The organism is Parapusillimonas granuli (assembly GCF_013416525.1).
Taxonomy (GTDB): domain Bacteria; phylum Pseudomonadota; class Gammaproteobacteria; order Burkholderiales; family Burkholderiaceae_B; genus Parapusillimonas; species Parapusillimonas granuli.
Genome location: NZ_JACCEM010000001.1, coordinates 169,772 through 226,554, shown reverse-complemented (window position 1 = coordinate 226,554; position 56,783 = coordinate 169,772). Strand labels below are relative to the sequence as shown.

At 64.8% G+C, this 56,783-nt stretch carries 53 protein-coding genes and 2 pseudogenes (2 of these 55 running past the window's edge); 32 read left to right on the top strand and 23 right to left on the bottom strand.

Annotation, left to right across the window (positions count from 1 at the left end; genetic code table 11):
- From H0A72_RS01125 to H0A72_RS01105, 5 genes are all read left to right on the top strand, one after another.
- Positions 1-1,330: the 3' portion of an ABC transporter substrate-binding protein gene (locus H0A72_RS01125; protein WP_180153036.1), read on the top strand. The gene continues 260 nt to the left of window position 1, outside the view; the window shows 1,330 of its 1,590 coding nt (coding positions 261-1,590); its start codon lies off the left edge, out of view; it ends in the stop codon at positions 1,328-1,330.
- Between the two features lie 13 nt (positions 1,331-1,343).
- A complete protein-coding gene (locus tag H0A72_RS01120; RefSeq protein ID WP_180153034.1) occupies positions 1,344-2,285 on the top strand; it encodes an ABC transporter permease in 942 nt (313 codons plus the stop codon).
- Between the two features lie 7 nt (positions 2,286-2,292).
- A complete protein-coding gene (locus H0A72_RS01115) occupies positions 2,293-3,186 on the top strand; it encodes an ABC transporter permease (RefSeq protein WP_180153032.1) in 894 nt (297 codons plus the stop codon).
- Positions 3,187-3,214: 28 nt separating this feature from the next.
- The gene (locus H0A72_RS01110) at positions 3,215-4,894 is read left to right on the top strand and encodes an ABC transporter ATP-binding protein (RefSeq protein ID WP_180153030.1); all 1,680 of its coding nucleotides are present in this window, start codon (positions 3,215-3,217) and stop codon (positions 4,892-4,894) included.
- Positions 4,895-4,984: 90 nt separating this feature from the next.
- Positions 4,985-6,484 (top strand): M81 family metallopeptidase, encoded by a 1,500-nt coding sequence (locus H0A72_RS01105; protein ID WP_180153028.1) that lies wholly within the window; start codon positions 4,985-4,987, stop codon positions 6,482-6,484.
- 48 nt (positions 6,485-6,532) lie between these two features.
- Here H0A72_RS01105 and H0A72_RS01100 read toward each other — a convergent pair whose 3' ends face one another.
- From H0A72_RS01100 to H0A72_RS01050, 11 genes are all read right to left on the bottom strand, one after another.
- Positions 6,533-7,672, bottom strand: a complete 1,140-nt coding sequence (locus H0A72_RS01100; protein ID WP_180153026.1) for an ABC transporter substrate-binding protein — start codon at positions 7,670-7,672, stop codon at positions 6,533-6,535.
- 107 nt (positions 7,673-7,779) lie between these two features.
- Positions 7,780-8,511 carry an SDR family oxidoreductase gene (locus H0A72_RS01095; RefSeq protein ID WP_180153024.1) on the bottom strand — a complete coding sequence of 244 codons (732 nt, stop codon included), beginning with the start codon at positions 8,509-8,511 and terminating at the stop codon, positions 7,780-7,782.
- A gap of 11 nt (positions 8,512-8,522) precedes the next feature.
- Positions 8,523-9,314 (bottom strand): cyclase family protein, encoded by a 792-nt coding sequence (locus tag H0A72_RS01090; RefSeq protein ID WP_180153022.1) that lies wholly within the window; start codon positions 9,312-9,314, stop codon positions 8,523-8,525.
- A gap of 49 nt (positions 9,315-9,363) precedes the next feature.
- Entirely contained in the window at positions 9,364-10,608 is a 1,245-nt protein-coding gene (locus tag H0A72_RS01085) for an SDR family NAD(P)-dependent oxidoreductase (RefSeq protein WP_180153020.1), read from the bottom strand.
- A complete protein-coding gene (locus H0A72_RS01080; protein ID WP_180153018.1) occupies positions 10,605-11,771 on the bottom strand; it encodes a thiolase C-terminal domain-containing protein in 1,167 nt (388 codons plus the stop codon). Before H0A72_RS01080 ends, H0A72_RS01085 begins: the two co-directional genes overlap by 4 nt.
- Positions 11,768-13,414 (bottom strand): AMP-binding protein, encoded by a 1,647-nt coding sequence (locus H0A72_RS01075; protein WP_218953123.1) that lies wholly within the window; start codon positions 13,412-13,414, stop codon positions 11,768-11,770. Before H0A72_RS01075 ends, H0A72_RS01080 begins: the two co-directional genes overlap by 4 nt.
- Complete coding sequence (locus H0A72_RS01070; protein WP_180153016.1) at positions 13,411-13,905, bottom strand: aromatic-ring-hydroxylating dioxygenase subunit beta; 495 nt, start codon at positions 13,903-13,905, stop codon at positions 13,411-13,413. The genes H0A72_RS01075 and H0A72_RS01070 overlap by 4 nt, the downstream gene beginning before the upstream one ends.
- On the bottom strand, positions 13,902-15,224 hold the full coding sequence (locus H0A72_RS01065) for an aromatic ring-hydroxylating dioxygenase subunit alpha (RefSeq protein ID WP_180153014.1): 1,323 nt from the start codon (positions 15,222-15,224) through the stop codon (positions 13,902-13,904). The genes H0A72_RS01070 and H0A72_RS01065 overlap by 4 nt, the downstream gene beginning before the upstream one ends.
- Before the next feature lie 17 nt (positions 15,225-15,241).
- Positions 15,242-16,219 (bottom strand): 2Fe-2S iron-sulfur cluster-binding protein, encoded by a 978-nt coding sequence (locus H0A72_RS01060; RefSeq protein WP_180153013.1) that lies wholly within the window; start codon positions 16,217-16,219, stop codon positions 15,242-15,244.
- Positions 16,216-17,793, bottom strand: coding sequence for an indolepyruvate oxidoreductase subunit beta family protein (locus tag H0A72_RS01055; protein ID WP_180153011.1), 1,578 nt, complete (start codon positions 17,791-17,793; stop codon positions 16,216-16,218). Before H0A72_RS01055 ends, H0A72_RS01060 begins: the two co-directional genes overlap by 4 nt.
- A 17-nt stretch (positions 17,794-17,810) precedes the next feature.
- Positions 17,811-20,039 carry a ferredoxin family protein gene (locus H0A72_RS01050; RefSeq protein ID WP_180153009.1) on the bottom strand — a complete coding sequence of 743 codons (2,229 nt, stop codon included), beginning with the start codon at positions 20,037-20,039 and terminating at the stop codon, positions 17,811-17,813.
- A 204-nt stretch (positions 20,040-20,243) separates the two neighbouring features.
- On the opposite strand from H0A72_RS01050, the gene H0A72_RS01045 reads away from it, so the two are divergent.
- From H0A72_RS01045 to H0A72_RS01030, 4 genes are all read left to right on the top strand, one after another.
- Positions 20,244-20,711 carry a MarR family winged helix-turn-helix transcriptional regulator gene (locus tag H0A72_RS01045; RefSeq protein ID WP_180153007.1) on the top strand — a complete coding sequence of 156 codons (468 nt, stop codon included), beginning with the start codon at positions 20,244-20,246 and terminating at the stop codon, positions 20,709-20,711.
- Positions 20,712-20,831: 120 nt separating this feature from the next.
- The gene (locus H0A72_RS01040; RefSeq protein WP_180153005.1) at positions 20,832-21,155 is read left to right on the top strand and encodes a thioredoxin family protein; all 324 of its coding nucleotides are present in this window, start codon (positions 20,832-20,834) and stop codon (positions 21,153-21,155) included.
- A 135-nt stretch (positions 21,156-21,290) separates the two neighbouring features.
- Entirely contained in the window at positions 21,291-22,178 is an 888-nt protein-coding gene (gene rpoH / locus H0A72_RS01035) for an RNA polymerase sigma factor RpoH (RefSeq protein WP_180153004.1), read from the top strand.
- Positions 22,179-22,428: 250 nt separating this feature from the next.
- Positions 22,429-24,993: a cation:proton antiporter gene (locus H0A72_RS01030; RefSeq protein WP_180153002.1), complete on the top strand. Its 2,565-nt coding sequence runs from the start codon at positions 22,429-22,431 to the stop codon at positions 24,991-24,993.
- An 18-nt stretch (positions 24,994-25,011) separates the two neighbouring features.
- On the opposite strand, the gene H0A72_RS01025 is transcribed toward H0A72_RS01030, so the two are convergent.
- From H0A72_RS01025 to H0A72_RS01005, 5 genes are read right to left on the bottom strand one after another with little or no spacing between them, the layout of a single operon-like run.
- Entirely contained in the window at positions 25,012-25,614 is a 603-nt protein-coding gene (locus H0A72_RS01025; RefSeq protein ID WP_180153000.1) for an SCO family protein, read from the bottom strand.
- Positions 25,615-25,634: 20 nt separating this feature from the next.
- Positions 25,635-26,525: a heme o synthase gene (gene cyoE, locus H0A72_RS01020; RefSeq protein ID WP_180152998.1), complete on the bottom strand. Its 891-nt coding sequence runs from the start codon at positions 26,523-26,525 to the stop codon at positions 25,635-25,637.
- The gene (locus H0A72_RS01015; protein ID WP_180153517.1) at positions 26,522-27,532 is read right to left on the bottom strand and encodes a COX15/CtaA family protein; all 1,011 of its coding nucleotides are present in this window, start codon (positions 27,530-27,532) and stop codon (positions 26,522-26,524) included. The genes cyoE and H0A72_RS01015 overlap by 4 nt, the downstream gene beginning before the upstream one ends.
- Before the next feature lie 8 nt (positions 27,533-27,540).
- Positions 27,541-28,185 carry an SCO family protein gene (locus tag H0A72_RS01010; protein ID WP_180152996.1) on the bottom strand — a complete coding sequence of 215 codons (645 nt, stop codon included), beginning with the start codon at positions 28,183-28,185 and terminating at the stop codon, positions 27,541-27,543.
- A 15-nt stretch (positions 28,186-28,200) separates the two neighbouring features.
- Positions 28,201-29,001, bottom strand: a complete 801-nt coding sequence (locus H0A72_RS01005; protein ID WP_180152994.1) for an SURF1 family protein — start codon at positions 28,999-29,001, stop codon at positions 28,201-28,203.
- 34 nt (positions 29,002-29,035) lie between these two features.
- On the opposite strand from H0A72_RS01005, the gene H0A72_RS01000 reads away from it, so the two are divergent.
- A complete protein-coding gene (locus tag H0A72_RS01000) occupies positions 29,036-29,242 on the top strand; it encodes a twin transmembrane helix small protein (RefSeq protein ID WP_180152992.1) in 207 nt (68 codons plus the stop codon).
- Between the two features lie 75 nt (positions 29,243-29,317).
- On the opposite strand, the gene H0A72_RS00995 is transcribed toward H0A72_RS01000, so the two are convergent.
- The 4 genes from H0A72_RS00995 to coxB form a co-directional block, all read right to left on the bottom strand.
- On the bottom strand, positions 29,318-30,193 hold the full coding sequence (locus H0A72_RS00995; protein ID WP_180152990.1) for a cytochrome c oxidase subunit 3: 876 nt from the start codon (positions 30,191-30,193) through the stop codon (positions 29,318-29,320).
- A gap of 42 nt (positions 30,194-30,235) precedes the next feature.
- A complete protein-coding gene (locus H0A72_RS00990; protein WP_180152988.1) occupies positions 30,236-30,460 on the bottom strand; it encodes a DUF2970 domain-containing protein in 225 nt (74 codons plus the stop codon).
- Between the two features lie 133 nt (positions 30,461-30,593).
- On the bottom strand, positions 30,594-32,192 hold the full coding sequence (ctaD, locus tag H0A72_RS00985) for a cytochrome c oxidase subunit I (RefSeq protein WP_180152986.1): 1,599 nt from the start codon (positions 32,190-32,192) through the stop codon (positions 30,594-30,596).
- Positions 32,193-32,277: 85 nt separating this feature from the next.
- A complete protein-coding gene (coxB, locus tag H0A72_RS00980) occupies positions 32,278-33,438 on the bottom strand; it encodes a cytochrome c oxidase subunit II (RefSeq protein ID WP_180152984.1) in 1,161 nt (386 codons plus the stop codon).
- Between the two features lie 272 nt (positions 33,439-33,710).
- Between coxB and H0A72_RS00975 the strand changes: the two genes are divergently transcribed.
- Genes H0A72_RS00975 through H0A72_RS00955 form a run of 5 tightly spaced genes read left to right on the top strand, consistent with a single transcriptional unit; the run spans position 33,711 to position 39,140 of the window.
- The gene (locus H0A72_RS00975; RefSeq protein WP_180152982.1) at positions 33,711-34,544 is read left to right on the top strand and encodes an NUDIX hydrolase; all 834 of its coding nucleotides are present in this window, start codon (positions 33,711-33,713) and stop codon (positions 34,542-34,544) included.
- 12 nt (positions 34,545-34,556) lie between these two features.
- Entirely contained in the window at positions 34,557-35,216 is a 660-nt protein-coding gene (locus tag H0A72_RS00970; protein ID WP_180152980.1) for a PhaM family polyhydroxyalkanoate granule multifunctional regulatory protein, read from the top strand.
- A gap of 22 nt (positions 35,217-35,238) precedes the next feature.
- Positions 35,239-36,618, top strand: coding sequence for a bifunctional UDP-N-acetylglucosamine diphosphorylase/glucosamine-1-phosphate N-acetyltransferase GlmU (gene glmU, locus H0A72_RS00965; protein ID WP_180152978.1), 1,380 nt, complete (start codon positions 35,239-35,241; stop codon positions 36,616-36,618).
- On the top strand, positions 36,615-38,009 hold the full coding sequence (locus H0A72_RS00960; protein WP_180152977.1) for an MFS transporter: 1,395 nt from the start codon (positions 36,615-36,617) through the stop codon (positions 38,007-38,009). Before glmU ends, H0A72_RS00960 begins: the two co-directional genes overlap by 4 nt.
- Positions 38,010-38,060: 51 nt before the next feature.
- Positions 38,061-39,140, top strand: coding sequence for a glycosyltransferase family 4 protein (locus H0A72_RS00955; protein ID WP_180152975.1), 1,080 nt, complete (start codon positions 38,061-38,063; stop codon positions 39,138-39,140).
- Here the strand turns inward: H0A72_RS00955 and H0A72_RS00950 are convergent.
- The gene (locus H0A72_RS00950; protein WP_180152973.1) at positions 39,137-39,655 is read right to left on the bottom strand and encodes an Lrp/AsnC family transcriptional regulator; all 519 of its coding nucleotides are present in this window, start codon (positions 39,653-39,655) and stop codon (positions 39,137-39,139) included. The two genes, H0A72_RS00955 and H0A72_RS00950, sit on opposite strands and share 4 nt — an antisense overlap.
- A 135-nt stretch (positions 39,656-39,790) precedes the next feature.
- On the opposite strand from H0A72_RS00950, the gene glmS reads away from it, so the two are divergent.
- A complete protein-coding gene (gene glmS, locus H0A72_RS00945; protein WP_180152972.1) occupies positions 39,791-41,623 on the top strand; it encodes a glutamine--fructose-6-phosphate transaminase (isomerizing) in 1,833 nt (610 codons plus the stop codon).
- Between the two features lie 40 nt (positions 41,624-41,663).
- On the opposite strand, the pseudogene H0A72_RS22490 reads toward glmS, so the two are convergent.
- Positions 41,664-41,840 (bottom strand): annotated as a pseudogene (locus tag H0A72_RS22490) (IS3 family transposase); the annotation flags it as partial.
- A 34-nt stretch (positions 41,841-41,874) separates the two neighbouring features.
- Between H0A72_RS22490 and H0A72_RS00940 the strand changes: the two are divergent.
- From H0A72_RS00940 to H0A72_RS00925, 4 genes and pseudogenes are all read left to right on the top strand, one after another.
- Positions 41,875-42,644, top strand: a pseudogene (locus H0A72_RS00940) (IS5 family transposase).
- A 354-nt stretch (positions 42,645-42,998) separates the two neighbouring features.
- Positions 42,999-43,982, top strand: a complete 984-nt coding sequence (locus H0A72_RS00935; RefSeq protein ID WP_180152968.1) for a Bug family tripartite tricarboxylate transporter substrate binding protein — start codon at positions 42,999-43,001, stop codon at positions 43,980-43,982.
- An 85-nt stretch (positions 43,983-44,067) separates the two neighbouring features.
- Positions 44,068-45,126: an amidohydrolase family protein gene (locus tag H0A72_RS00930; RefSeq protein WP_180152966.1), complete on the top strand. Its 1,059-nt coding sequence runs from the start codon at positions 44,068-44,070 to the stop codon at positions 45,124-45,126.
- A 430-nt stretch (positions 45,127-45,556) separates the two neighbouring features.
- Positions 45,557-45,985: a PaaI family thioesterase gene (locus H0A72_RS00925; RefSeq protein WP_180152964.1), complete on the top strand. Its 429-nt coding sequence runs from the start codon at positions 45,557-45,559 to the stop codon at positions 45,983-45,985.
- 104 nt (positions 45,986-46,089) lie between these two features.
- Here H0A72_RS00925 and gcvA read toward each other — a convergent pair whose 3' ends face one another.
- Positions 46,090-46,986 carry a transcriptional regulator GcvA gene (gene gcvA / locus H0A72_RS00920; RefSeq protein WP_180152961.1) on the bottom strand — a complete coding sequence of 299 codons (897 nt, stop codon included), beginning with the start codon at positions 46,984-46,986 and terminating at the stop codon, positions 46,090-46,092.
- A gap of 107 nt (positions 46,987-47,093) precedes the next feature.
- Here gcvA and H0A72_RS00915 point away from each other — a divergent pair, with 107 nt between their 5' ends.
- From H0A72_RS00915 to H0A72_RS00860, 12 genes are all read left to right on the top strand, one after another.
- Complete coding sequence (locus H0A72_RS00915) at positions 47,094-47,843, top strand: 3-oxoacyl-ACP reductase FabG (protein ID WP_180152959.1); 750 nt, start codon at positions 47,094-47,096, stop codon at positions 47,841-47,843.
- 32 nt (positions 47,844-47,875) lie between these two features.
- Positions 47,876-49,045, top strand: a complete 1,170-nt coding sequence (locus tag H0A72_RS00910; protein WP_180152957.1) for a thiolase family protein — start codon at positions 47,876-47,878, stop codon at positions 49,043-49,045.
- 189 nt (positions 49,046-49,234) lie between these two features.
- A complete protein-coding gene (locus H0A72_RS00905; RefSeq protein ID WP_180152955.1) occupies positions 49,235-49,513 on the top strand; it encodes a muconolactone Delta-isomerase in 279 nt (92 codons plus the stop codon).
- A 37-nt stretch (positions 49,514-49,550) separates the two neighbouring features.
- Positions 49,551-50,441 carry an MBL fold metallo-hydrolase gene (locus H0A72_RS00900; RefSeq protein ID WP_180152953.1) on the top strand — a complete coding sequence of 297 codons (891 nt, stop codon included), beginning with the start codon at positions 49,551-49,553 and terminating at the stop codon, positions 50,439-50,441.
- 18 nt (positions 50,442-50,459) lie between these two features.
- Entirely contained in the window at positions 50,460-51,044 is a 585-nt protein-coding gene (locus H0A72_RS00895; RefSeq protein ID WP_180152951.1) for a DUF2889 domain-containing protein, read from the top strand.
- 37 nt (positions 51,045-51,081) lie between these two features.
- Positions 51,082-51,843 (top strand): IclR family transcriptional regulator domain-containing protein, encoded by a 762-nt coding sequence (locus H0A72_RS00890; RefSeq protein WP_180152949.1) that lies wholly within the window; start codon positions 51,082-51,084, stop codon positions 51,841-51,843.
- 25 nt (positions 51,844-51,868) lie between these two features.
- Positions 51,869-52,993, top strand: a complete 1,125-nt coding sequence (locus tag H0A72_RS00885; RefSeq protein WP_180152947.1) for an ABC transporter substrate-binding protein — start codon at positions 51,869-51,871, stop codon at positions 52,991-52,993.
- Positions 52,994-53,027: 34 nt separating this feature from the next.
- Positions 53,028-53,492 carry a nuclear transport factor 2 family protein gene (locus tag H0A72_RS00880; protein ID WP_180152944.1) on the top strand — a complete coding sequence of 155 codons (465 nt, stop codon included), beginning with the start codon at positions 53,028-53,030 and terminating at the stop codon, positions 53,490-53,492.
- A gap of 98 nt (positions 53,493-53,590) precedes the next feature.
- Positions 53,591-54,271 carry a 3-oxoacid CoA-transferase subunit A gene (locus H0A72_RS00875; protein ID WP_180152942.1) on the top strand — a complete coding sequence of 227 codons (681 nt, stop codon included), beginning with the start codon at positions 53,591-53,593 and terminating at the stop codon, positions 54,269-54,271.
- 20 nt (positions 54,272-54,291) lie between these two features.
- Positions 54,292-54,954: a 3-oxoacid CoA-transferase subunit B gene (locus H0A72_RS00870; RefSeq protein WP_425502530.1), complete on the top strand. Its 663-nt coding sequence runs from the start codon at positions 54,292-54,294 to the stop codon at positions 54,952-54,954.
- Between the two features lie 39 nt (positions 54,955-54,993).
- Entirely contained in the window at positions 54,994-56,151 is a 1,158-nt protein-coding gene (locus H0A72_RS00865; RefSeq protein WP_218953120.1) for an ABC transporter substrate-binding protein, read from the top strand.
- A gap of 74 nt (positions 56,152-56,225) precedes the next feature.
- Positions 56,226-56,783: the 5' portion of a branched-chain amino acid ABC transporter permease gene (locus tag H0A72_RS00860; RefSeq protein WP_180152938.1), read on the top strand. Its footprint extends 312 nt past the window's final position; 558 of the gene's 870 nt are visible here — the first part of the coding sequence; it begins with the start codon at positions 56,226-56,228; its stop codon lies beyond the right edge, outside the window.

Here is a 56,783-nt window from a genome sequence, read left to right as displayed (position 1 = left end):
GAAAACCTACACCTTCACGCTGCGCGACGGCCTGAAATGGCACGACGGCCAGCCCGTGACGGCCGACGACTGCGTGGCCTCCATCAAGCGTTGGGCGCAACAGGACAAAATGGGCCAGATGATGGCCGAGATGCTGACCGAGATGAAGGCGGTGGACGCCAAGAGCTTCACGATGTCCTTCTCCGAGCCCGGCGACCTCGTGCTGCGCGCCCTGGCCAAGCCCAGCGGCATCGCGCCTTTCATGATGCCCAAGCGGATCGCCGAAACGCCCGCCACACAGGCCATCAAGGAATACGTCGGTTCCGGTCCCTTCAAGATGGTCGAGTCCGAGTTTCGCCCCGGGCTGCAAGTGGTGTACGAAAAGAACCAGGACTATGTTCCGCGCAAAGAGGCGCCCAGCGCCACCGCCGGCGGCAAGCATGTTTACGTCGACCGGGTGAAATGGATCGCCACCCCGGACGCCATGACGTCGGTCAACGCCCTGGTCAATGGCGAAATCGACTACCTGGAGCAACTGCCCTACGACCTGGCGCCCATCGTCGAAAGCAACGACGGCATCAAGGTGGAAGTGCTCGACCCCATGGGCTACCAGACCGTGATGCGCATGAACCACCTGCACAAGCCCTTCGACAACAAGCTCATCCGCCAGGCGGCCATGTACGCCGTCAACCAGGAAAGCATCCTGCAGGCGCAGATCGGCAACCCGAAGTACTACCAGACCTGCCCCGCGCTGTTCGGCTGCGGCCTGCCCTATGAAAGCAAGGCGGCCGAAGAGATCTCCGTGAAAGGCAATATCGACAAGGCGAAAGAGCTGCTCAAGCAGGGCGGCTACGACGGCACGCCGGTCGTCATCCTGCAGCCCACCGACACGCCTTCCGTGAACTCCCAGCCCGTCGTCATCGCGCAGGCCTTGCGCGCGGCCGGCTTCAAAGTCGACATGCAGGCCATGGACTGGCAGACCGTCGTGACCCGCCGCGCGGTCCAGGCCCCGCCCTCGCAAGGCGGCTGGAACATCTTCGCCACCAACAACACCATGATCGAGGCGCTCGACCCCCTGCGCGCCTTCGGCGTGGTGGCCAACGGGCCCAAGGCCTGGTTCGGCTGGCCCGACGTGCCGGCGATCGAGAAGCTGCGCCTCGAATTCGCCCGGGCGACCGACGAGGCCCAGCGCAAGGACCTGGCGCACAAGATCCAGGCCCTGGTCGTTGAAGAAGGCGTGCTGCTGCCGATGGGCCAGTACTTCGTCCCCGCCGCGTTCAGCAAGAAGCTGAGCGGCGTCATGCCGTCCCCCGTGCCGGTTTTCTGGAACATCAAGAAATCCGCTGGCTGAGAGCAGGTGAGCGATGTTTAACTTTATCCTTCGGCGCGCGGCGGCTTCGATACCCGTAATGGCCGTCGTGGCGGCAGTGGTCTTCGCCATACTGCGGCTTACTCCGGGCGATCCGGCCGCGATCATCGCCGGCGATTCGGCGACTCCCGAGCAGCTGGGCGAAATACGCCGGATGATGGGGTTGGACCAGCCGCTCTACACGCAGTTCTTCATGTGGATCTGGCGCCTGCTGCAGGGCGACCTGGGCACCTCGCTGCTGTCGGGGGTGCCGGTCACGGAAATGATCGCGCAGCGCATGGGGCCGTCCCTGGCCCTGTGCCTGAGCACCATCACGCTTTCCGTGCTGATCGCGGTGCCGCTGGGCATCCTGGCGGCCTGGCGCCAGGGCCGGCTGCTGGACCGCATGGTCATGGCGGGCTCGGTGCTGGGCTTTTCCGTACCGGTGTTCGTGACCGCCTATGTGCTGATCCTGTTCTTCTCGCTCGAACTGCGCTGGTTCCCGGTCCAGGGCTACAAGCCCCTGGACGCCGGGCTCCTGCCCTTCGTGAAGTCGCTCGCGCTGCCCACGCTGGCCTTGAGCACGATATACGTCGCGCTGATTGCGCGCATCACGCGCACCAGCATCATCGAGGTCATGGGAGAGGACTTCATCCGCACCGCGCGCGCCAAGGGGCTGCGCGAGGGCGGCGTCCTCTTCGGGCATGCCTTGCGCAACGCGGCGGTGCCCATCGTGACCATCATCGGGGTGGGCATCGCCATGCTCATCAGCGGCGTGGTCGTGACGGAATCCGTCTTCAACCTGCCGGGCCTGGGCCGGCTGGTGGTCGAGGCCGTGCTGGCGCGCGACTATCCGGTCATACAAGCCTTGATCCTGCTGTTCGCCTTCATCTATGTATTCATCAACCTGATCGTGGACGCCTTGTACACCGTCTTCGATCCCCGCATCCGCTACTGAGGCCGCCATGAGCAACACGACTACCGCCACGCCTGACGGCGCGATCGGATCCGCTCCGCCCGCGCAGCCCAGGTCCGTCTTCTGGACCACCATCCGGAGCTGGCCGGTGATGACGGCCATCGCCATTCTCGTCCTCCTGGTGCTGGTGGCCGTTTTCGCGCCCTGGCTGCATACGGTCGACCCGACCGCCCTGAACCCGGCCGCGCGCCTCAAGCCCGTTTCGCCCGACTATTGGCTGGGCACCGACGCCTATGGCCGCGACGTCTTTTCCCGGGTGCTGTACGGCGCCCGCGTGTCGCTGGTCGTGGGCCTGGGCGCGGCCCTGCTGAGCGTCGCGCTCGGCCTGGCCATCGGCTTGGCGGCCGGGTACTTCCGCTGGATGGACGCCATCGTGATGCGCGTGATGGACGGCCTGATGGCCATTCCGGGCATCCTGCTGGCCATCGCGCTGGTGTCGCTGTCCGGCGCCAGCCTGGTGACCGTGCTGGTGGCCATCACGGTGCCGGAAATCCCCAGGGTGGTGCGGCTGGTGCGCAGCGTGATCCTCAGCGTGCGCAACGAGCCCTATGTCGAGGCCGCCGTGTCCCTGGGCACGCCGACCTTCACCCTGATGCGGCGCCATCTCATGCCCAACACGCTGGCGCCCTTGCTGGTGCAGGGCACTTATGTATTCGCCTCCGCGATCCTGACCGAGGCCATCCTGAGCTTTCTGGGCGCCGGCGTGCCGCCCGAGGTCTCGTCGTGGGGCAACATCATGGCGGAAGGCCGCGCCTACTTCCAGCTGCTGCCCGGGCTGGTGCTGTATCCCGGCATCCTCTTGTCCCTGACCGTGCTCAGCGTGAACGTGCTTGGCGACGCGCTGCGCGACGCCCTGGACCCGCGCATGTCGCAGCGCGTTTGACGGCATCCATGATTGCAGGAGGCAAGCCATGAATCACTACCACAATGATGGAAACCGGGCGTCGGCGGAAGCACCGGTGTTGACGATAGAAGGCCTGGAGGTCCGGACGCCCGCGCGCGACGGCGTTCCGGGGCGCGTGGTCGTGCGCGGCATGAACCTGGCCGTGCATGCCGGCGAAACCCTGTGCATCGTCGGCGAGTCGGGTTCGGGCAAGTCGGTCACCTCGCTGGCGGTGATGGGCCTGCTGCCCAGGAACGCGCTGGCGCCGGTGGCGGGCCGCATCATCGTCGACGGCGAGGACATCCTCCAGGCAGGGCCCAAGCGCATACGCGAACTGCGGGCCTCCCGGATGGCCATGGTGTTCCAGGAGCCCATGACGGCGCTCAATCCGGTCCAGCCGGTGGGCAGGCAGGTCGAGGAGGTGTTGAAGCTGCACACCAGGCTGGCGGCGGCCGAGCGGCGCAAGCGGGTGCTGGACATGCTCGATTCCGTGCACCTGCCGGACATCGAGCGCGTATACGAATCCTATCCGCACCAGCTGTCCGGCGGGCAGCGCCAGCGCATCGTGATCGCCATGGCGCTGATCCTGAAGCCCAGGCTGCTCATCGCGGACGAGCCCACCACCGCGCTGGACGTGACCACCCAGAAACAGATTCTCGGCCTGATCCGCGAACTGCAGACCCGGCATGGCACGGCGGTGGTCTTCATCACCCACGATTTCGGCGTGGTGGCCGAGATCGCCGACCGCATCCTCGTGATGAACCGCGGCGAGGTCGTGGAAACCGGCACGCGCGACCAGATCCTGGCCGCGCCGGCGCAAGACTACACGCGCATGCTGGTCTCGTCCGTGCCCAGCCTGATACCGCAGCCTCGCCCGGCCCTGCAGGGCGAGGTCGTCCTGCAGGTACGGTCGCTGAACAAGCTCTACTACAAAGCCAAGAAGCCGTTCCGCAAGCAGGAGTCGGTGGCGGCGGCCAGCGACGTCTCCCTGACGCTGCGGCGGGGCGAGATCCTGGGCATCGTGGGCGAATCGGGTTCGGGAAAGTCGACCGTGGCCCGCTGCGTGGTCCGGCTGATCGACCCGTCATCCGGCGAAGTCCGTCTGCTGGACCGCGACATCACCGGACTGGGGCGCGGCGGCATGCTGGCCATGCGAAAGAAGATCCAGATCATTTTCCAGGATCCCTATCGCAGCCTGAATCCGCGCCGGCGCGTGGGGGATTCCATCATCGAGGGCTTGCTGAACTTCGGCGTCTCGCACGCGGACGCCTTGAAGCAGGCGGTGCGCGCCATGGAGCTCGTGGGGCTGAGCGCCGACGTCCTCGACCGCTATCCGCACCAGTTTTCCGGAGGGCAGCGCCAGCGCATCTGCATTGCGCGCGCCCTGGTCATGGAGCCCGACGTGCTGGTCGCCGACGAAGCGGTTTCGGCGCTCGACGTGTCCGTCCAGGCGCAGGTGCTCAAGCTGCTGGAAGAGGTCAGGCAGCGGGTGGGCGTGGGCGTCCTGTTCATCACCCACGACTTGCGCGTCGCCGCCCAGATCTGCGACACCATCGTCGTCATGCAGCACGGCCGGGTGGTCGAGTCGGGCGCGGCGCTGGAAGTGCTCAGCCGGCCCCGGCAGGACTACACCAAGGCATTGATCGACGCCGCGCCCGGCCGCGACTGGGATTTCCAGAATTTCAGGCCGGCGCCGAGCGCGGCCTGAGCGTTCGGGCCCGCCGATGTCGGCGGGCCCTGGTCCACTTCCCTCGACGGCGGCCGCCGTGGCTGCCGGCACTCATCTAGGTTAGCAACTATGTCACGTATCGTATATGGCGGTTTTCAGCATGAGACCAATACTTTTGCCCCGGACCTCGCGGACTGGGACGCCTTCCTGGCGGGCGGAGGCTGGCCGGGCGTATGCTCCGGCGACGCCGTGTGGCCGGCGATACGGGGCGCCAACATACCGGCCGCCGGCTTCGTGCAAAGCGCGCTCGACGCGGGCGATACGGTCGTGGCCACCGCCTGGGCCGCCGCCAGCCCGTCCGCCCATGTCGAGGCCGGCACCTATGAAAGAATCGCCGGCATGATCGTGGACGGGATACGGGCGGCCATGCCGGTGGACGCCGTATACCTGGATCTGCATGGCGCCATGGTGGCCCAAGGCTACGACGACGGCGAAGGCGAGCTGCTGCGCCGCGTCCGGGCGCTGGTGGGGCCGGACGTTCCGGTGGTCGCCAGCCTGGACCTCCATGCCAACGTGACGGCGCAGATGCTGGCGCAGGCGGACATCCTGGCGGCCTACCGTACCTATCCGCATGTGGACATGGCGGAAACCGGAGCGCGCGCGCATCGCCTGCTGAAGGCGCGCCTGGCCGCCGGCAAGCGGCCGGCGATGGCCTCGCGGCGCCTGCCCTTCCTGATCCCGATCTGCTGGCAGTGCACGGACATCGAGCCGGCCCGCAGCCTGTACCGGCTGCTCGAAGAGGTCGAGGAAAGCGCCCTGCACGTGTCCTTCGCCACGGGGTTTCCGGCGGCGGACTTCCCGGAGTGCTCTCCGGTGATCTGGGCCTACGGCGACGACGCGGCCCAGGCGGAGGCGGCGGTCGACCGGCTGGCCTCGGCCGCGATCGCCGCCGAGGCCGGCTTCGCGGGCAAACTGTATGACCCCGACGAGGCCGTGCGCTACGCCATGCAGGCGGCCCGCCACGGCGGCAAGCCCATCGTCATTGCCGATGCGCAGGACAACCCCGGCGCCGGCAGCAATTCCGACACCACCGGCATGCTGCGCGCCCTGCTGCGCAACAAGGCCGAGCGCGCGGCCATCGGCCTGATCGTGGACCCGGCGGCGGCCGCCCGCATACACGCCGCGGGCCAGGGCGCCACCATACGCCTGGCGCTGGGCGGCAAGTCCGGCATTGCCGGCGACGAGCCCTTCGAGGCCGATTTCTACATAGAAGCCGTGTCCGACGGCAGGGTCGACGCGACCGGGCCCTTCTATCACGGCTTCAGCCTGCAGCTGGGGCCTTCCGCGTGCTTGCGCATCGGCGGCGTCAGGGTGGTGGTGGCGTCCGTCAAGGTGCAGATGGCGGACCAGTCGATGTTCCGCTACGTGGGCGTAGAGCCCACCGAGCAGGACATCCTCGTGGTGAAGAGCGCCGTGCATTTCCGGGCGGACTTCACGCCGATCGCGCGCGAGATCATCGTTGCCGCGGCGCCCGGCTCCATGCCGATGGTGCTGAGGCAGCTGCCCTGGAAGAACCTGCCGGCCGGCTTGCGGCTGGATCCTTGCGGCGTGGCCTTCGAGGCGGCCTGAGCCAGGGGCTCCGGCCTCGAGGCAAGGCCGGGACGCCCCCGCGTTCGCTTATTTGACCAGCTTCCAGGCCCCGTTCTGCACGGTGATGAGCTCGCGGCCGCGGTCGTCGAAGCCGCTGTGGTCTTCGGGCGTCATGTTGTAGACGCCTTGCGTGGCCACCAGTTCGCGGGTTTGCTCCAGAGCGTCGCGCAGGGCGCTGCGGAATTCCTTCGTGCCCGGCTTGGCCGTCTTGGCGGCGGTGGGGAGGGCTTTTTCCAGCAGCAGGCCCGCATCGTACACATTGGCGCCGAAGGTGGCGGGCTTTTCGCCGAAGCGCTTCTGGTATTGCTCGATGTAGTCGACCGCCATCTTCTTGGACGGATTGCCGTCGTCGATTTCGGGCAGCACCAGCATCAGGCTGGCCGCCAATATGGTGCCTTCGACTTCCTTGCCGCCCAGGCTGAGGAAAGCGGGCAGCGCGGCGCCGTGGGTCTGGTAGAACTTGCCCTTGTAGCCCTGCTTGGCCAGGGTGGCCTGCGGCAGCACGGCGGCCGAGCCGGTGCCGGCCACCAGCACGGCCTCCGGCTTGGCCGACAGCACCTTGAGCGCCTGGCCGGTGACGGAGCTGTCCGAGCGCTGATAGCGTTCCACCGCCACGATCTTGATGCCGTTCTGCTTGGCGAGATCGGAAAACACCTTCAGCCAGTTTTCGCCGAAGGCGTCGTTCAGGCCGAAGAAAGCGACGGTCTTGATATTGGACTTGACCATGTGGCCGACCAGCGCCTTGGCGATGATGTCGTCGTTCTGGGTGGTCTTGAACACCCATTTCTTTTCCGGCGTCATGGGCAGCACCACCGCGGCGGAACCCGTGGGCGCCAGCATGGGCGTGCCCGATTCGGCGGCGAACTGGATGACGCCCATGGCGTTGGGCGAGCCCGACGGCCCGATCAGCGCATCGACCTTCTGTTCGGTGATGAGCTTCTTGAAGGCGGTGACCGATTGGGTGGGGTCGCTCGCGTCGTCCAGCGAGATGTATTCGATGGTGAGGTCGCCGGCTTTCTTGGGCAGCAGGGCGACGGTGTTCTTTTGCGGAATGCCGATGAGGGCGGTGGGGCCGGTGGACGAGGTCACGACGCCGACCTTGACCTGGGCATGGACGGCGCCGGCGGCCAGCAGGGCCGCGGAAACTGCGAGCATTTTTAACAGCATGGGTGTGTCTCCTTCATGATATTTGATGTTTAAACTAAATATACGGGTAGCCGGAGTGCTTGTAAACAGACGTATGATAAATCCTCGCGCCCGAGTGGAACGATCGCTCAGATGCTGATCGAGCTCACGCTGGCGCCCCCGCATACGTACAGGGTCTGGCCGGTAATGAAGCCGTTCGCCGGATCCGCGAAAAACATGACGGCGCGGGCCACGTCGTCGGGCCGGCCGAGGCGCTGCACCGGTATGCCCCGGGCGATGTTGCGCTCCCGTTCGCTGCCGGGCGGAATCACCTCGTGGAACATGTCGGTCTGGATCGGCCCGGGCGCGACGACGTTGACGGTGATGCCTTTGGCGGCGAGCTCCAGCGACCAGGTGCGCGCCATGCCCACCATGCCCGCCTTGGTGGCCGAATACGCGGTGCGGGTGGGCAGGCCCAGCGCGCCGCGCGAAGACATCAGCACGATGCGCCCGAAGCCGCGCGCCTCCATGCCCGGCAGCGCGGCCTGGACGAGCGAGATGGCGGCCCCCAGGTGTATCTGGGTGAGCCCATGCAGGTCTTCCAGGCGCACGTCGGGCAGGAGGTCGGGCCGGATCACGCCGGCGTTGTGGACGACGTGGCTGACCGGATGTTCGGCCGCGATCTCGCGGGCGGCCTGGGCGGTGGCGCCGGCGTCGAGCAGATCGACCAGCACGTGGCTCAGCCGCGGATGGCTGAAGTCCGGCGCGCGCCTTGCCATGGAAACGACCTGATAGCCGGCATCCAGCATCTGGCGGCAGATCTCCGCACCGATTCCGGCGCTGCCGCCGGTCACGACCGCGGTGTGGGGGTGAGCGCTCATGGCCGTGTTCCTCATGCGGCCTGGGCCGGCGCCAGGGCGATCACGCGCAGCGGGCTGCCCGAGCCGCGGCGTATCTTCAGGGGGGCCGCGAAGATCACGGCGCCCTTGGGCGGCAGCTGGTCCAGGTTGGTCATGCACTGCAGGCCGTAGCGGTTGTTGCCATGCATGAAATAGTGGCAGGGGAAGGGGGGATCCAGGTGCTGGGCCTGGCCGGTATCGGTGCCCACGGACTCGGTTCCGAAGCCATGCACGTCGCGCTCCTTGATCAGCCAGGGCACGACGGCGGCGTCCGGCCCGGGGGAGTGCGCGCCGTCTTTCCGCATGTTCAGGTATTCGGCCGGCTTTTCGCGCTTGGACCAGTCGGTGCGCATGAAGACCCAGGACCTGGGCGGTATCCGCCCATGGACGGCCTCCCACCGCTGGACGAAATCGATGCTGAGCAGGAAGTCCGGGTCCGCCGCGGACTCGGCCGAACAGTCGATGACGCAAGCCTCGGCGATGAAGGCGGACAAGGGAATGGTGTCGACGGTGTTGTCGGGCAGGTCTTTGCCGCTGACCCAATGCACGGGGGCGTCGAAATGGGTGCCGGTATGCTCCGACATGGAAAAATTGTTCCAGTACCATGCGGGGCCGCGCTCGTCGTAGCGCGAGATTTCTTCGATGCGGAACGGCCAGGCCTGGCCGAATTCCGGAGGCAGGACGATGGTCGGAAATTCCGGCGTCAGGGTTTCGGTCAGGTCGACCATGCGGATCTTGCCCGACGCAAGCTCCGCCATGAAAAGGGATAGTGCCGATGTGCTCATGTTGTCTCCAGTGGTGGGTTCGCCCGCCCGCGCCATGGGGGCGCTGAGGCTAGGATGCACCCAATTCTCTTTCCAGTCCCTTGGGGTTGTCGCGCAGGCGCGCCAGGAATTCCTGGGCGACGTCGCCCACGTACACGTCCTCGATGCCTTCGCGCAGCGCCCGCACGGCGGCTTGCGCCAAGGCCTTGGGGCTGACGCGCGGCGGCGGCGTGAGCTGTTCCCATTCGTGGTCGATGGGGCCCGAGAACACGTTCACGACCCGCACCCCCGATTGCAGGAATTCGTTGCGCAGGCACTGCGCCACCGACAGCGCCGCCGCCTGGGAGGCGGACCATATCCCGCGCGAGGGCAGGTTCATGTGGGCGTAGATGGACAGCAGGTTCACCCACGCCACGGCGCTGTTGACGCCGTCGGCGGCGCGGGCGGCCATGCCGGGGCCGAAGTGCTGCGCCAGGCGCATCAGGCCCAGGCAATGGATGTCCAGCGCATCGCGCGCCTTGTTCATGTCGCGGTTGCGCAGCACGCCCCCGTCGCGCTCGTAGCCGGCGGTGTTGACCAGGATGTCGACCTTGCCGCCTATGGACCGCGAGACGCGCTCCACCGAGTCCGTGTCGGTGAGGTTCAGGGCTTGCGGCTGCACGCGGCCGTCCTGGCACAGGGCGTCGAAGGCCGATGAGGCGCGCCAGGGCTCCGGGTCGCCGGCGAAGACCGCGGCGGCGCCGGCCTCCAGCAGGGCCTGGATGGCGGCCTGGCCGACGGCGGACTTGCCGTCGGTGACCAGCACGCGCCGGAACTTGGGATCGCAGGAAGTTTCCCGCAAGGTCTTGTCGTCTTCCATATTGGGGCATGCCTCGGTGGGTAGGGCGATCATGACGGCTTGTCCGCTGCGATCGAGCTTCAGCGCCAGGCGGACGGCGTCGCCTTCCCGGCAGTCGCCGTGCACGTGCGCCACGACGGACGGGCCCGCGGCCATGTGGACGGTGCCGATGCGCCACGGCAGGCGTTCGCGGAAATACAGGTCGTTGCTGTGGTGCAGGGTCGTGACGGCCAGCAGGCGGCCTCGCGGGTCCACTGGCCGCCAGGGCAGGTGTTCGGACAGGCAGTGGACGCAGACCTCGCGCGGGGGGTATTGCACGGTGGCGCATTCGCGGCAGACCTGGAGCTCGAAGCGCCCGGCGGCGGCGGCGGCCGTCAGCCCCAGCGCGCGCCGGCTTCTTGCGGCCGGGGGCAGCGTCGGCTGCCGGGTCCGGGCGACGGGGTTCTTCTTGGGGGGGCGGGCCAGCGGCCGGGTCATGCGTCGCTCCTTGCCAGCAGCGCGGCGGCGGTGCACAGGCCGCGGTCGTAGTTGATCATGCCGAAGCCGCTGACCAGGCCGACGCGCGCGTTCCGCACCTGCGCATGGGCCTGGCCCGTCAGCTGGCGCAGCGCTTCGACCATGCCCAGGTAGCCGCCGGCGGCGCCGGCCTGCCCGGCGGAAAGCTGGCCGCCGTTGGTGTTGAACGGGAAGCTGCCGTCGAACGTGAAGCTGTGCCGGCGGACGAATTCGGGCGCCTGGCCCTTGCCGCAAAAGCCGAGGTCTTCCAGCTGCATCATGTTGATCACCGGGTAGTCGTCGTAGGCCTGCACGAAATCGACGTCCCGCGGCGCCAGCCCGGCATGTTCGTAGAATTCCTGCAGGTCCATGGCCCAGCCGCCGCGGATCTGCATGGGGTCGTCCGGCCAGGCGTTGTGGCGTTCGATGGTGGACAGGATGCGCGCGTACGGCAGGCCCAGCGCCCGCGCCCGCTGTTCGCGCATGACCAGGAAGGCGTCGGCGCCCGCGCAGGGCATGACGCAATCGAACAGGTGGATCGGCTCGGTGATTTCGCGGGCGTCGAGGTATTGCTCCAGGCTGAGCGGCTTCTTCATCAGCGCATGGGGGTTGTGCAGAGCGTTGGCGCGTTGCGCCACGCACAGCTTGCCGAAGTCCTCGCGCGTTGCGCCGCTGGCGCGCATGTAGTTGCGGGTAAGCAGGGCGAAGCTGGCGTTGGGGCCGCCCGCGCCATACGGATACACGCCGTCCTGGGCGAAGCGGGAAAACTGGCTCACGGTGTGGCGGAAGGAATCCACGTGATTGGTGTCCCCGGCCAGGCAGGCGACGATCTCCGCATCCCCGGCCTGCACCGCGCGCGCGGCCCGGCGCAGGCCGATCACGCCGCTCGCGCCGCCCATGGGAATGTGGTCCAGCCAGCGCGGAGACATGCCCAGGTGCTGCGTCAGCCCGACGGCCGTGTCCGGCGCGAGCGTGAAGCTGGACACGCACATGCCGTCGATCTCGTGCTTGGCCACGCCCGCGCCGCGCACCAGGCCGCCCAGCGCGCGGCCCAGCCACCAGTGCGCGCTCTCGATCGAATAGCGCACATAAGGCACGGTGACGGGCGCGGCGGCGACCACGCCCTCATAGGACAGCCGCTTCACGTCACCGGCTCCTGGCGTTTCTTCATCGCCCGGGTGTCGGTGCAGCGGCCGCTGCCGGGCAGGCCGGCGGCCAGCGCCTTCAGCTCGCCGCGCTGTATCTTGTTGGTGGCCGTGAGCGGCAGGGCGTCCAGGAAGGCCACGTAGCCGGGCGCCTTGTAGTAGGCGAGCCGCGTCAACGCCCAGGCGACGATGTCGCGGGCCAGGGCCTCGGCGGCGCCGGGCGCCGGCGGCTCATGGCACACCAGGCAGGCCAGCACCTCGTCGCCGCGCACCGCGTCCGGCACGGCGGCGACCGCAACGGCCTTGACCGCAGGGTGCTGCAGCAGCACGCTTTCCACTTCCACGGCGGCGATGTTCTCGCCGCTGCGGCGTATCACGTTCTTCTTGCGGTCCACGAAGCGCAGATAGCCGTCGGCCTCGCGCCTGACGATGTCGCCCGTATGGAACCAGCCGTCCTTCCAGGCCTCTTGCGTGGCGGCGTCGTCCTTCAGATAGCCGGCGAAGAAGCCGAAACGCGGCCGGTCGCCCGCATGCCGGACCAGCAGTTCCCCGTTCTCGCCCGGCCCCGCTTCCCGGCCGGCGTCGTCGACCAGCCGCACCTGCACGTCGGCTTCTTCTTTGCCGAAGCAACTGCTGCCGATGTGCCGGGGTTCGCGGTTGGCGATGATCACCGCGCCGGCGCCGGTCTCGGTCATGGCCCAGGCCTCGAGCAGCGGAAAGCCGAAGCGCGCCTCGAACGGCGCATGCAGCGAGCGGTCTATGCCGGCGCCGAAGCCGAAGCGGACCTGGTGCGCCTTGTCGTCGGGCGCGGGCGGCGCCTTCATGAGAATGGCGGGCATGACGCCCAGGTAATGAATCACGGTGGCCCGCGACGACCTGACGGTCTCCCACCAGGTCCGGGGGTGGAAGCGGTCGATCGCGATGAGGCAGCCGCCGGTGCAGACCATGGCCATCACGGAATAGGCCATGGCGTTCATGTGCACCAGGGGCAGGGGCGTGAGCATGCGCTCCCGCCCGGCATGCAGCCGGGCCAGCCCGCCGATGTCGCGGTACCATGCGCCCGCATGCAGGAAATATTCATTGGGCAGGATGCAGCCCTTGGGCCGCCCCGTGGTGCCGGACGTATAGAGCAGGGCGCATTCCGTCGCCTCGCCGACGCCGTCCGGCGCGCCCGGCGGCTCGGCCAGGGCGCCGGGCGGCGTGTCGCCGGGACGCATCAGCGCCAGCGGCCGGCCGGCGGCGCGCGCCGCCTGCGCCAGGCTCGCATGCCGTTCCGGCAGGGCGACGGCCAGCAGGATCTCGGAATGGCCGATCAGGTATTCGAGCTCGGCCGCCCGCAGCTCGGCATTGATCGGAACGACCGACACGCCCAGTGCGTTCAGGGCGAACCAGTGCAGGATGAAGTCCGGGCGGTTCTCGAGCAGCAGGCCGGCGCGGTGGCCATGCCCGTAGCCCGCCGCGCGATAGCCGTCTTTCAGGCGCTCTATCCTGGCGCTTGCCTCGGCATAGCTCAGTTCCCCCGCCTCGATGCCGTAGTGTTCGGCGGTTTCGGGAACCACGCACAGAAAAGGATGATCCGGCCAGAGGCGGGCCGCTTCGGAGAAGGCAAGATGGACCGTGGTGGACACCTTCGCGCCCCTCATACGAAGAGCTGCAGGCTGCGCAGCGCCGAGTCGCAATTGACGAGGTCCACGCGCTTCTGGTGGATGCGCAAGGCGCCGTCCAGCACTTGCAGCTGGAAGGTCGACCATCCCGCATAGTGCGTCTGCTGGTCGCGGCGGCTTTCGGTGTAAAGAAAGGCCGCGCGCAGCACGTGCCTGCCCGCGCCGGGATCGTGCCAGGGGTGGCCGGCCTCGATGGTGGGCTGCTGCAGCAGGTGGTGGGAACGGCTGCGGGGCTGCTGCGAATACGTGCGCTGCCCGCTCAGCCGTTCGATGCGCACGCGCAGCAGCAGCTTGTCTTCGTACATCAGGGAACCCTGCAGCAGGGGGTCGGTCTGGCCGTGGCTCAGCGGCATCCAGTAATGGCCGTCTTCCGTGAAGAGATCCAGCCAGGCGTCGAAGCGCTGTTCGTCCAGCATGCGCGCTTCCGCGTAAACGAAGTCGATCAGCGCCTGTGGCGTCATGTCGGTCATGCCGGCTCCTTCATGGTGGCAGTCATATAGTCGGCCCAGGCCCGGTATTGATTGCGCATCTGCGCTTCGCTGGTGCCGTTGACGATGGTGTTCTTCCGGTCTTCCTCGCCGGGTTCGTACAGGCGCCCGACATTGACCCAGTCGCGCCCGCGGCTGTGCAGCCCATGCTGGGAGCGTTCATAGACTTCATGGTCGTCGTGGCCCACGACCGAGGTCGGGGCGTTGATCAGGCGGTTGTACATCAGGGTGCGCTCCAGCAGCTTGTCGGGGGCGCCCACCAGCCGGAAGGTCCAGGACTCGACCAGGGTCTTGTCGGCCGCCAGCGGCTTGAAGACCCGCAGCGTCTGGATCGGCCCCTTGATCATGATGTTGGGAAAATAACAGGTGTTGTGCCGGGTGTCGGCCAAAATGGCGTGGGCCCGTTCCTTGCCGTAGGCTTCCTCCATGGCTTCCAGGTAGCCCGGCACCGAGGAATACGCGGCATGGATGGAATTGCTCACGCCCGTATGCCCGTGGCCGTTTTCCCACACCCTGATGCCCATGTCCTCGAAGAACTCATAGGGAGAGATGAAGGGGGCGAACTGCTCGACCGCCATGGGCTTGGGCGTGCCCGCGGGCGCTTCTTCCCAGACCCGCACGGCGGTGCCGGCCGACGACTCGTGCGCGACCATGGGGTGGCAGGTGTCCGTCTGGTTGTCCACCAGCATTTTCCAGTTGCAGTCGTGCAGGTAGCGCAGGACGCCGCCCGCCACTTCCAGCCGGCCCTGGGGCGAGCGGTCCACCATGTTGTCTATGGTGGAAAGGGATTCGCCGAAGAATGCCTCGAACGACTGGCCTTCCGGGTTCAGGCGGCAGAACACGAAGCCGCGATAGTCCTTGACGTTCTCGACCGCCGCCATGCCGCCGCTGGCCTCGCAGCTCTTGAGCTGTTCGGCGTCATAGCCTTTCTTGAGCGGGATCGACAGCAGCTGCCCGTCGGTCTTGAAAGTCCAGGCGTGGTAGGGGCAGCGAAAGAATTTGCCGGTATTGCCGCATGCGTCGCTGGCCACCATCACGCCCTTGTGCGGGCAGCGGTTGTGCAGCACGCGGACGGTCTTGTCGGTATGGCGCACCATGATCACGGGCTGGTTCCCCACCGTGGTGGTGTAGAAGTCGCCCGGGTTGGGCACCTGGCTGGCATGGCCCACGTAGACCCAGGTGTTGGCGAACAGATGCTCCATCTCCAGGTCGAAGATTTCTTCGTTGATGAATAGGTCCTTGTGCACTTCCGTGGGCCGCACGAGCGCGGATACCGCGGCGGGATTGTTGCGATAGCTCATGGCAGGGTTCCTGTCGGTCAGAGGTCGAGTACGAGCCGGTCGGAAAGGCTGCGCGAAATGCATATCTGCATGACCTTTCCTTCCTTTCGTTCAGCGTCGGATAAGTAGTAGTCGCGGTGATCGGGCGTGCCTTCCAGGACGTCCGCCTGGCAGACGCCGCACTCGCCCCGCTTGCAGTCGTACAGCGGATCGCAGCCGGCTTCCTCCAGCACTTCGAGTATGGTCTTGTCGGCCGGCACCTGTAGGACCAGGCCGGACTGCCTGAGCTCCACCTCGAAGGCGCGGTCGCCGGCCTGGGGGGCGGCGTTCACGAACAATTCGAAATGCACATGGGATTCCGGCCAGCCCAGCGCCAGCGTCTGGGCGCGCACGGCGTCTATCATGCCCTTGGGGCCGCATACATAGACGTGCCGGTCGCGTTCCGTGCGCTCCAGCAGCTGGTTCAAGGGCTGCGCCGTGCCGGGCTCGTCGTCGGCGTGCACCTGCAAGGCCGGCCCGTGCAGGCCGGCGAGCGGCGCAAGAAAAGCCATTTGCGCGCGGCTGCGGCCGTAATAGTGCAGGGCGTAGGGCCGGCCCGCGCGTTTCAGCGCGGTCGCCATGGCGGCGATGGGCGTGATGCCTATGCCGCCCGCGATCAGCACGGTTTCGGCCTCGTCGGACGGCGGGGCGTGCAGCGGAAAGTCGTTGCAAGGCCCTTCGGCCCGCAGGCTGTCGCCCACCTGCAGGCCGTGCATGTGCCGCGAGCCGCCCGTGCCGGGCTCTTCCAGCCGGACGCCCAGCCGGTAGTGCCGGGGCTCCCCGAATTCGTCGGCGCCGGCGTCCAGGCTGACCAGGGAATAGCACCTGGGGTCTTGCTGGCCGGGAATGCTCACCTTCAGGTGGGCTCCCGGGGTGAAGGGCGGCAGCGCCCCGCCGTCGGCCGCGGTCAGCAGGAAGGTCTTGATCAGCGGGGTCTCGACCCGTATGTCGGTAATGGAAAGGGCCAGCGTCGTCACGATGCGTCTCTTGGTTCGGTATTGATGGGTCCCGGCCGGCCCAGCAGGCCGTCCAGCATCCGGTCCAGCCGGCTGCCGTGGTCGTCGGCCAGCGCGGCGTCGCGCAGCGCCCGCAACTGCTCGGCGGCGTCGGCGCGGCCCAGCAGCTGGCTGGCGGCCAGGCTCAGCCTTTGGTATTTGCTCGTGCCGCGCTGATGGGTGTCGCTGTAGCCTTTCACCAGGCGGCGGATGTTGACGACCTCGACGGCGAGATCGTAATCATGATGGACGGTGTCGGAAATGAGCTTGAGCCATTGCGCGAGGCTCGCCCGTTCGTGCTGGTGGCGCAGCGTGCGGCGGCGGAAGCGCCGCATGCCCGCCAGGCCGTACAGCAGCAGGAAGCCGGTCAGGCCGCTGCTGCGCACGAAGCGCCCCTTCCGGAACAGCGGCTGCAGCGCGCGGACGAGGCGCGGCGAGCCTTCGATGGCGCGCCCCCATGATGCCGGCAGCGTGCCGCAGATTTCTTCCAGCCTGGGATGCATGTATTCGGTGGTGTGCAGGATCTGGCCGTTCGCCACGCCGGTTTCGGTACGCACCCGTTCCTCGCGGGACTGGCGGGTCTTCAGGTCGGCGACGCGGATCACGTCGTCGTAGGCCATGGCGACCGCCACGTAGCGCGCCGCGGCCGTGGTCAGGGCCCAATGCCGGGCCGGGCCGCCGAACTGGCCGTCCAGATTGCGGATGTCGCGCATGTGCGCAAGATATTCTTCGGCATAGGCCGCGTCCTGGAATTCCAGGACCCGTTGCAGGCCCGCCATGAGCATGGGCTGCGCTTCGGCCGGAAAGCCTCGCAGCTCGTCGAGCAGGGCCCGTGTGCGCGGGTTGCCCGATGCCGCCGGGATTTCGGCCTGGGGGCGCGCAAGGTCCAGCAAGGCCGGTTCCCGCGGCGCGCGCTCGGCCGCTTCCAGCCCCAGCCGGAATGCGCGCAAGCTGGCCTCCACGCCCACTCCGCCCCGGCTGATGGTGGCCTCGTAGGCGTCCCGCGGGAAGGGCAGCGCCCCGCTGCCCGCCAGGGCGCCGAACAGGCTGGCGCTGATGACGCTGCCGGCCTGGTCGGCCAGCGCCTGGAGGTCGAAGCAATAGAACTTGCGGGCGGCCTGCCGCCCGGCGGAAATGACGGTGTTCGGGTCGGCGATGCCGTTCCCGTGCGCGGCCTTCTCGGCGATGGCGTAGCTGCGGTGCGAGGACGCGATCAGCAGCGTGCGGTCGGGGGTGACCAGCCCGCGCTGGATGGCGCGGCCGCCTTCCATCAGTTCCGCGGCGACGACCACGTCCACGTCGCCGGGGGTGGGCATCATGGCCAGCACCGGCGCGCGTCCGGCCTCGGCCACCGCGGCTTCCGGAATCATTTCCAGGTAGTAGATGGTGGCGCCGGTGCGCTGCGCGACGCCGGGCACCGACGTCGTCTGCGCCCACCAGCCGGCGTGCTCGGCCATGTCGACGATCCAGTCGGCCAGCACGCCGCCGCCCTGGCCACCCATGGCCAGGATGGCGATCTTGATCGGCGTGCCTGCGGAAAACGCGGTGGAAGTCATGCGCATGCCCCTCGCGTTCAAAGACTGTGCCGCTGCAGCCGCGCCGTGCGCCGCGCCTGCAGGAAACCGATGACCCGGCGGCGCAGGCCGTCGGCCCATCTGTCCCAGCGGCCCGGATTGTGCACGATGTCGGCCCGGTAGAACGACGGGCACAGCACGGCGGCGTGCGATACTTCGCCGCAATTGCCACAGCCCACGCAACTGTTGTCCACGTAGGCGACCGGGTCTTCTTTCAAGGGATCGCCGCTGTCCTTCACGCTCAGCGACGGGCAGCCCGACAGCCGGATACAGGCGTGATCGCCCGTGCAGACGTCGGGGTCCACCCCGAAACGCTGCTGCACCGCCCGCTGCCCGCTCTTGACCGCCTGCCTGAACAGGGGCTTGATGCGGCGCTGTTTGTTCAGCATGCATTCCGACTGGGCGATGATGACCTTGGGGCCCGGCTCGGGCGTGGTCAGGGCTTCTTCTATGGTGGCGCGCATGCGCGCGACGTCATACGTGCGGTCCAGCGTCCTGACCCATTTGACGCCCACGCCGCGGACCGCTTTTTCGATGGGATTGTTGGTCGAGCGATGCTTGTTGGCCGCCCGGGAGGAAAGAATGTCCTGCCCGCCGGTGGCGGCGGAATAGAAGTTGTCCACGATGATGATGACGCCGTCGTGCTTGTTGAACACGGCGTTGCCCAGCCCGGATGCCAGGCCGTTGTGCCAGAATCCCCCGTCGCCCATGATGGCGATGGGGCGCTTGGCCGCCGGCACGTTGAAGGCGGCGGCGCTGGACGCGCCCAGGCCATAGCCCATGGTGGTGGCGCCCAGATTGAACGGCGGCAGTATGGAGAACAGATGGCAGCCGATGTCGCAGGCGATGTGATGCTGGCCGAGCTTTTCCTGGGCCAGGGTCAGCGCCGAGAAGACCGGGCGCTCCGGGCAGCCCGTACAGAAGCCGGCGGGGCGCGGCGGCACCACCTTGCCGAGTTCATCGATGACCGCAGGCGGGACTTTGCGCCGGAAGGACACCACCTGCTCTTTCAATGCAGGCGCAGCCGCGGCGGGCACGGTCGCCGCGGGCTGCGGCGAGACGCCCCCGGGCGCATGGGGTTCCAGGTCGGGCAGGCATTGCGGCGCGTGCCGGGCAAGAAAAGCCTGCAGGCCGTCACGCATCACGGCCGTGGTGTATTCGCCGGCCATGGGCAGCGGGTTCTTGCCGACCAGGCGGGTGGCGCTGCCGGCCTTGCGCAGGATGGCGTGCAGGTTTTGCTCGATATAGTCCGGCTGGCCCTCTTCGAACAGCAGCACCGCCTGCTTGCCCGCGCAAAAGTCCAGGACTTCTTCGCCGATGACCGGGTAGGTCACGTTCATCACGTACAAAGGCAGCCGGCTGTTGCCGAAGCTGTCGGCCAGGCCCAGCAGCTGCAGGGCCCGGATCACGCCGTTGTACAGTCCGCCTTGCAGGATCAGGCCGATGTCCTCGACCTCGCCGTCGAAGCGCTCGTTCAGGCCGTTTTCCCGGATGAAGGCCACGGCGGCCGGCCAGCGGTCGCGCACTTTCTCGTGCTCGTGCAGGAAGGATGCCGGAGGCAGCACGATGCGGTTGACGTCGCGCGCCGGCTGCTCCAGCGCCTGCGCCAGGCTGAACGCCGGGCGCTGGTTGTCCTTCGCGATGAAGCGGCCGTGCACGTGGCAGCTGCGTATGCGCAATTGAAGGATGACGGGGGTGCTGCTGGCCTCGGACAGCTGGAAGCCGTCTTCCACGGCCTTGACCATGCTTTCCAGGTTGGGGCGCGGGTCCAGCAGCCAGATCTGCGATTTCATGGCGAAGGCGTGGGTGCGTTCCTGCATGATGGACGACCCTTCGCCGTAGTCCTCGCCGACGATGACCAGGGCGCCGCCGGTGACGCCGCCCGAGGCCAGGTTGGCCAGCGCGTCCGACGCCACATTGGTGCCCACCGTGGATTTCCAGGTGACGGCCCCTCGGATCGGATACATGACCGACGCCGACAGGGTGGCGGCCGCGGTGGCTTCGGACGCGGAGGCCTCGAAGTGCACGCCCAGCTCTTGCATGATGTCTTGCGCATCGGCCAGCACGTCCATCAAATGGGAAATGGGCGAGCCCTGATAGCCCGCGACATACCCGACGCCGGATTGCAGCAGTCCCTTGGTGACGGCCAATATGCCTTCGCCGCGGAACTCCTGCCCGGCGCCGATGCGAAGCTGCCGCACCTCTTTCTTGAATGAGCGTTCTGCCATGTTCTTGTCTCCCGCGAAATACTTTAAGCTTCAAGTTGCGGTCGGTCAATATAAATATGAAAATTCATATAAAAGAGAAATTTAAGTGCGATAACAGTCGCTTGGATATGAGTACTTTCCATTATCCGGCGTGCCTCGGTCTTCTTTTTCCGAATTTTGCGCTACTATTTCCGCTTACCTTTACGATAGGCAGGCCTAGTCTCCATGTCGGCGGACACCCCTCGTTTCGTGCATCGCTATCTGGCTTCCGTGCTGGCGCAGGCCAGCCACCGGATTTCCGCCGAATTCCACGTCGAAGTCCGGAAGGCGGGGCTCACGGTCACCGAATGGCGGGTGCTGGCCAGCCTCATCGGCGGCGAAGGGGAGACCGTGGGCGTGCTGGCCCAGCTCGCGGTCACCAAGCAGCCCACGCTCAGCAAGGTGCTGCCCGGCCTCGAGGCGCAGGGCTACATCCGCCTGAAGACCGCGCGCTCCGACCGGCGCCAGACGGTGGTCAGCATCACCCCGAAAGGCGAAAGACTCATCGGCGGCCTGTGCGACGAGGCCATGGCGCATCAGCGACGGGTCCTGGCGGCGCTGGATGCCGACCATGCCGACCGGCTGGTGGAAATGCTGCGCGCCATCATCGCGCAGGCCGGGGCGCCCGCGGGGGCCGACGGCCCGCAACCGTGACCGGCCGCCCCTTGGGGCCTATCGGCGCTGACAGGCAGGCGGCACTGGTCCTGGGCGGCCGCTGAACCAGGCATATGGTTTGCCGGTCGAAATCAAGACTTTTCCAAGAGAGGTGCTTCCATGGCAATGTCTCGGCAGTATGAAAGCAAAGAACCCGCGCGGGACGCGGTCGACGTCGCCCCGGGGCCGCTGGTGCTGGAATTCGGGACGCCCTGGTGCGGCTACTGCCAGTCGGCCCAGCCCTTGATCGAGCGCGCGTTCGAACGGCATCCCGGGGTCCGCCACCTGAAGATCGAAGACGGCAGCGGCCGCCCGCTGGGCCGGTCGTTCGGCGTGAAGCTCTGGCCCACCCTGGTTTTCCTGAAGGACGGGCGCGAAACGGCGCGCCTGGTGCGCCCCCGCAAAACGGCGGACATCGAGGCCGCGCTGGCCTCCATCGTTTGATCTAAACCCTTGTGGAATCAAGAACTTTCCTTGCTTCCGGGAGTCGAATGAGCAGACGGAAATTTTATTAGCACTCGCTGCCATAGAGTGCTAACATTTGAACAACGCAGTTATACCGATAGGATCGCCAATCCGATGACACAAAGCTCGAATTCCCTGACTTTGTCCAACAATCAGTTGGCCCTCGCCATTTCCAACCCCGGCGCGCTGGGCACCATCGAAGCCTACATCAGCGCCGTCAATCGCCTGCCCTTGCTGACGCAAGAGCAGGAAACCGCATTGGGCAGGCGCCTGCGCGACGAATCCGACCTCGACGCCGCCCGGCAGCTCATCACCTCGCACCTGCGGCTGGTGGTGTCCATTTCCCGCCAGTATCTGGGCTACGGGCTGGCCCATGCCGACCTCATCCAGGAAGGCAACGTCGGCCTCATGAAGGCCGTCAAGCGCTTCGACCCGGACCGCGGCGTGCGTCTGGTCTCTTTCGCCGTGCACTGGATCAAGGCCGAAATCCATGAATACATCGTGCGGAACTGGCGCCTGGTCAAAGTGGCGACCACCAAGGCGCAGCGCAAGCTGTTCTTCAACCTGCGCCGCATGCGCCCCGACGGCCAGACCCTGGATACCGAGCAGGTCAACACCATTGCGCGCGAACTGAACGTGCGCCCCGAAGACGTCAGCGAAATGGAAGTGCGCATGTCCGGCCGCGAAATGGCCCTGGAAAGCCCGTCCGACGACGACGACAACAGCTACGCCCCCATCTCGTATCTTTCCGACGAAGGGCGGCAGGAGCCCTCGCAGGTGCTGGAACGCCGCGCCTACGACGCCCTGCAGGGCGAAGGCCTGGCCGAGGCCCTGGAGGGGCTGGACGACCGCTCGCGCCGCATCGTCCAGGCGCGCTGGCTGCGCGACGACGGCGGCGCCACGCTGCACGAGCTGGCGGGCGAATTCGGCGTGTCCGCCGAGCGCGTCCGGCAGATCGAAGCCGCCGCCTTCAAGAAACTGCGCCTGGCCCTGGCGCACTGAATGCTGAAGTAAAAAGTTGCAATTTGGGCGGGCGCGAACAGAACTTATTCACATCGCGCCTGACTAAACCTCATGATCGACGCCTTTGCACAGTGATGCGGGGGCCGTTGATCCCATCCGCTTCGGCTTCTCCTCTTCCCCTCCCTTTTGAAGCGGATGTTTATGGGACACCGGCAGGTGTCCCATTTTTTATCGAAAACGCGCTATCCTAGGGCCTGTCAAATCGGTGCTACCGGCGAAATAGCGATCCATGCAAATAGGGCATGTCGTTTTCGGGCTGGCCGGTCTGCTGGCCCTGGTGTCTTTCATGCCTCCGCTCGCAGGCCGCTTGCGCCTGCCTCATTCCGTCCTGCTGGCCATCGTCGGCTTCGTGCTCGGCCTGGTCATCCACGTCCATAGCTGGGCGCCGCTGGTCATGTCCGACTTTCTCGATTCCCTGCAGAATTTCGAGATCTCGTCCGAGGCCTTTCTTTTCATTTTCCTGCCGGTGCTGCTTTTCGAGACGGCCTTGTCCCTGAACGTGCGGCGGTTGCTCGACGACATCGGGCCGATACTGATGATGGCCATCGTGGCCGTGATCGTCTGCACGGTGTTCGTGGGTTTTTCGCTCGATGCCGCATCGGGCTACGGCCTGACGGTCTGCCTGATGCTGGGCGCCATCGTGGCGACGACCGATCCGATCGCGGTGGTGGGGGTGTTTCGGGAAGTGGGCGCGCCCAAGCGGCTGACGACCCTGGTCGAGGGCGAATCGCTGTTCAATGACGCGGCGTCGATCGCCTTGTATTCCGTGCTGCTCACCGTCATGTACGGCGGCGGCGAACTGTCGGCCGGCAAACTGTTCTACAGCTTCACCTTCAGCTTCCTGGGCGGCGGCGTCGCGGGCTTCCTGATGGGCCGCCTGGCAAGCGGCCTGTTCATCTGGCTGCGCGGCTGGCCCACGGCCGAAATCACCTTGACCGTGGCGCTGGCCTACCTGACCTTCTACGTATCGGAGCACTATTTCGGGGTGTCCGGCGTCGTGGCGACCGTGATCGCCGGCCTCGTGGTGGGTTCCACGGGCCGCACCCGCATGTCGCCGGCCACGTTCGAGCAGCTGGCGGGCGCCTGGTCGCAATTCGGGTTCTGGGCCAACTCCCTGATCTTCGTGTTCGCGGCCATGCTGATCCCGCGGATGATGGCCGACATCACCTGGACGCAAGTCATGCTGATCGCCCTGCTGTTCGCGGTGACGCTGCTGGCGCGCGGCCTCATGGTCTTCGGCGTCCTGCCGCTGCTGGGCCTGACCCGCTTCGGCACGAAAGTCAGCCGCGCGTATCGGGTGGTCATGTGGTGGGGCGGCTTGCGCGGGGCGGTGTCCCTGGCCCTTGCGCTGGCGGTCACCGAGCAGCACAACGTGCCCTACGAGGCACGCCAGTTCATCGCGGTGGCCACGACGGGCTTCGTGCTGGTGACCCTGTTCTGCAACGGCATCAGCCTGCGCTGGCTGATACGCCGCTTGCGCTTGAACGAGCTCACGCCCTTCGAGCGCAGCCTGCGCAACCAGGCCGTCATCGTCGCCCTGGACGACCTGCGCGACCAGACCCAGGACATCGCCGGCAGCGAGCACATCGGCAGCGAGGCGCGCGAACGGGTGCTGGCCGTGTTCGACGCCACGCAGGCCAGCCTGGACGGCGGGGAGCTGGCCACGCTTTCCCTGGACCAGAAAGTGTCCATCGGCCTGGCGACGATCGCGGCGCGTGAAGAAAAACTCTTCTTCGACACCTTGAAGGCGCAGGTCGTGGACTGGCGCGCCGCCGAATCGCTGCTGGCACGGGCCGAACGCATGAGCGACGCCGTCCGCGCGGGCGGGCTCAAGGGCTTCGAGGCAGCGATCAGCGCCGACCTCAGGTATTCCTTCGGCTTCCGGATGGCGCTGCGCCTGCACTACCTGTTCGGCTTCCAGGGCTGGCTGGCGGTGGAGCTGGCCAAGCGCTTCACCAACCTGATGGCCAAGCGCGGCGTCGCGCAGGAGCTCATCAAGTTCGCGGAAACCGATCTGCAGCCCTTGCTCGGCAAGGACGCCACCGACGTGATCATCGAAGCGCACCGGCACCGGCTGGCGCTGCTGAACAACGCGCTGCAGGCCATGGCGCTGCAATACCCCCTGTTCGCGCAGTGGCTGCAGGAATCCTACCTGGGGCGCATGGCGCGCGCCCTGGAGCGCCTGCGCTACCGCGACATGCTGGCCCAGTTCCTGATCACCGGCGAAATGTACGCCGACCTGATCAAGCAGGCCGAATACCGCTGGAGCCACGTCAAGAAGCCGCCCGCGCTGGACATCTCCATGAGCGCGAGCGATCTCATCCAAAGAGTGCCCATGTTCGAAGGCCTGGACCCCGGCGCGCGGGCGGCCATCTGCAAGGTGCTCAAGCCGCGCCTGGCCGTCCCGAACCAGCACATACGCATGCGCTTCGGGCGCAGCCGCGCCATGTACGTGGTGGCATCGGGCGCGGTCGTCGTGCAGCTGCCCGACGGTACGAGCGTGGAGCTGGGCACGGGCGAGATCTTCGGGGAAATGGCCTTGATGGGCGGCGAGGCGTTCGAGGCCGACGTCCGCTCACTGGGCTATAGCCGCCTGCTGATGCTGCATGAAAGCGACTTCAGGAAGCTGCTGGACCGCGATGCCGCGCTCAGGGAAAGAATCGAGGCGGTGGTGGCGCAGCGGCGCCGGGCCCTGCAGGTGTGGCGCGAATTCCAGGCGGGCGAACGGCAGCACGAGCCGCTGCCCGACCTGGGTTTCCCGATCGGCCCGCAAGGCCTGCCGGGGCAATCCTGAGTTCGAGCGGCCGGCGTGCTACAGCAGCTGGCGGATGTCGCTGGCGATGTCTTCGGCGCCGGCCTTGCCCGACACCAGCACGCGCGCTTCACCCTGCTTGTCGATGATATAGAAGGACGAGGCGTGGTCCATGGTGTATTGCCCGGGGGTCGGGCCGGCGGCCTTGGCATAGAAGGCTTTGAACGACTTGGCCGTGGTGGCGACCTGTTCGGGCGTGCCGGTCAGGCCGATGAAGCTGGGGTGGAAGGCCTGGACATAGGCCGAAAGGATTTCGGGCGTGTCGCGGTCCGGGTCGACGCTGATCATCAGCACCTGGACCTTGTCGGCGTCCTTGCCCAGCAGTTCCATGACTTGGGACAGTTCCGCCATCGACGTCGGGCAGATGTCGGGGCACTGGGTATAGCCGAAGAAGACCACGCAGACCTTGCCCTTGTAGTCGGCCAGCGTGCGGACCGCGCCGCTGGCGTCCTTCACGGCCATTTCGCGGCCCAGCTTGGTGCCGGTGATGTCGGACCCGAGGAAGGACACTTCTTTCTTGCCGCAGGCGGAAAGGACGGGGGCCAGGGCGGTGGCGGCCGCCAGCCCGACGAGGGCGCGGCGCTTGGTGGAAAAAGCAAACATAAGATATCCGGATGGAGGCATCAAATCAGGCCGACCCAATGGTCGAGCAGCAGGGCTGCGAACAGCAGGGCCAGATACAGGATCGAATAGCGGAACAGCTTTCGAGACTGTTCATCAGAATACTCTTTATAGAGCTTCCATGCGTTGATCACGAACAAGCCGCTGAGCACGACGGCGCAAGCCAGGTACAGCGGGCCGCTCATGCGGATGCTGAACGGCAGCAGCGTGGTCGCGAACAGCACTAGGCTGTACAAGAGAATGTGCAGGCGGGTGAACTGCTTGCCATGGGTCACGGGCAGCATGGGCAGGCCGGACTTGGCGTAGTCGTTGTTGCGGTACAGGGCGAGCGCCCAGAAGTGGGGCGGCGTCCAGATGAAAATGATCAGCACCAGGATCCAGGCTTCGGCCGGGACGGCGTTGGCCACGGCGGCCCAGCCCAGGGCGGGCGGCATCGCGCCCGACAGCCCGCCGATCACGATGTTCTGCGGCGTGAGCGGCTTGAGCACCATGGTGTAGATGATGGCATAGCCGACGAAGGTGGCGAAAGTCAGCCACATGGTAAGCGGGTTGACCAGGTGATACAGCACCAGCATGCCCAGGCCGCCCAGCATGCCGGAAAACAGGATGACCTGGGTATTGCTGATGGTGCCGCGGGCGGTGGCGCGGCGGGCCGTGCGCAGCATGCGGGCGTCGATTTCGTGTTCGATCAGGCAATTCACCGCGAACGCCGCCGCCGCCAGCAGCCAGATGCCCACGGTGGCCGCCACCACGGTGCCCAGGTCGGGCAGGCCCGGACTGGCAAGAAACATGCCGATCACGGCGCAGAACACCGCCAGCTGCGTGACGCGCGGCTTGGTCAGGACCAGGTACTGCCGGAACAGGGTTTGCGAGGGGGCGGATGCGGTAGTCATGGCACTATTCTAGCGTTATCGTCATTGGAAAGGCGCACCAGCAGGGTGACGCTCGCCAGCACCAGCCCCGCCGCGCCGCCGTTGTGCAGCACGGCGATGAGCAGCGGCCACTGGAAGAAAATGGTGGTCAGGCCGGTGAGCAGCTGGGCCAGCAACAAGGCCAGCACCAGCTGGGCGGGGCCGCGCAGGCCCGGGTCGGCCCGCATCTTCCAGGCCAGCACGCCCAGATAGGCGAAGACCACGAAGGCGAAATTGCGGTGCACCCAATGGATGGCGGTAAGCGCATGCTGCGAGATCATTTCGCCCGAAGGCAGCACGCCCAGCCCCCGCAGCAGCGAAAAGCCGCCCTGGAAATCCATTTCGGGCGCCAGCTCGCCATGGCACAAGGGGAAATCCATGCAGGCCAGGGCGGCGTAATTGGTGCTGACCCACCCGCCCAGGGCGATCTGCATGAAAAGCAGCGCAACACCGGCCGCCGTCCAGCCCAGCCGGCGCCGCGCATCGGGCAGCAGGGGCGGATGCAGCTTTTCGCGCGCGGCGAGCCAGGTCATGAGCGCCAGCAGCAGCATGCCGCCCAGCAGATGGGCCGTCACCACGATGGGCATCAGCTGATGCGTGACCGTCCAGGCGCCGAAGGCGCCCTGCACGCACACCGCAACGAGGGTCGCGATGGCCAGGCGCGGGCTGTGGCCCAGCTCGCGCCGGTAGCGCCAGGCAAAATACACGATGCCGATGATCATCATGCCCAGGATGGAGCCGACGTAGCGGTGGATCATTTCTATCCAGGCCTTGGAAAAGCTGACCGCGCCGTAGGGCATTTCCTGGAGCGCCTGCTCGATGTGGCCGCTGGCGCCGATGGGGGTGATCTTCCCGTAGCAGCCCGGCCAATCGGGGCAGCCCAGCCCCGAATCCGTCAAGCGGACGAAAGCCCCGAACATGATCAGGTCCAGAGTCAGGAACCAGGTGGCGAACACCAGCTTTCTGTAGCGGTTGCGGATTCGATCGATCATGAGGCCTACCCGATGCGCGAGTTCTTGAGCAGTTTCGTGATGTCGTCGCGCACCGAGATGGGATCCGCGTCGGCGGGAAACCGCAGCATCAGATTCCCTAGCGGGTCGATGATCCACATCGGGGCCTGCAGTGCGGCCTCGAGCTGGCCCGGCGCCGCGTCGGGCGCCAGGAACGCCGCGAGCTTGGCGGGATCGACCCGCAGCATGTGGGTGCCTTTGTAGGCCTCCAGCACTTGCGCGGGCACCGGGGCGTCGTCGGTGATGAACCAGACGCGCGCCAGGCGCTCCACGTTCTTGCCCTGGCTGGCGTGCGAGTTGCGCAGGATGAACAGTTTCTTGACGCAGGATTCCGGGCAGGCGCCGCTGTCGGCGCTGACCAGCAGCCAATGCCCGCGCAGCGACGCCAGGTCGAAGGGCGAGCCGTCCAGCGTGGCGAGCGGCAGCGCTTCGGCCGGCGGCATGGGCCGCTGGGGCTCCACCAGGGCCCCATAATTGCTGGTGCCTTCGGGCCGCAGGCCGAGCGACGGGACGTAATAGGCCAGAACGGCGAAGACGACGGGCGCCAGGCACAGGGCCAGGATCAGGTACAGCGGCCATGTGGAGCGCGGACGGGCGTTCGGGCCGGGTGAAGGAGAGGTGTGGCTAGGCAAAATATGCTTCCTTGTTTACTTGCGGGTCTGCCGCGGGCGGCGGCGCAACAGATTCCAGGCCAGCGCGATGCAGACGACGATGGCGATGGTCATGAAACCGAACCACTGTAAAGCGTATCCCCGATTCTTGTCGGAATCCAGTAGCGGGTCGGGCCATTCGCGCCGCAGCGGGTCGGCCGCCGCTTCCGCGCCGGCGGCGGGTTCGGTCTGGGCCAGCACGGCGGGCAGCAGGGCCAGGCCCGTGGCGGCGGCGTAGTCGGCCAGGTCCAGGTTCTGCAGCCTGGGCAAGGGCGCGCCCGGGTCGGGCAGCCGCGCCGGCAGACGGGTGGCGTGATCCGACCACGACCAAAGCTCGAACAGGCGGGGCACCCTGTCGAGAAGTTCGCCCCGTATCGTCTGTGTGTCCGGCGGGGCGGGGATGGGCGCCAGGCTTTCGCCGGGGCGCATCGGGCGCGGCAGCCAGCCCCGCAGGACCAGCACCGCGGCCTGCGGCGGCGGCCCGGCCAGCAGCAGCGGTGTGGCCACCCAGTAGCCGGGCCGGCCCTGGAAGTTCCGGTTTTCCAGCAGCACGGTGAGCTCATGCCGCCAGGCGCCCGTGGCCTGGGCCGGGCGCCAGGGCCGCAGCGCGGCCGCGGGCGTGCCCGCCCGCAGTTCGAGCGGGGGCTGCGCCCGCCCGGCGTCCATCGCCTGTTTCAGGGCGTCGCGCTCCGAGGCGCGGTCCAGCTGCCAGTAGCCGAGCCGCCCGAACACGACCGCCAGCAGCGCCATGAGTATCAGGGCGGTAAACGTGCGATAAGAGGTGTGCGGGCGTGCCATGTCTGCAATAATTTAGGTTTGAACGGAGGCTTTCATGCGTATAGTCGTTATCCTGGCTTTCTTGGGTATCATCGGTAGCCTGGCCTCCGCCCTCGTTTACCTGATGCGCGACAAAGGCGGCACCAACCGGACGGTCAATGCATTGACTGTGCGTATCGGCTTGTCCATCGCCCTGTTTCTGTTCGTGCTGTTCGCGCACCACATGGGCTGGATACAAAGCACCGGCATTATCGCCCGGTAAGCAAAAAATCGCCCCCGTCAGGGGGCGGCAAGCCCCCCTTGCAGGGAGCGCTTTTTCGGCGGGCTTGCGGGAAGGTCAGAACCAGTATACGAACAGATACAGGCCGAGCCACACCACGTCGACGAAGTGCCAGTACCATGCGGCGCCTTCGAAGCCGAAGTGGTGGGTGGAGGTGAAGTGGCCTTTCATGAGGCGGAACAGGATCACCGTAAGGAAAGTGGCGCCCAGAATCACGTGAAAGCCGTGGAAGCCGGTGAGCATGTAGAACAGCGCGCCGTATGCGCCCGAATCGAAGCGCAGGTTCAGGTCCTGGTAGGCGTGCATGTATTCGTAGGCCTGGCAGCCCACGAAGGCGAAGCCCAGGATGACGGTCGCGGCCAGCCAGAATATGGCCTTGCCGCGCTGGTTGGCGCGCAGGGCATGGTGCGAGATGGTCAGGGTCAGGCCGGAGCTCAGCAGCAGGGCGGTGTTGATCGTGGGCAGCCAGAAGGGGCCGACGGTCTTGAATTCGGGCACGACGCCGGCCGGCCCGAAGTTGGGCCAGGTGCCGCTGAAGTTCGGCCACAGCAGGGTCTGGTGCTCGAGGTTGCTGAGCATGGGCGTGGTGATTTCGCGGGCATACCACAGCGAGCCGAAGAAGGCGCTGAAGAACATGACTTCCGAGAAAATGAACCAAGCCATGCTCCAGCGGTAGGAGTGGTCGACGCGCTGGCTGTTGATGCCGGCTTCCGATTCGCGTATGGCATCGCCGAACCAGCCGTACAGCACGACGAACAGGCCGAGTATGCCGACCAGGAACATGTAGAACCCGACGGTGTAGGAATTGATCCACAGCGCCGCGCCCAGCAGCGTGATCAACAGGGACGCGCTGGCGCGTACCGGGTGTACCGAGTCGGCGGGCACGTAATAGTAGGGTGCCTCTTTACCCTGAGCTACGTGACTTGCACTCATGGTGTTCTCCTGCGATTTATCGATTTATCGAATTAGTAATAATTAGGTCAAATAGCCAACCAGCCCGCGGGCGACCAGCACCAGCCCCGCCACGAACACGATCGCGGCGATGACGCCGGCGATGATCAGGTGGACCGGATTGAGGCTGGAGATGTCTTCCGTGTAGCCCCGGCCCTTGCGCACGCCAAAGAACCCCCACGCAACGGCCTTCATGGTCTGGAAAAAATTCAGCTTGCGGTTGGCGAGTTCCTGGATGTCTTTCGTCATGGGTCAGCCCCCAAGCGCCCCGGCGCGCCAGAATGCCCAGGCGATCACCGCGATGACGGCGATGACGAGCGCCAGGGCGGTGTTGCGGTTCTTGCGGCGTTGCTCGGGGGTCATTTGGGTTCCGCCTTGCTGCTTACTTGACAACGGGGGGTTCGACGAACGTATGGAAGGGCGCGGGCGACGGAACCGTCCATTCGAGGCCGGTGGCGCCTTCCCAGGGCTTGGCCGGGGCCGGTTCGCCGCGTCCGTTCCAGGCCTTGAGGGCCAGGTACAGGAAGATCAGCTGCGAGAACCCGAAGACGAAGGCGCCGATACTGGCGATTTCGTTGAAGTCGGTGAACTGCGCGGCATAGTCGGCATAGCGGCGCGGCATGCCGGCCAGGCCCAGGAAGTGCATGGGGAAGAAGGTGATGTTGAACGAGATGATGCTGGTCCAGAAGTGCCACTTGCCCAGCTTTTCGTCGTACATGCGGCCCGTCCATTTGGGCAGCCAGTAGTAGGCGCCCGCGTACATGCCGAACAGCGAGCCCGCCACCATCACGTAGTGGAAGTGGGCGATCACGTAGTAGGTGTCATGGACGGCGATGTCGATGGGAGCCACGGCCAGGATCAGGCCGGTGAAGCCGCCTATCGTGAACACGAAGATGAAGCCGATGGCGAACAGCATGGGGGTTTCGAAGGTCAGGGAACCGCGCCACATGGTGGCCACCCAGTTGAAGACCTTCACGCCGGTGGGGATGGAGATCAGCATGGTGGCGTACATGAAGTACAGCTGCCCGGTGACGGGCATGCCCGTGGCGAACATGTGGTGCGCCCAGACCAGGAAGGAAAGAATGGCGATGGCGGCGGTGGCGTAGACCATCGATGCATAGCCGAACAGCTGCTTGCGCGAGAAGGCGGGCACCACGGCCGAGATGATACCGAAGGCCGGGAGGATCATCACGTAGACTTCGGGGTGGCCGAAGAACCAGAACACGTGCTGGTACAGGACCGGGTCGCCGCCGGCGGCTGCATTGAAGAAGCTGGTGCCGAAGTGGCGGTCGGTGAGCAGCATGGTGACCGCCGCCGCCAGGACCGGCATGATGGCCAGCAGCAGGTAGGCGGTGATCAGCCAGGTCCAGCAGAACAGCGGCATTTTCATCAGCGTCATGCCGGGGGCGCGCATGTTCAGCACCGTCACGATGATGTTGATGGCCCCCATGATGGACGACGCGCCCAGGATGTGCACCGCGAAGATGTTGAAGTCCATGCCCGGGCCCATTTGCAGCGACAGCGGCGCGTACATGGTCCAGCCCGCGGCGTTGGCGCCGCCGGGCACGAAGAACGAGACCGTGAACAGGATGGCGCCGATGGGCAGCAGCCAGAAGCTGAAGTTGTTCATGCGCGCGAAGGCCATGTCGGATGCGCCGATCTGCAGCGGGATCATCCAGTTGGCGAAGCCCACGAAAGCCGGCATGATCGCGCCGAAGATCATGATGAGCCCGTGCATGGTGGTGAACTGGTTGAACAGCTCGGGCTGGAAGAACTGCAAGCCCGGCGAAAACAGTTCGGTGCGGATCAGCAGCGCCAGCACACCGCCTTCGAGCAGCATGCAGAAGGAAAATATCAGGTACATGGTACCGATATCTTTATGGTTGGTGGCGAATAGCCAGCGGCGCCAGCCGTGCGGCTTGTGATCGTGGTGTTCGTGCCCGTGACTGGCAGGGACGTGGTCGGCAGTAACACTGCTCATGATGGACTCCTTCCTACTCGACCGGACTGCCTGGCAGGCAGCCCGGAAAAACACTTAGTGGGTTGACTTGCGCTTTTCGTGGGTATCAGCGCAGTGCTTTGACGTCAGCGGGTTGAACGACCGGATCCTGGCCCTTGCCGGCGTTGCTCCAGGCATTGCGGGTATAGGTGATGACCGCTGCGATCTCGACATCGTTCAGCTGATCGCGGAAAGCCGCCATCGCGGTGCCCGGGTGGCCGTTGAGCACGGTGAGAATCTGGTCTTTCTTGGGGCCCAGGACATACTTGTCGCTGCCGTCCAGGGCAGGGAAGGTATTGGGCAGGCCCTTGCCGTTGGCCTGGTGGCAGGCCACGCAATTGGCAGCATACACCTTTTCGCCGCGTGCGAAGAGCTCGTCCTTGGTCCATTCCTTGTTGGGGTCGTCGGCCGCGGCGGCCAGCGCTTTCTTCTGGTCGGCCGCCCACTTGTCGTAGTCTTCCTGCGAGACGACGTCGACCACGATGGGCATGAAGGCGTGGTCCTTGCCACAGAGCTCGGCGCACTGGCCGCGGTAGGTTCCGATCTTTTCGGCGCGGAACCAGGTGTCGCGCAGGAAGCCGGGCATGGCGTCCTGCTTGACGCCGAAGTCGGGCACCATCCAGGAGTGGATGACGTCGTTGGCGGTCAGGACGATGCGCACTTTTTTATTGACGGGCACCACCAGCGGCTTGTCGACTTCCATGAGGTAGAGGTCGGAGCGCGGTGCCTGGCCGGTGACTTGTTCGCGGGGGGTGGCCAGATTGGAGAGGAACTTGACGCCCTGCGCGGGGCCGTCGATGTATTCGTAGCCCCATTTCCATTGGTAGCCGGTGACCTTGACGGTCAGGTCGGAGCTGGAGGTGTCTTTCATGGCCACGACGGTGCGGGTTGCGGGCAGGGCCATGCCGATGACGATGAGGAAGGGGATGACGGTCCAGGCGATTTCCACGCCGACGTGCTCGTGGAACTTGGCGGCGACCGCGCCGCGCGATTTCCGGTGCATGAGAATGGAGTAGAACATCACCCCGAACACGCCGACGAAAATGACCGCACAGATAATGAGCATCATCCAGTGTATCCACATGATGTCCTGCGCGATCTTGGTCACCCCCTCTGTAAGATTGAGTTGGTTGACCCGTGGGCCCCCTGGCATATCCTTCACCTGGGCACTTGCCGCGCCTGCGAACAGCAGGGCGCCGGTACCCAGAATCCCTCTCACCTTCTTCATGCTGACCTCTAAATGCGTTGCCCAGTCACCAAACGTTGATTATCGTCAAACAACCATGGCGAAATAACGTTGGGCGGGCACAAAATTATTGGGAGGCAGGCTTAAAATGTTAACGCGTGGGACTGCCTGCTCATTTACTATAGTGTCCCGCGGAATTATAGCGAACAAGAGCTGACCGTGGGTTTAATGCCCATGGCGCCATTGGCGCTACTCCTTTTCCTTTCTCCAATTCCGCATCCGGGGCCGGCGGGCTTTGCACTACAATTGTCGGCATGAAAGACGCCCTTGCTTCCGCGCTCGCGCCTCGGCTGTCCAGGCGCAAGAACCAGCTTGCGAAACACATCCAGCAATTGCCGCCCACCGGGTCGCGGCCACTGACGGTATCGGGGCGGGTCGCGGGCTGGATCACGCAAACGGCCACCCGCCACGCCGACGGCCTGCCCGGCATCCACATCGAAGACGAAGCCGTGCACGTCACCGCTTTTCCCCAGCAGCGCATGTCCTTGCCCCGTGTCTTCGAGCGGCTGGCGCTCGCGCTGCGCGACGCCGGCTGCCTGCGCGGCTGGCGCGACGAACTCCTGGACGTCTACGGCGAAGGCAAACGGCTGTCGGTGATCGAACGCGCCGCCGTGCGGCCGCTGGGCCTGCTGACCAAGGCCGTTCACCTCAACGCCTGGTCGCCCGACGGCGGGCTCTGGGTGGCAAGGCGCTCGCTGACCAAATCCACCGACCCCGGCATGTGGGACACCCTGGTCGGCGGGCTGGCCGGGGCAGGGGAAAACCTTGATGCCTCGCTGTTGCGTGAAAGCAACGAGGAGGCCGGGCTGGAGCCCACCGACATCGGCTCGCGCACCCCGCTGCGCACCATCCTGCGCATGCACAGGCGCCTGCCCGAAGGCTATCAGGTCGAAGACGTGCTGGTGAGCGACGTCGTGCTTGCCGAAACGGTCGCGCCCCGCAACCTCGACGGCGAAGTCAGCGAAATCCGGCTCGTTCCGCTGGACGACCTGTGGTCCATGGTGGAAGCGGGGGAGTTCACGCGCGAGGCGGAACTGGTCATACTCGAAGGCCTGGAACGGCGCATGCAGGAAGGCCGCATTTCATAAAAAGGACGACACATGGCGACTCAATCACATAATCCCTTCGTGCTGCCCGGTTTCGGCCAAAGCGGCGACCTCTCACAGAATCCGCTCATGGCCAGCATGGAAATGATGCGGCAGGCCTGGGAAGGGCTGGCCGGCGCGGGCGGCTTCGACGCCGCCAAGATCACGCCTTCCATGTCCCTGGAGGAATTCGACCGGCGCATCAGCGATCTGCGGGCCGTGGAAAACTGGCTGCGCATGAACCTGTCCATGCTGTCCAGCACCATCCAGGGCCTGGAAGTGCAGCGGGCCACCATCGCCACGCTCAAGTCCTTCGTGTCGGGCGCGGGCGCCGGCATGGCGGCCGCCGCCGCTGCCGCCGCGCCCGCCGCCGGCCAGGCGGCCGTGTCGCAGGCCGAAGGGGCGGATTCCTATGCGGCCCAGGCAACCGCCGCGGCCCAGGGCTGGTGGGACATGCTGCAGCAGCAGTTCGACGCCCTGGCGACCGCCACCAGCGCAACCCTGCAAGGGGCCGAGGCGATGCGCGCGGCGGCCCAGCAAGGCATGGCGGGCGAATCCAAGGCGCCGCCGGCGGCCAAGCGCGCCACGCGTTCCGCCGCCAAGGCCGGCGACGCGACGGGCTCGCAAGCCAAGGCCGCGGCCGGCAAGCGCCGCGGCTCGGGGCCATCCAAGTAAAAAGCCGGACAAGAAACCATTTATGCTGAATATCGTCATTCTGGCCGCGGGCCTGGGCAAGCGCATGCAGTCCAATCTGCCCAAGGTCCTGCATCCCATCGCCGGGAAGCCCATGCTGGCGCATGTGCTGGACAATGCCCGCAAGCTGAACCCGGCGCGCATCATCGTCGTGGTCGGGCATGGGGCCGACCAGGTCGAGGCCGCCTTCCAGGGCCAGCCCGGCCTGGAGTTCGCCCTGCAAAACCCCCAGCAGGGCACCGGCCATGCGGTCCGGCAGGCCGCGCCCCTGTTGCTGGACGACGGCACGCCCGGCAGCGCCACGCTGGTGCTGTATGGCGACGTGCCGCTCGTGCAGGCCGATACGCTGCAGCGCCTGCTGGACGCGCGCGCAGACGGCATGGCGATTCTTACCGAACGCCTCGACGACCCGTCGGGCTACGGCCGCATCGTGCGCAACGAGCGCGGCGAAATCCAGCGCATCGTCGAGCACAAGGATGCCGGGGCGGCTGAGCAGGCCATCACCGAAGTCAACACCGGCATCCTGGTCGCGCCCACGGTCCGGCTGAAGGCCTGGCTGGGCCGCATCGGCAACGACAACGCCCAGGGCGAATACTATCTCACCGACGCCATCGGGCTGTGCGTCGCCGATGGGCTGCCCGTCCATGCGGCCCATCCGTCGGCATCCTGGGAAACGCTGGGCGTCAACAGTCGTTTGCAGCAGGCCCAACTGGAACGCCACTGGCAGGCGCGGCAGGCCCGGCTGCTGCTGGAACAGGGCGTGGCCCTGGCGGATCCGGCCCGCTTCGATCTGCGCGGCACGCTGTCCTGCGGGCGCGACGTCTTCATCGACGTCGGCTGCGTCTTCGAAGGCAGGGTCGAACTCGCCGACGGCGTGCGCGTCGGGCCGCATTGCGTGATCCGCGACGCCGTCATCGGGCCCAATACCCAGATCGAAGCCTACAGCCACATCCAGGAGGCGCAGGTGGCGAACGACGCCCGCATCGGGCCCTACGCCCGCCTGCGTCCGGGCGCGGACATCGGCGGCGAGGCGCACGTCGGCAATTTCGTCGAAATCAAGAAAAGCGTACTGGGCCCCGGCTCCAAGGCCAACCACCTGGCCTATATCGGCGACGCGCAGGTCGGCGCCCGCGTGAACATCGGCGCCGGCACCATCACCTGCAACTACGACGGCGTCAACAAGCACCAGACCGTGATCGAGGACGACGCCTTCATCGGGTCGGACTCCCAGCTCGTGGCTCCGGTGCGGGTCGGCAAAGGCGCCACCCTGGGCGCCGGCACGACCCTGACGCGGGATGCGCCGGCCAACCGGCTCACGCTTTCCCGCAGCAGCCAGAAAACCATAGAATCCTGGAAGCGGCCCGTCAAGAAATCGCAGGCATGAGCAATAGTGCGGAAGCAGCGCGAGGCAAATCGTCAGCCATACCCGATGGGCTCGAACCGCCCCGCATGTACTGGGCCACCGCGGTCCTGTTGCTGACGATCACCGTTTCCGTCCTCGATTCCAGCATGGCGAACGTGGCGCTGCCCGCCATCGCCCGCGACCTGGACATCAACCCGGGCGATGTCGTGCTGGTCGCCATCGCCTACAACCTCACCGTGGTGTCGTCCATCCTGCCGCTGTCGGCGGTCGCCGAGCGCATGGGCTTTCGGCGCATGCTGGGGCTGGGGGTGGCGCTGTTCATCGTCATGTCGGTGGCGGCCGCGCTGTCGGGCACCTTCTGGCAGATCACGCTCGCGCGCATCGGCCAGGGCTTCGGCTCGTCGATGATCATGTGTCTGTTCGGCGGGCTGGTGCGCAACATCTATCCGAACCGCAAGCTGGGCCTGGGGCTGAGCCTGAACGCGGCCACCGTCGGCCTGATGGCGGTACTCGGGCCGACGCTCGGGGCCTTCATCCTGGAGGTCGGGTCCTGGCAATGGATATTCCTGATCACCATCCCGGTGGGCATGCTGATCTTCTTCGGCCTGCGCTTCCTCCCGGACGTCCCCCGCAACAGCGGCCGGTTCGACTGGATGGCTTGCGCCCTGAGCGCGCCTTTCTTCGGCCTGTCCATCCTGGGGCTGGACGCGCTGGTCAAGAACCCCGCGCTGGCCGCATTGTGCTTCGTGCTGGCCGGGCTGGCCGGCTGGGCCCTGGTGCGCCGCTCGCGCGACCAGGCCGCGCCCCTGGTGCCCATAGACCTTTTGCGCATCAAGCCGCTGGCGTTCGCCGTGGCGGCGTCCGGCTTTTCGTTCGCCGCGCAGATGTCCGCCTTCGTCGCCCTGCCTTTCTATTTCCGCCACGTCCTCGACTATTCCTACGCCGACGTCGGGCTGCTGCTGGGCGCCTGGTCCATCGGCGGCGCCGCCATGGCGCCTCTGGCGGGGTATCTGTCGGGCCGGTATCCCGTGGCGGTGCTGTGCGGGATCGGGGCCTTGAGCATGGCGCTGGGCATGCTGTCCCTCATCGTGCTGCCCATGGGGCCCGATTTCCTGTGGCTGGTCCTGGGCATGCTGGTGGCCGGCGTCGGCTTCGGCTTCTTCCAGACGCCGAACAACCGCGCCCTGCTTGCCGGCGCCCCGCGCCGGCGCAGCGGGGCGGCCGGCGGCCTGCAGGCGACCACGCGCGTATTCGGCCAGAGCTTCGGCACGGCCCTGGTGGCGGTATCATTCAACCTCAGCCATCAGCACGGGCCGGTGCTGGCCATTGCGGCGGGCAGTCTTTGCGCGCTGATCGCCCTGGGCATCAACATCGCGCGCTATTTCAGCCCTATACCGGACCTGGAACTCTAGCCCCCGTTAACGCCGCAAGGCCGGCGACATGAGCACGGAAGCCCTTGACGCATGAAGATCCTGCAATTGAATTTCGAGCGCGGCTGGCGCGGAGGCGAAAGGCAGACCCTGCTTTGCATGCGGCAGTTCCGCGATGCCGGGCACGAAGCCCGGCTGCTGGCGCGCAAAGGCTCGGAACTGGCGCAAAGGGCGCGCCGGGAGGGCTTCGCGGTGCACGAGCCCGCAAGCCTGTTCGGCGTGGCGGCGTATCTGCTGCGCCAGGGGCGCGGCTTCGACATCCTGCATGCCCAGACCGCCAACATGCTCACCTGGCTGGCCGCGCTGAAACCCTGGCTGGGCGCAAAAGTGGTGTTCACCCGACGCACCGCTTTTCCCGTGCCCGCGCGCCGCGAGCGGCGCACCTTGTGGAAATGGCGGCGCGTCGACGCCCTGGTAGCCATCAGCCGGGCGGCGGCGGCCGAGCCCCTGCGCCTGGGCCTGAAGGCCGCCATCATCCCCAGCGCCATCGTCCCCAAGCCGGTCGACGCTGCGCACGTGCGCGCGTTCACCCAGGAATTCCATCTGGCCGGCAAGCACGTGCTGGGCACCGCCGCCGCCCTGAGCTCCGAAAAAGACCCCTGCACACTGGTGCGGGCCGTGCACGAGCTGCGCCGGCGCCGCGACGATTTCGTGTTCGTGCATTTGGGCGCGGGCGGGGATGCCGAGGGCGGAGCCAAGGACCTGGTCAAGGAACTGGGGCTGGAAAGCCATTTCCTCTTCGCCGGATTCCGTACCGCGATCGAGGATCTATACCGCTTGATGGACGTCTTCGTGATCAGTTCACGGCACGAGGCCCTGGGCACGAGCGTGCTGGACGCCTTCCTGTATTCCGTGCCGGTGGTGGGGACCGATACCGGTGGCCTGGCCGAGATCCTGGCGGACGGACGGGGCCTGCTGTGCCCGGTGGGCGATCATGCCGCCATGGCGGAGGCCATGGACCGGCTCCTGTCCGACCGGGGGCTGCGCGCCGCGACGGTCGAGAAGGCGCTGGCCTATGTCCAGCGGGAACATGACGCCGGGACGATGGGGCGCCGTTACCTGGCTATTTACGAAGATCTGGCGGACGGCCGGCGCACGCGGCCCCCGGGCTAAGGCGACGACGCAGGCTCCTGCCCGCCGCTGCCCCCTAGCGGAATACGGGTTTCGAACTTGCTGCGGTGAATGGAAAAGAAACAGCGTACGTTGCGCACGTTCGCCTGTGACGTGAAGACCCGATGCGCCATGGCATGATAGGCCGGCATGTCCGTCACCTGCGCCATGATGATGAAATCCGGCCCCGGCGACACCCGATAGCACTGCAAGATGGCCGGCTCCCGCGCAACATGCGCCTCGAAAGCCTGCAAGGCCTCGGCCGTCTGCACATCCAGCGTGATCTCGATGATCGCCGTCAGGCTGCTGCCCAGCTTCGACGGATCCAGAATGGCGACCTGCCTTTCGATGACGCCCCCGTCCAGCAAACGCCGCACGCGCCGCAGGCAAGTGGGCGCCGACGCATGCACGCGCCGGGCCAGCTCGTGATTCGTCAAGGAATTGTCCGCTTGAAGCTGCTCCAGGATGCGCAGATCCAGCTCATCCAGAACAATCGGTTCTGTTTTTATTTCTTGCATAGTAAATATATGAAAGAAAATTCCGACATGAAAAGATACAGAAATAAAATACCATAATCAATAGAATATAGAAATCTAATTTCTTTCATTATTGCGCACAATAACGGCAATACAAATCATTCCCTGGAGTCTCTCATGTGCGGCATTGTCGGCGCGGTCGCCCAGCGCGATATCACCCCCATCCTTCTGGAAGGCCTCAAGCGCCTCGAATACCGCGGCTATGATTCCTGCGGCGTGGCGGTGCACGCCGACGGCGCACTGAAGCGCGCGCGTAGCACGGAACGCGTGGCGCAGCTGCAAGAGCAAGTCGCCAAAGAACACATCGCCGGCTTCACCGGCATCGCGCACACCCGCTGGGCAACCCACGGCGCGCCGGCCACGCATAACGCGCACCCGCATTTTTCCGGGCACGGCAAAGGCTCGGCGCGCATCGCCCTGGTGCATAACGGCATCATCGAAAACCACGACGAACTGCGCGCCGAACTCCAGGCCGCGGGCTACGCATTCGAAAGCCAGACCGACACCGAAGTCATCGCGCACCTGGTCGACCACCTCTACAACGGCGACCTGTTCGAGGCCGTCCAGCAGGCAACGCGGCGCCTGGAAGGCGCCTATGCCATAGCCGTATTCTGCCGCGACGAACCGCACCGCGTGGTGGGCGCGCGCCAGGGCTCGCCCCTGGTCGTCGGGCTGGGCAAAAGCGAAAACTTCCTGGCCTCCGATGCGCTCGCGCTGGCCGGCACCACCGACCAAATCATCTACCTCGAAGACGGCGACGTCGTCGATCTGCAACTGGCGCGCATCTGGGTGGTCGACCACGCCGGGCGCCCGGTGGAACGCCCCGTGCACACCGTGCACGTGCATACGGGGGCGGCGGAACTGGGGCCATACCGCCACTACATGCAGAAGGAAATCTTCGAACAGCCTCGCGCCGTGGCGGACACCCTGCAGGACATCGAAAGCATCACGCCCGAACTGTTCGGCGACGGCGCCTACCGGGTCTTCAAAGAGATCGATAACGTGTTGATCCTGGCTTGCGGCACCAGCTACTACGCGGGCCTGACGGCGCGCTACTGGATAGAATCCCTGGCCAAGGTGCCCGTGAACGTCGAGATCGCCAGCGAATACCGCTATCGCGACACCGTGCCCAGCCCCACCACCCTGGTGGTCACCATCTCGCAATCCGGCGAAACCGCCGACACCCTGGCCGCGCTGAAACACGCGCGCAGCCTGGGCATGGAACACACCCTGACCATCTGCAACGTGGCGACCAGCGCCATGGTGCGCGAATGCAAGCTCAGCTACATCACGCGCGCCGGCGTCGAAATAGGCGTGGCTTCCACCAAGGCGTTCACGACACAGCTGACGGCGCTGTTCCTGCTGACGCTCGCGCTTGCGCAAACCAAGGGCGTGCTGAGTCCCGCGCGCGAAGAAGAAATGCTCAAGTCGCTGCGCCACCTGCCCGTCGCCATCGCCGCGGTGCTTGCCCTGGAGCCGCAGATCATGGCCTGGGCCGACCGCTTCGCCAGCAAGGAAAACGCGCTCTTCCTGGGGCGCGGCATGCACTACCCCATCGCCCTGGAAGGCGCGCTCAAGCTCAAGGAAATCAGCTACATCCACGCCGAGGCCTATCCGGCCGGGGAACTCAAGCACGGCCCCCTGGCTCTGGTCACCGACGCCATGCCGGTCGTCACCATCGCGCCGCGCGACGAGCTGTTGGAAAAACTCAAGTCCAACATGCAGGAAGTCCACGCGCGCGGCGGCGAGCTATACGTATTCGCCGATGCGGACACGAAAATCATGAACAGCGACGGCATCCACGTGATCCGCATGCCCGAGAACTACGGCAAGCTGTCGCCCATCCTGCACACCATTCCTTTGCAGCTGCTGGCCTATCACACGGCATGCGCAAGAGGCACGGATGTGGACAAGCCAAGGAATCTGGCTAAGAGCGTGACGGTGGAATAGTCATTGAACTATGCTTGAGCGCTCTGAAGAGCGTGAATAAAGTCTGGCCGTGCCACGTTAACAGCATCTGGAACTGCTCACTGGTGTATTGGCTGCTCTGATTCGAATGATACGGGGCTTCGCGGGGACGGTCTTGACGATGTAATGCCATCATCAATGCATCGGTCGCCAGCTGGGAGCCCATCGTCGCTTGCATCGACCAGCCGACGATACGCCGCTAGGGCCAGTTGACACTATCTTAGAAAAATTGGATGCTTGTGTTTATGCAACTGACAGAAGCCCAATTTGAGCGAATAGCGGACTTGTTGCCGCGCCAGCGTGGCAACGTTCGGCTGGGCAATTTGCAAGTGATCAACGCGATCCTGTATGTGGCAGCCAATGGCTGCAAGTGGCGCGCACTGCCGGAGAAATACGGCAAGTGGAATACGGTCTACACACGGATGATGCGCTGGAGCCGAGCCGGAGTGCTGGATCGGGTGTTTGAGCATTTGCAGCGTGAGCGCCTGATGCGGGTGCGCATAGAGGCGCTGTGTCTGGATTCGAGCATCATGAAGGTGCATCCGGACGGCACGGGAGCGCGCAAAAAAACAGCCCCCAAAGCATCGGGCGCAGCCGCGGCGGGTGGAGCACCAAACTGCATCTGGTTGCCGCGGATGATCGCAACGTCGTGACTTGGAGTCTGACGCCCGGGCAGGCGGGGGATGCTCCCGAGGGCAGGCGCTTGATTGAACAACTCGGCCCCCACCACGGGCGCATGGCGCTACTCATGGATAGCGCTTACCAGGATGACGCAACCCGGGCGCTGGCCTGCGCACTGGGGATCGTTCCCATCGTGCCGCCTAATCCCCAACGCCGACTGCCCTGGGAATACGACAAGCGGCGCTACCGCCAGCGAAACCGCATCGAGCGTCTGTTCAGGGGAATCAAAGCCTGGCGGCGCGTGTTCACCCGATACGACAAGCTTGACGCCATGTTCGCCGCATTCGTCACTATCGTCCTTATCGCTGAAATCCTACGATAGTGTCAACAAGGCCTAGTACAGATCCATCACGGCGGCAACATACAGCCAACCCTCAGCCGTCCAGGCGTAAGTGAAATTTGCCGCCCACTTCCGGTTAGGAGCGTCGGCGGCGAAATCACGATCCAGTCCTCCCGACGATGACCACGACGCGCAACTTTGAAGCCAATTTCAAGGTCGTCAGCTGCAGGCAGGATCCGTCAAAATTAATAACCAATAGGAATTAAAAATATAACTTGCAATAAGGTTGTTGCATGCATTTTGTCCTTGTAAATTCTTGACTATGGACGATGCATAGCACCATTGGGCCGCAACCCTACGTTTGCAATTTATTTTTCAATTAGTGGAGACAATACAATGAAACACTCTTACACGGCGATTGTTGCCCGCTCATTTATTGCCGGGTTGCTGCTGGTCGGTTGGGGGAGCGCCACTGCTACCTCCTTTCCCGAGCGGACGATCCAAATGGTGGTCGGATTCCCTGGAGGGCAGAGCACTGACCTGGCTGCCCGGCAGATCGCCAAAGGAATGTCCGACATCCTAAAGGAGAGCGTCATAGTCCTCAATCAGCCGGGCGCTGGAGGTGGCATTTCGCACCGCACAGTCAAAATCGCAGCTCCCGACGGCTACACGCTCGTGATGGGCTCGACGGGCACGCTCGCCATCAATCCATCGCTCTACAGCAATCTTCCCTATGATCCGTTGGAAGATTTTGAACCGATCGTGTTGGCCACTGCGACGCCGCACGTGCTGTTCGTATCTGGAAAGTCGCCCATTAATAATCTGAAGGAGCTGGTCGCTTACGCCAAGGCTAATCCTGGTATTGTCGCCTATGGTTCCGCAGGAAGCGGGACAACCGGCCACATTGCGATGGAGTTATTGAAGAAGGAAACCGACATCGATATGCTGCACATTCCCTACAAGGGTTCACCAGCTATGGTGAACGGCGTGATCGGTGGGGATGTCATTGTCGGATTCGAACCGATCAGCACCTTAATAGCCATGCAGGAAAGCGGCCTCGTGAAGTTTCTCGGAATTGGCACCTTGACACGCCACCCTGGCTTCCCGGAGCTTACTACTCTGGCGGAGCAAGGTCTACCAAAGTTGGAGGTCGTCCCCTGGACGGCCATCCTCGCACCCAAAGGCACGCCCGCTCCTATCATTGAGAAACTCAACATTGTCATCAACGAAGTTTTGAAGGATCCTGAGCTTGTCGCTGAATACAACCGCAACGGTCGCTCTATTCTTGGAGGCTCATCAAGCGATGCAAAAAATCATCTTGAAAGAGAGCATGCTCGCTGGGCTGAAGCCGTCAAGATATCGGGCTCAAAAGTCGACTGAGCTTCTTTGAGCTAGTCGTTATGCAAGGAATCGACATGAAGGACGGTAGAAAAATGGTACTGACCTGCGCATTAAAGGGAAACAGGTGAGTTCGGCGGCGACACCAGGGGCATGGTCGCCCCATGCCCCCATTCGGGAGGACTGGCTTGCCCAGGACAGGGAGGAGGTTCTCTTTGCAGAGCTGCCAATAATCGATGCGCACCATCACTTGTTCGGTATGCCGGGCAAGCACTACGATAATGCCGATTTTCTCCACGACATCAAGCAACATAATGTCGTGGCGACGGTTTTCATGCAGTGCAAGACAAACTACAAGAGTGATGGTGAACCCGTCTTTCGCTCAATCGGAGAAATCGAGTTCGCACGGCAACAGCGGATCGAATCTCTTGAGCGAGGCAGCAAAACGGACATCTGCGCAGCGATCGTTGGTCACTTTGATTTGTCGCTAGGGGACGCCGTAGCGCCTGTACTGGAAGCGGGCATAGTTGCCGGTGGTGGCTTGTTGCGCGGCGTGAGGAATATCGTTGCATGGCACGATGGTATGCGTATTTCGACATCCAGCCCCTTGCATGCTGGCAGACTTGCCGACGCAAACTTTCGTCGCGGCTTCGGGCATTTGTCCCGCATGGGACTCAGCTTCGATACCTGGCTTGTCCATCCTCAAATTCCCGAACTGTGCGATTTGGCGCATGAATACCCCGATACGGTTATCGTTCTAAACCACTTGGGAGGGCCGCTGAGAATTGGGCCGTACCTGGGAAAAGATGATGAAGTGTTTCGCACTTGGCGCACCAATCTCGCAGAGCTTGCGACCTGTCCCAACGTGTACATTAAGTTGGGAGGATTCGGGATGCCCTTGCTTGGATTCGAGTTTCACCGCCAACCGAAACCGCCAACTTCGTTGCAGATTGCAGATGCGATTCGCCCCTACACCGACGCGTGCATTGATCTATTTGGCGCACAGCGGTGCATGTTCGAAAGCAATTTTCCAGTTGACAAAGGTAGCTTCTCATACACGACGCTGTGGAACGCGTTCAAGCGATTGACGGTTGGCGCGGGACAATACGAGATTGCGTCGCTGTTCTCGTGGACAGCTGCAAACGTCTATAAGCTCGCTGGCGTACTGGAACCGGCTGAAAAGTGATCGCTCGGTAGATACACAGTGATCGCACCTGCGGATCGCTGTAGTGGCACAACGAATTTGCCTGATAGGTTTAAAGAGCCTGAACAGGTCACCACGTCTGCTTTTTGTTCGACTTGTAATGACCCGGTAGAAACCGGCTCAGTAGCTGTTTACATATAACGTGGGCACGGTACCTGTTTGAAAGTAAAAGCGCGGCCGTTCCTTTTCCGGACGGCTGCCCCCCCCTGCGTTCGCCGAACTGAACTGACTACGAGCCCCTTCCGTTTCGACGACCAGGAAATCAGGAATCATATGCCGCCCCCTTTGCTGGGCGAGCATACTTCAGAAATTCTGGCCGATAATATCGGATTGCCACCAGACCGATTGGCCGCCTTGCACGCAAAAGGCGTATTGAAAATTCCGCCATCGGCAACTTCAGGAGAGCAACCTCATGGATGAGCGTGCGGCGGCATCAGCGTTCAATCTTGCGATAGAAACCCAAAAGCCGGAATTCGAGCAGTTTTTCCTGGCGCGCTTCCTAGGCTTGGAATTCGATTACACCGACGAGCGCTGCGTCGTCACCTTCGAGCCGAAGGACTTCATGTTCAACCCGCAAGGCTCCTTGCATGGCGGCATCATCGCCACGGTGCTCGACATCTCGATGGGGCATCTGCTCAATCACTTGCAGGGGCCGGGCACGACGCTGGAAATGAAGACCCAGTATGTGAAGGCGGTGCGCCACGGGAAAATCCGTTGCTGCGGCGAATTCGTGCGCCGCGGCCGCGGCATCTCTTTTCTGAAGTCGACGATGACCGACGAGGAGGGCGCAACCGTCGCCTTCGCAACGTCGACCTGGATGCAATTGAAGAAAAGCGCATAAGCCGGCGCACGCGGCACCGGGCGGCGCGTCGAGTTTGCCGGAGCCGGTCGCCGTCGGCCGCCACGCGCCCGGCACCCCGTACCCCGCGCCAGGCGCCGGCCCGGCTATCCGTCCATCTCGGCGCGATTCATCAGCCAGTCGTGGAACACCTTCAGTTCCGGTCGGATCGGGCGGTTTCCCGGCATGACGAAATAATAGGTATATGCGTGCATGTCGAGCTCGTGCGGAAACGCGTAGACCAGATCGCCGCTTTCAATGAGCGGCACCGCCAGCGCCTTTTGCGCGATTCCCACGCCTTGTCCCCGCATCGCCGCCTGGTACACCAGCACCGAGCTTTCGTAGTTGCGATGGTGCATGCCGTCCAGGTCCGTGTAGCCTTGCGACGCCAGCCATTGGCTCCAGTCGTCCGGCCGGGCGAGCGTATGCAGCAAGACGGTTTTCTTGAGATCGTCGAGCGTGTGCAGCGACTTCTTCAGCGCGGGGCTGCAGACGGCGGCGAGTATGTTGGGGATCAGGGGCAGGGCGACCAGGCCCGGCCAGTCGCCGTCGCCCAGGCGAATGGCGGCGTCCACGTCCTCGGTGTCGAAATCCATCCACTTCAGAGACGTCGTGAGTTCGATGTTGATGTCGGGAAACAGGCCGTGGAAAGAGGTGAGGCGGGGAATCAGCCAGTACATCGAGAACGTGGTGTACGCCCTGATTTTCAGGCTTCTCGATACGGAGCGGGACGCGACCTCATGCGTGGCGTGCCGGATGGAGTTGAGCGCCGAGCTGACGTGGGCATAGTATTTTTCGCCGGCCGGGGTCAGGGCCAGCTTGCGATGGCTGCGTATGAACAGCTGCGTGTTCAGGTGCTGTTCCAGAAGCTGGATCTGCTTGCTGACCGCCGCCGGCGTCACGTGCAGGGCCAAGGCGGCCTCCTGCATGCTGAGCAGGCGGGCGGTTGTTTCGAAGACCCGCAAGGCGTTCAGCGGGGGAAGCCGTTCGGCGGTTGGTGTCATGGCTGCGCTCGATTAACTTTTGGTTGATGCTCATATAGTAAATGTCGTTTGACCGCGATGGGGCCGCTCCCTAACATCCTGCTCATCGATTGCATCGGGAGACGGCAGTGAGCGGTAGAAGATTCGCAGTGGTCACGGGCGGCGCCAGCGGCATCGGCCTGGAAATCAGCACCCTGTTTCTGAAGAGCGGGTATGGCGTCGCGATGCTGGATCGCGACGCCGCGGCGCTGGAAGAGGCGCGCACGGCATTGTCCGGGGGCGGCGCCGACTGCTTCGCGGTGGTGGCGGACGTGACCGACGCGGCCGCGGTGCAGGCGGCCTTTCAGCAAATCCGCCGGCATGCGGGCAAGGTCGATGTGCTGGTCAACAATGCCGGCATCTCGCGCGACAACCGCCTGGTGAACATGTCGGAAGCCGATTGGGACTTGGTCATCGGCGTCAACTTAAAGTCGCAGTTCCTGTGCTGCAAGGAAGTCGTGCCCGACATGATCGCCGCCAAGCACGGCCGCATCGTCAATATTTCCTCGCGCGCCTGGCTGGGCGGCTTCGGCCAGGCCAATTACTCGGCGTCCAAGGGCGGTGTGGTGAGCCTGACGCGCAGCCTGGCCATCGAGCTGGCCAAGGACGGCATCACGGTGAACGCCATCGCGCCGGGCATCATCGATACGCCGCTGCTGCGCAGCTACAGTCAGGAAACACGCGACAAGCTGGCAAAAACGGTACCCGCGCGGCGCATGGGCGACCCGGCCGACGTGGCGCACGCGGCGCTCTTTTTCGCGGGCGAGCAAGCCTCGTACGTCACGGGGCAGACGCTGTATGTATGTGGCGGGCGGTCGCTGTCCAGCCCCAGCGTCTGAGCGCGGCTTCTACAGTCATACGGAGTTGAATCATGAATAAGGTTGTAATCAGTGGCGTGGGGATGACCCCCTTCGGAAAGTTTCTGCAGCGCAACGTCAAATCGCTGTGCGAAGCAGCGGTCAGGTCCGCGCTTGCGGATGCGGGCGTGACGGCCGACGACGTCGGCGCCGTGTACTTCGGCAATGCCGCGGGCGGCACGGTCAATGGCCAGGAGATGATCCGTTCGCAAGCCGCGTTGCGCAATACGGGCCTCGCCGGCAAGCCCATGTTCAACGTGGAAAATGCCTGCGCATCCAGCAGCTCCGCCTTGCATCTGGCGTGGGTCGCCGTTGCGTCGGGCCGACATGAGACCGCGCTGGTGGTGGGCGCGGAAAAGCTTTCCCATGAAGACAAGGCCGTCTCATTCGGCGCATTCGCCGGCGCGGTGGACGTGGAGGAGCAAATGCCCGAGGGTGTCGGGTCGGGCAGCGGTTCCATTTTCATGGACATCTACGCGGCGAAAGCCCGTAAATGGATGAACGCATGCGGCGCCGATGCAAGCGATTTCGCGCGGGTCGTGGTGAAGAGCCGCAAGGCCGCGTCGATGAATCCCTATGCGCAGTTCCGCAAGGAAACCACCATCGACGAGGTCCTGAATAGCCGCATGGTAAGCGATCCGCTGACGCTGTTCATGTGTTCGTCCATCGGCGACGGCGCGGCCGCCATCTTCCTGTGCTCTGAAGCATACGCGCGCAAGCTGCCCAACCAGCCGGTATTCATTCGTGCCAGCAGCATTGTGTCGGCCCAGCCCGGCAATCCGGAAGTGGTGGCCGTGCGCGCGGGGCGTGCCGCCTACGAGCAGGCCGGCATCGGGCCGGAAGACATACAGGTGGCCGAATTGCATGACGCCTCGGCGCCGGCCGAACTCATCCACTACGAAAACCTGGGCTTTTGCGCGGCGGGCGACGCCGCGAAGCTGATCCGTTCCGGCGATACGGACATCGGCGGGCGAATCTCGGTGAATCCCAGCGGCGGCTTGTTGAGCCGTGGCCACCCGCTGGGCGCCACGGGCGCGGCGCAAATCGTCGAGCTGACCTGGCAGCTGCGCGGGCAGGCGGGCGAGCGTCAGCGGCCGGGCGCCCGCGTGGCCCTGGCCGAGAACAACGGCGGCCAACTGGCCGGCGATTCGGCCGTGGCGCTGGTGACGATTCTGTCGACTTGACGAGCGAGGCGGGCGGCATGGGCGGAGCCGGGGCTAGGGGTTTCCACCATGTTTCCGCCAATAAAACGATATAGCGATTGACAGCCGCATGTGCGTGCCTATAATTCCTTTCATGTCTTTTATACGGACAAAAGTCCGGTATACGGACAAATTCAACCAAGCGAATAATTCAATCCCGGAGGGGCGGAAATGTTGTACTGCGTGATGATAGACGTCAATCTGCCGGCCGATATGGACTCGGCCGAGCTCGCCAAGCTGAAGGAAGTCGAACGCCTGCGCGCGATCGAGCTGCAGGAGTCCGGCAAGTTCGTGCACCTTTGGCGCGTCGCCGGCCGCATGGCGAATATCTCGATCTTCGACTGCGAAAGCAACGACGAACTGCACGAGCTTTTGACTTCCCTGCCCATGTTTCCGTACTTCTCGCTCAAGGTCGTGCCGCTGGCCAAGCACCCCAGCTCGATCAAATAGGGCATGAAGCCACCGGCACATCAACAGGTAGATTGCTATGCAAGTAAAGAAAATCGGCGATGTCACCATCACGCGCATCCAGGAATATTCCGGCCCCACGCATGCGCCGTCCTTCCTATTTCCGGACCTGGACCGCGCCGCCCTGGAAGAAAACCAAAGCCTGATGGCGCCCCGGCATTGGATCCCGCACATGAACAAGCTGGTGGTCACGATCCAGCTTTGGGTCGTGCATGCGGGCAACGACATCATCGTGGTGGACACCGGGGTCGGCAACTTCAAGCAGCGTACGGATATCCCCCGTATGCACATGCTCAACAACCTGATTCTCGAATGGCTGGAGGCCGCGGGCGCGCCGCCGGAAAAGGTGACGCACGTGGCGCTGACCCACCTGCACGCCGACCACGTGGGCTGGAATACGCACTGGGTCGACAACCGCTGGGCGCCCACCTTTCCCAATGCCAAGTACTACATTCCGGAAGCCGACTTCCGGTTCTGTGAATCGGGGCGCAACAAAGTCGAAGGCATGGACGTCTTTGGCGCGTCGTTCGATGACAGCGTCATGCCCATCGTGAAAGAAGGGCTGGCGGTGATGATGCGCCCCGGCATGGAAATCGCCGATTGCCTGCAAGTGGTCGACGCGGCCGGCCACAGCCCCGGCCAGGTGGCGTTCCGCGTGCGCTCGCAAGGCGAAGAGGCGGTATTCAGCGGCGACATATTCCATAGCCCGATCCAGATCGTGAAGCCGGAAATCAATTCCGGCTACTGTCTGTATCCCGATCAGGCCCGCAATACGCGCTATGAATTCCTGAAGCAGACGGCCAAGAGCGGCGCCTTGATGCTGCCCGTGCATTTCGGGGACCCGTATTTCGGCTACATACGCGCCGAAGGCGATGGCTTCCGTTTCGAGCCCGCGAGCTGGGGCGCCTGAATGAGCGGGGATGCACCCATGAAAGAAGCAGCGCCCCTGCCGCCCGGCCTCGCGCAGAAGAGCGCGGAGCCCGGCGTGAGCCGCAAGAAAATACACAGGCGCACCATCGTCATCGACGGGTATCGGCGCAGCGACGGCCTATGGGACATCGAAGGCGAGATCCAGGACGTCAAAGCGGTCGACCATGTGTTGAAAACCCACGTGCATCCGGCCCACACCCCCATCCACAGCATGAAGCTGCGCATCACCGTGGACGACACGCTGACCATCCGCGCGGCCGAGGCCGTCACGCTGGCGGCGCCCTACAACCCCGACTGCGGGTCCGTCGCGCCGGTCTATGCGGGCCTGGTGGGCCTTCGGATCCAGGCCGGCTTCCGGGGCGAGCTGGCAAAGGTGGTGGGGGGCGCCAGGGGCTGTACGCACATCACCGAGCTGGTCGGCAACCTGGCCACCGTCGCGGTGCAGACGACGGCGGGCCTGTTGCCTGCGAAGGAGACCGACAAACCGTTGCAGCTGGGCGCCTGCCATGCATACCGAGACTCGGGGACGCTCGTGCGCGAGCATTTTCCCAAGTGGTATCGTGCGCCGGAAACCAAAGAGTAGTAACTTTGCCGCCGATTCCATACACGGAGAACAAAAAATGAGCGACCCGGATTTCGTCAATTCGCTGGCAAGAGGCCTGGCTGTGATGAGCTGCTTTGGAAAAGGCCACGAAAAGATGACGCTGACCGAAGTGGCGCAGCGCACCGACCTGACCCGCGGCACCGCGAGGCGGTTCCTGTTGACGCTATGCAAGCTCGGCTACATTGCGACGGACGAAAAGCACTACTGGCTGACGCACAAAGTGCTGAAGTTCAGCAGCAACTACCTGGCTACTTTCGGTTTGGGCGAGGCCGCTTATTCGCACATCCAGGCACTGACGGACGCATTGGACGAAACCTCTTCCATGGCGGTGCTCGACGACAGCGAGATCGTCTATGTGGCCCGGGTGGAAAAGTACCGCATCTATTCCAATCGCATCGAAATCGGTACCCGCTTGCCGGCCCATTCCACTTCGATGGGCCTGGTGCTGCTCAGCGGATACACCGACGCGGAACTGGACGCCTGGCTGGCGCGCAACGAATTGGTCAAATACACGCCGAACACCATCTCGGACAAGCGCAAGCTGAAGAAAATCGTGCAGGCCGCCCGCAAGGACGGCTATGCGCTCAGCGACGGCGCGCTGGAGCTCGGCGTGCGTTCGCTGTCCGTTCCCATACGAGACAAGCATTCGGCGGTGATCGCCGCCATCAACGTGGTTTCATTCGCCGGCAAGATGTCCGGCGAGATGATGATCGAGCGTTACCTGCCGATACTGCAGGAAAAAGCCAAAAAAATAGGGTACGCCCTGGAACGCGATTGAGAGGCCCATGGCCCAAGGAGATAAAATGGACAATACGCGCAGATCCCTCATCAAGGCGGCGGCAGGCCTTGCCGCCCTGTCGTCATTCAACGTCAAGGCCCAGGCCGGCGGCAGCTACGTGCTGGGCACGCTGTTTCCCATGTCGGGCTCGGTGGCCGAGCTCGGCACGGTATTCACCAACGGCGTCACGCTCGCGCTCGAGCACATCGCCGCAGACAAGATGCTGTCCCGGCCCATGGTGCTCAAGGCACAGGACAGCCTGGCCACGCCCCAGGGCGGCGCGGTGGGCATGTCGCGCCTGGTGAACGTGGACAACGCGCCGTTCGTGCTGGTGGGCGTCACGGGCGTGTCCAAGGCGGCCGCGCCCATCGGGGCCAGGAAGAAGGTCGTCATGGTCAACGGCGGCGGGGTCAGCCCCGAGCTGGCCGAAATGTCTCCGTACTTCTGGAACCTGATCCCGCTGGCCGACCAGGAGATCCCGCCCGCGCTGCAGTGGTTGAAGAAGCAGGGCAAGACGCGTGTGGCGCTGGTGTACGTGGACGATCCCCTGGGCGCCGCCGTGCTGCGCCAGCTGAAGTCGGGGCTGCCGAAGGTGGGCGGCGAACTGGTCGGATCCTATAGCGTGCCGCCGGGCATGGAGCAGTTTTCGGCCATTGCCGCCCAGATCCGGCAAACCAATGCCGATGCGATCTATTTTGCCAGCTACGGTTCGCAGCAGCTGCAGATCATCAAGCAGCTGCGCGACGCCGGCCTGAATCAACAGCTGTTGACCTACTCGATCGGCAGCCTTCCCTCGGTCATCAACCTGCCCGAATCCGAAGGGCTGATCTTCACCACGCAGCTGAACGACCTGACGCGCTCCGACCCGATCACATCGCGATTCATCTCCGCCTGGCGCGAGAAATACAAGCGCGATCCGAGCAGCTATGCGCAGAACTATTACAACGGCGCCATGCTGTATGCGCAGCTGCTGGCCGAGCTCGAAAAGACCGGGCAGGATGTGAACGGCGACACCATGCGGGCGGCCATGCTGCGCATCCGGACCTTCAAGCTGGCGGGCGGCGACATTGCGTTCAACGACAACGGCACGTCCACCATGCCGATCCAGATCAACCAGGTCGTGGCGCGTGAAATGAAGGTCGTAGGCTGATCGGACGGCGAACGCAAGTATCGGGAGATGAAGCATGAGTCCAGGCATTGAACAACGCATACAACGGATCGAAGACGAACTGGCCATCGGGCAACTGCGGGCGCGCTATTGCCATCTGCTGGACGACATGGAATGGGAAGCCTTTGTCGGGCTCTTTACCGAAGACGGCGTTTTCGAAGGGCTGAACAAAGTCCAGGGCAGGGACGCCCTGATGGCATTCTTCTCGCAGGATGTGCCGCGCGTCGCCCAGCGTTTCTGGCATTTTTGCACCAACGGCACCATCGACATCGATGGAGACATCGCCACCGGCCGGATCTCCATGGAATACATTTCGGTGACCGATGGCGTTTCGTACGTGTCCGCGGGCCACTACGATGACGTGTGCGTGCGCGAGGCGGGCCAATGGAAATTCAAGTCGCGCAAGATCACGTTTTATTTTTACAGCCCTTTGTCGGAGGGTTACACCGGCACCCGGCCTGCGTCCTCCGTGTTCGAATGACACCGTATGCGGGCACCGGGAACAGGCATCTGAGCGCTTTTTATTTTTTCAACATATCGGACAAATGTCCGTATTACGGACTTTCTGGCGGATAAATAATGATTTCAAAGTTTGTGAGTTCCGTCGCGGAGGCATTGGCGGGAATCCAGGATGGATCCACCGTGCTTCTGGGCGGGTTTGGCGCGGTGGGCCAATCGGTTCATCTGATCGAAGGCTTGATCGAACAAGGCGCGCGCGACCTGACCGTGGTGGCGAACAACGCCGGCTACGGCCGCGTGGGCCTGGCCCGCCTGCTGGAAGAGCGGCGCGTGCGCCGCCTGATATGCAGCTTCCCGCGGATAGCCGGGTCGACGATATTCGAGACCCTATACAAGAATCGCGAAATCGAGCTGGAGCTCGTTCCGCAAGGTACGCTCGCCGAGCGGATGCGGGCGGCGGGCGCGGGCATCCCGGCGTTCTTCACGCCCACCGGCGTGGACACCATGTTGTCGGCCGAAAAGGAGGTGCGCGTATTCAACGGACGCCGATATGTGCTGGAAGAGGCCTTGCATGGCGACGTCGCCCTGATCGAGGCCTGGCGGGCCGACCGATGGGGCAACCTGACCTACAAGCAGTCCGGTCGGAATTTCAACCCGGTATGCGCGATGGCGGCCACGCTGACGATCGCCCAGACGCAGCATGTGGCGGAGCTGGGCGAGATGGATCCCGAAGCGGTGGTGACGCCGGGCGTCTTCGTGGACCGCGTGGTTCATCTGCCTTATGGCGCCCCTCAACTCTAGAACTGACAGGAAGCGGAATCATTATGTCGACGATAGCAGCGCAAGTTCAGCCCTGGACGCGCGACCAGATGGCCCGGCGCGCCGCGCGGGACATCCAGGAGGGCTGGTTCGTGAACCTGGGCATCGGTATTCCCACGCTCATCGCCAATCACGTGCCCGCCGGCAAGGAAGTCATCTTTCACGCCGAGAACGGCGTGGTCGGGGTGGGCCCGGCGCCCGATCCGGAACGCATCGAGCCCTGGCTCATCAACGCCGGGAAGCAATACGTGACGCTGCGGCCGGGCGGCTGCTTCGTGCATCATGCGGACAGCTTCTCGATGATACGGGGCGGGCACCTGGACCTCTGCGTACTCGGCGCCTACGACGTGAGCGCTCGCGGCGACATCGCGAACTGGGCCTTGTCCCGGGACGACACGGCGCCCGCCGTGGGCGGCGCCATGGACCTCGCGGTCGGGGCGAAGCGCCTTTGGGTGCTCATGGAGCATGTGAACAAGCAGGGCCAGCCGCGGCTGGTGAACGAGTGCCGCTATCCGCTGACCGCATTCGGGTCGGTGGATCGCGTATACACCAACCTGGCCGTGCTGGACGTGCGCCAAACCCATTTCCGGGTGATAGACATGGCGCCTGGCGTAACGCAGGACCATCTGATCAGTCAAACCGAAGCCGAGCTGCGGTTTGACTGATCGCAAGCAGTGACATCCACCAACTCAAGGAGACTGACAATGAAAACGACATGGCAATATACGATGGACGGCAAGCGGCATGCTTCCAGGCGCGGAGTCGCCGCCGCGCTCGCGGGACTGGTCCTGGCGGTGGCGGCGCCCGCGGCCGCCTGGGCGCAGAGCTATACATTGGGAACGCTGTTCCCGATGTCCGGCCCGAACGCCGAGGCCGGGGCCATCTATTCCAACGCCGTGGACCTCGCGCTGAAGCACCTGGAGGACGACAAATGGCTGAAAGGAAAAATAAGCGTCAAGCCCACCGACAGCCTCGGCACGCCGCAGGGAGGCGCGGTGGGCATGTCCCGGTTGGTGAACGTGGAGAAAGTGCCCTACGCACTCGTCGGCTTCACGGGCGTATCGAAGGCGGCGGCGCCCATCGGCGACCGCGCCAAGGTGCTGATGGTGAACGGCGGCGCGGTGGGGCCCGACCTGGCGTCATTGTCCAGGTACTTCTGGAACATCATTCCGCTGGCGAACCAGGAGGTCGAGTTCCTGATTCCATGGCTGGGCGAACAGAAGATCAAAAGGATAGCGACTATCTACGTCGACGACCCGCTGGGCCAGGGCATCTTGAGCGAATTGAAGAAAGGCCTGCCGGGCGTGGGCGGCGAGCTGGTGTCCTCATATAGCGTGACGCCCGACCTGCAGCAGTTCTCGCCCATCATCGCGCGCCTGCGCAACGACAACCCGGAAGTCATCTACATCGCGAGCCCCAACATCACCCAGATTTCGCACATCATCAAGCAAGTGCGCGACGGAGGCCTGAACACCCAGCTCATCACGTACGGCGTGGCCAACTTTCCGTCCATTTCGAAGCTGCCGGAAAGCGATGGCCTGATATTCACCAGCCAGGCCGCCGACTGGGCGTCTTCGGAGCCCACGATGAAGCGCTTCGTGGACGACTGGCGCAAAGCCTACGGCACCGAACCGACGACCTATGGCTTGAACTACTACAACGGCGCGCTGCTGTATGGCTATCTGCTGCGCGGCCTGGAGCAGGCCGGCAAGCCGGCGACGGGGGCGAATCTGCTTGAAGAGCTGGAGCGCGTGGGCAAGTATTCCCTGGCGGGCGGCGAAGCGCGATTCCGCGACAGCACGGTGACCACGGCCATGCAGATCAACCGCATCAAGAACGGCGTGACGGAAAAGATCAAGTAGGCAACCGGCCGGCCGCCATCGGCTGCGCCGATGCGCAGCCCAATTTCTGTTCCATCATTTGGGTCGAATTCATTATGCTGTTTCTTCAACTTCTGGCATCGGGAATCCAGACGGGAATCCTGTATGCGCTGACCGCGGCGGGCTTTGCGCTGATCTTCGGCGCGACCAAGATATTTCACGTCGCGCACGGGGCGACCTTCATCATTGCCGGCTATACGTATTACGAGCTGCATCAGCTGGGGGTGTGGTGGCCCTGGGCGACGCTCGCCGCGTTCGCGACCGCGATCGCGTTCGGCGTGGCCATGGCCCTGTACGTCTATCGGCCCATCCAACGCAGCGAAGGCTCGTTCTTCACGGTGTTCGTGGCCGCCTTCGGCGTGAGCATTTCGGTGCAGAGCCTGGTCCAGTACTTCTTCGGGCGCGGATCGGTCACGGTCAGCACGCCGCTCACCATGGCCAGGGAAACGCTGCCCGATCTGTATCTGGCGCCCATTCTGGCGGTGTCCATCGTCGTGGCGGCCGTCGTGTTCGCTTGCGTGGTCCTGTTCCTGGACCGCCGGAACGCGGGCCTGGGGCTGCGCGCGCTGTCCGAGAATCCGGCCCTGCTCGAGTCGTTCGGCCTGGACTCCAGG

Bases quoted from the DNA above. Each gene is read 5' to 3' on its own strand.
- H0A72_RS00885 (WP_180152947.1), top strand. From the start codon at position 51,869: ATGGACAATACGCGCAGATCCCTCATCAAGGCGGCGGCAGGCCTTGCC.
- H0A72_RS00975 (WP_180152982.1), top strand. From the start codon at position 33,711: ATGAAAGACGCCCTTGCTTCCGCGCTCGCGCCTCGGCTGTCCAGGCGC.
- H0A72_RS01045 (WP_180153007.1), top strand. From the start codon at position 20,244: ATGTCGGCGGACACCCCTCGTTTCGTGCATCGCTATCTGGCTTCCGTG.
- H0A72_RS01095 (WP_180153024.1), bottom strand. From the start codon at position 8,511: ATGAGCGCTCACCCCCACACCGCGGTCGTGACCGGCGGCAGCGCCGGA.
- rpoH (WP_180153004.1), top strand. From the start codon at position 21,291: ATGACACAAAGCTCGAATTCCCTGACTTTGTCCAACAATCAGTTGGCC.
- cyoE (WP_180152998.1), bottom strand. From the start codon at position 26,525: ATGACTACCGCATCCGCCCCCTCGCAAACCCTGTTCCGGCAGTACCTG.
- H0A72_RS00950 (WP_180152973.1), bottom strand. From the start codon at position 39,655: ATGCAAGAAATAAAAACAGAACCGATTGTTCTGGATGAGCTGGATCTG.
- H0A72_RS00890 (WP_180152949.1), top strand. From the start codon at position 51,082: ATGAGCGACCCGGATTTCGTCAATTCGCTGGCAAGAGGCCTGGCTGTG.
- H0A72_RS00935 (WP_180152968.1), top strand. From the start codon at position 42,999: ATGAAACACTCTTACACGGCGATTGTTGCCCGCTCATTTATTGCCGGG.
- H0A72_RS00960 (WP_180152977.1), top strand. From the start codon at position 36,615: ATGAGCAATAGTGCGGAAGCAGCGCGAGGCAAATCGTCAGCCATACCC.
- H0A72_RS00925 (WP_180152964.1), top strand. From the start codon at position 45,557: ATGGATGAGCGTGCGGCGGCATCAGCGTTCAATCTTGCGATAGAAACC.
- H0A72_RS00970 (WP_180152980.1), top strand. From the start codon at position 34,557: ATGGCGACTCAATCACATAATCCCTTCGTGCTGCCCGGTTTCGGCCAA.
- H0A72_RS01000 (WP_180152992.1), top strand. From the start codon at position 29,036: ATGCGTATAGTCGTTATCCTGGCTTTCTTGGGTATCATCGGTAGCCTG.
- H0A72_RS00995 (WP_180152990.1), bottom strand. From the start codon at position 30,193: ATGAGTGCAAGTCACGTAGCTCAGGGTAAAGAGGCACCCTACTATTAC.
- H0A72_RS01115 (WP_180153032.1), top strand. From the start codon at position 2,293: ATGAGCAACACGACTACCGCCACGCCTGACGGCGCGATCGGATCCGCT.
- H0A72_RS01075 (WP_218953123.1), bottom strand. From the start codon at position 13,414: ATGAGGGGCGCGAAGGTGTCCACCACGGTCCATCTTGCCTTCTCCGAA.
- H0A72_RS01105 (WP_180153028.1), top strand. From the start codon at position 4,985: ATGTCACGTATCGTATATGGCGGTTTTCAGCATGAGACCAATACTTTT.
- H0A72_RS00910 (WP_180152957.1), top strand. From the start codon at position 47,876: ATGAATAAGGTTGTAATCAGTGGCGTGGGGATGACCCCCTTCGGAAAG.
- H0A72_RS01085 (WP_180153020.1), bottom strand. From the start codon at position 10,608: ATGACCCGGCCGCTGGCCCGCCCCCCCAAGAAGAACCCCGTCGCCCGG.
- coxB (WP_180152984.1), bottom strand. From the start codon at position 33,438: ATGAAGAAGGTGAGAGGGATTCTGGGTACCGGCGCCCTGCTGTTCGCA.
- H0A72_RS01100 (WP_180153026.1), bottom strand. From the start codon at position 7,672: ATGCTGTTAAAAATGCTCGCAGTTTCCGCGGCCCTGCTGGCCGCCGGC.
- H0A72_RS00900 (WP_180152953.1), top strand. From the start codon at position 49,551: ATGCAAGTAAAGAAAATCGGCGATGTCACCATCACGCGCATCCAGGAA.
- H0A72_RS00865 (WP_218953120.1), top strand. From the start codon at position 54,994: ATGAAAACGACATGGCAATATACGATGGACGGCAAGCGGCATGCTTCC.
- H0A72_RS00875 (WP_180152942.1), top strand. From the start codon at position 53,591: ATGATTTCAAAGTTTGTGAGTTCCGTCGCGGAGGCATTGGCGGGAATC.
- H0A72_RS01050 (WP_180153009.1), bottom strand. From the start codon at position 20,039: ATGGCAGAACGCTCATTCAAGAAAGAGGTGCGGCAGCTTCGCATCGGC.
- H0A72_RS01040 (WP_180153005.1), top strand. From the start codon at position 20,832: ATGGCAATGTCTCGGCAGTATGAAAGCAAAGAACCCGCGCGGGACGCG.
- gcvA (WP_180152961.1), bottom strand. From the start codon at position 46,986: ATGACACCAACCGCCGAACGGCTTCCCCCGCTGAACGCCTTGCGGGTC.
- H0A72_RS00880 (WP_180152944.1), top strand. From the start codon at position 53,028: ATGAGTCCAGGCATTGAACAACGCATACAACGGATCGAAGACGAACTG.
- glmU (WP_180152978.1), top strand. From the start codon at position 35,239: ATGCTGAATATCGTCATTCTGGCCGCGGGCCTGGGCAAGCGCATGCAG.
- H0A72_RS01005 (WP_180152994.1), bottom strand. From the start codon at position 29,001: ATGGCACGCCCGCACACCTCTTATCGCACGTTTACCGCCCTGATACTC.
- glmS (WP_180152972.1), top strand. From the start codon at position 39,791: ATGTGCGGCATTGTCGGCGCGGTCGCCCAGCGCGATATCACCCCCATC.
- H0A72_RS01065 (WP_180153014.1), bottom strand. From the start codon at position 15,224: ATGAGCTATCGCAACAATCCCGCCGCGGTATCCGCGCTCGTGCGGCCC.
- ctaD (WP_180152986.1), bottom strand. From the start codon at position 32,192: ATGAGCAGTGTTACTGCCGACCACGTCCCTGCCAGTCACGGGCACGAA.
- H0A72_RS01030 (WP_180153002.1), top strand. From the start codon at position 22,429: ATGCAAATAGGGCATGTCGTTTTCGGGCTGGCCGGTCTGCTGGCCCTG.
- H0A72_RS01090 (WP_180153022.1), bottom strand. From the start codon at position 9,314: ATGAGCACATCGGCACTATCCCTTTTCATGGCGGAGCTTGCGTCGGGC.
- H0A72_RS00895 (WP_180152951.1), top strand. From the start codon at position 50,460: ATGAAAGAAGCAGCGCCCCTGCCGCCCGGCCTCGCGCAGAAGAGCGCG.
- H0A72_RS01070 (WP_180153016.1), bottom strand. From the start codon at position 13,905: ATGACCGACATGACGCCACAGGCGCTGATCGACTTCGTTTACGCGGAA.
- H0A72_RS01055 (WP_180153011.1), bottom strand. From the start codon at position 17,793: ATGACTTCCACCGCGTTTTCCGCAGGCACGCCGATCAAGATCGCCATC.
- H0A72_RS01120 (WP_180153034.1), top strand. From the start codon at position 1,344: ATGTTTAACTTTATCCTTCGGCGCGCGGCGGCTTCGATACCCGTAATG.
- H0A72_RS01025 (WP_180153000.1), bottom strand. From the start codon at position 25,614: ATGTTTGCTTTTTCCACCAAGCGCCGCGCCCTCGTCGGGCTGGCGGCC.
- H0A72_RS00905 (WP_180152955.1), top strand. From the start codon at position 49,235: ATGTTGTACTGCGTGATGATAGACGTCAATCTGCCGGCCGATATGGAC.
- H0A72_RS00955 (WP_180152975.1), top strand. From the start codon at position 38,061: ATGAAGATCCTGCAATTGAATTTCGAGCGCGGCTGGCGCGGAGGCGAA.
- H0A72_RS01110 (WP_180153030.1), top strand. From the start codon at position 3,215: ATGAATCACTACCACAATGATGGAAACCGGGCGTCGGCGGAAGCACCG.
- H0A72_RS00990 (WP_180152988.1), bottom strand. From the start codon at position 30,460: ATGACGAAAGACATCCAGGAACTCGCCAACCGCAAGCTGAATTTTTTC.